Below are 57671 nucleotides of genomic sequence, written 5' to 3'. Positions count from 1 at the left end.
GTCCAAATGATGGCCATCCAGAGAGTGTACGGCAACATCAGCGCGACAACCGTCCCGACGCCCGCTTTCTTGTCGTAAATCTGGGCAAATCCGACCACCATGGCAAAGTAGGCATTGAGCGGGGTAATCGCGTTGATCGGCGAGTCACCGACGCGGTAGGCAGCCAGGACGGCCGCGGGATCAACGTTAAGCTGCACGAACACCGGCACGAAGACCGGCGCGAAGATGGCCCATTTGGCAATCGCCGGCGTGAACACGAAGTCCAGGATCATGACGACAATGATGAAGCCAACCAGCAGCCACAGCGTGCCGATATTCGCGCTCTTCAAGACATCGGCCATCGTCAGGGCCATCAACGTCGGAATGTTGCTATAGTTGAAGTAGTCGACGAACTGGCTGATGACGACGAAGAGGAGGATGGTGCCGCTCAGCGAAGCCACCGCCTTGGTCATGGCCGCGATGACGGCCGTGGAGCTATTCACCGTTCTCGCGCCGATGCCGTATGCGATCCCGGTTGCAAGGAACAGCACCATGATGACCCCGATCAGGCCGTTCATGAATGGTGAATTGCCGATCAGGACGCCCGTGGTCGGATTGCGCAGGGGCGCGCCCGACGGAACCGTTAACAGAAGGAACAGGATCACGACCCCGAGCAGCGCAAAGCCGCTGTACCTCAGCCCACGCGACTCGTCGGCGGAAAGCTGCCCTCCGTTCGCCTCCGGCTGAGTGTTGGCGGTCTTCTCGGCCTGGTAAGCGCCCAGCCGTGGCTCGATGATCCGGTTGTTGATGAGCGCGATGACGATGGTCAGGACAACAACGGAGGCGATCGAGAACGAGACGTTGGCGGTCAGATCCAGCGACGTGGTGGGGTTGACCATGTGGATTGCGTCGTTGGTGATTTCCGTCAGAACGGCATCAAGCGGCTTGATGATCATGTTCACGGTGAATGCACCGGAGACTGCGGCAAATCCCACAGCGAGCCCGGCGAGAGGATGCCGGCCAACGCTCAAGAAGGCGGCGCCGGCCAACGGGATCAACACCACATAGCCGGCGTCTGCGGCAATGCTGGACAAGATGCCGACGAACGCGACGATGTAAACGAGTGCCCAACTCGGAGAGACGGCCACGAGTTTTCTGATCAACGCGTTGATCAGGCCGGCTTCCTCGGCGACGCCGACGCCCATCATGGCGACGATCAACAGCCCAACCGCGGTGAAACCCATGAGGTTTGGCACGAGCCGGGTGTAAATATGACGAATTCCATCCGCCGTCAGCAGGCTATTGGCGGCAGAGGTCGCGGTCTCGATCTTGTGAGTATCCGGGTTGATGACCTGATAGGTGACGCTTGCCCCCAACATGTAGAGTAAGTGAGACAGCACCAACACGATGGCGATGAGGATCAGAAATATCACGACCGGGTGCGGGACGCTGTTTCCGACACGTTCGACAGTGTCGAGGGCTCTTTGCGTCATCGTCTTCGATGGCGGCGTGTTCGTGGCGTCACTGCGCGCGCTCATGTCGGAAATCCTCCCGCTCCATTAGCGACGGCTGGAGCGGCGCTGGTACCATGATGATCCATGCTATGAGAACAGCGAGGAAGGATCGGACGCCAATGCGCGCTCGAAACCGCTGATCTCGTAATCAACGCGACGACCCCGCTACTCCTCTGACGAAGATGCCAGCGTCATCGCCGCGAGTGCGGCGACGATCTGAAAGGACCATGGAGACACGGAGGCCTCTCGGGAGAGGATTGCTCATCCTTTCGCGATCTGTCCGTTCATACGCTGCCTTACGAACAATCAATAAGACGCATCAAAATCCGGCTGAATACCGAATGCGCCTAGATTGTTCCGGGGCAATTACCGACCCGAACGAACGTCTGTGTCAGCAAGGCTTCCATGTCTGCCTGCGAAGCAACAAGACTGTCTTCAGAACCGCACAGTGGCCGAGCCAAGGATGCGATTGGCGGTACCAGAGCCGGTGCTGACCGGGGCTGTTGCTGCGGTGCCGCCGTACACGTCCCGATGGGAGTAGACATATTCAAGACCGACGTCGAGCCATCCGGTCCCGACGCTGTTGCCACGAAGCTCGGCGAACGGGCTCCAGATCAAATTGACGATCCCCTGCTGCATGGTGCTGTTCAACGACGTCGCCGAGGCAGATCCCGGCACGAACAATTGCGCATAGGACGGATATTGCTGCCATGCGTAGGAGTAGACGAAATTGCTGCGCAATTGCGGTGTCCAGAAGCGGCGGTAGCCTGCGCTCGCGCCATAGGTCGGCAGGGCGTCGAGGCTGGGATCGACAACGCCGGGCAGACCGATGTTGGACAGCGCATCCTGGCCGAAGGTATTGGCGCCGAAATAGCGCCCGATGCCTTGGCCGTAATAGGCCATGCCAACCAGCTCGTCCGGACCGAAAGCTGGTGACAGCCATCGCATTGGGAAGCGACCGCTACCTGCGACACCCCAACCGGCGGTATTGCGCTCGACCGCTGGCGGCGCCGCCGCCGTACCAGCCGTGCGGATGGTGAGATCGCGCAGCAGGCCGCGCAGGTCGAGGCCCAGGCCATCGTTCCGGTATTCGAGCCGGCCGAGTAGATCGGGCACGGAGGCAAATGACGGACTCAATCCACCAAAGCCAGCCGGGGTGCTGATCTGCGTGAATACGCCTGCCGCGGACGTGTACTGCGTATCCGGCATCTCGATCGAAACGTGCCCGGTCAATCCCGGAGCCAATGTCGCGGTCGCCCGAACCTGCGCCTGGCGCACGAATGACTGGTTGAGATTGGTCGAGAAGTTCACGGTTTCATAGACGCCCTCGTTCCACAGGCTGTTCGCCCAGCCGACCAGGACACGAAACTGTTCGCTGCCGACCTCGCCCCAGGCCTGACGGAGCCGAAAGACCGCATTGGGTGAGGCTGCCGTGCCCCCGCCGAAGTCGCCTTCAAAGCGGGTTTCCAGAGTGCCCCAGGCGGTCGCCGTGCGCGTATCCATACCGATGCGGCTGAACCGGGCGGACAATCCGGTATCGCCTCCCTGGATGTCGGCGGGGCTTCCGGAAAGCGGAATGGTTTGCACTGTCGGCGCATCGGACTGATTGCGGCCATTGAAGTCGTGGTAGCCATTGACGTTCGCGAAACCGTAGAATCGCACCTCGGACTGCGAACCCGGGATGCGCAAGGACAAACCCGGGAGATCGGAACGCAGCGCGTCCTCGCCTTCGCCGTCGAACTGACTGCCCATCGGTTCGGGCGGACGCAGGCCCGGAATGGGCGCCGCCGCGGCTTGTGGAGGGACCGCAGCACTCGCAGTCATGCGCGGCTCAGTCGACGCAACCGGAATCGCAGGCGGCTTTTGCCCGGTGGTCGGTGCGACGACGTCACGACGTGCGGTGGCGGCTTGGGACTTCGAATGCTTATCGCGCGTTTCGAGTTCGTCGACGCGATGGCGCAGCGCGCTGATCAGCTTGTCACCTTCTGTTGCGCGGGCTTGCAGCGCATCGAGACGGCGCATCAACTCTTCCATGGAAGGTTTCTGCTCCTGACTGGCGGGTGTCTGCGCCAAAGACGGACCGGCAAATATTGCGATTGATGCAACGCCGCAAAGCGCTCGGAATGTTCGCACGCAAGCCTCCTGTTGGCACGTTCGGGGCACATCGAGTTTTGCGCTTGATTTCAGCGATCGCAAGCCGGCTCCATCGAAGGTCGAAATTTTCGGCGAGATTGTGCCATTTCGGTTGTACCGCAGCGCGGTTGCATCGCGCTCGGTCGGCTCAACATCATCCTGCAGTGCAGAAAGCGATCTCAGGATAGGGACGGGGGCGTGAAATCGAAATGGCTCACAATCCCACCACTGTGCGCTGCATCCCGTATCGTTGCGTCCGCCATATTTGCGTGGCACGAACTGCATAGTCATATGCCGGAATTCATGCCAGTCATGCGAGGTTTTGGTCTTCGGAGAATACAACCTGCTGGCTGAGGGTAAGATCGAGCGTATAATCCGATCTATCCCCTAGGGCGTTTCCTGTAGTCCGGTGATCGATGCTGGGACGACTGGAGAGGGGAGCTTTCGAGATTGAGCGTTGAGTTCGACCTCGAAAACGACCCGGAAAGTTGGGTGCGTACCGTGAAGCCACACAGTTCTCCTGCTCGCGAGCCGGCGCGTCCCTTTATCGACGATCACCTGATTGGCCAGGACGCAATTGGCGATCGCTCATATTGGACACACTCCGAAGAGCTCCTTTTCGCGGTCCGCCCCTCACGTGGCGGGCGCTTCGTGTACGAGGCAATCAATCAGGCCTTCGAGGCTCTCCTTGGAATGTCGCAGCAGGAGGTCCGAGAGCTGGACGTCTTCGAATGTCTTGCCAAGGAAGACGCCGAGCGTCTCTGTGAAATCCTCCAGGCATGTCTTGCGGATGGAACCGAGGCCAAAATCCAGCACAGTCTGATGCTCGGCGGCTTGCTGCGGGATGTCGAGACAACCGTTGTTCCGATCCTCCATCCCATGGCCGGCAATGCGGCCCGGTTGATTGGCGGTCATCGGTTACTCCACAAGGAGGGGCTCGACTGTGTGACTGAAGAGGCTGCTTTCCTTCACGGGGACGTCAGCCTGATGTCCATCCGCGAGGACATCCACCAGCGGATCGCATCGGAGCTTCATGATTCGACATGCCAGGAGCTGGTTGCCGCCAGTCTTGGTGTGATGCGTGTCCGCACTTGCCTCGATAACCCGCGCGGCGTCGAGCGGCTTTGCGATGATATCGACGCGTCGATTGACGCGGCACTCAAGGAAATCCGTTCCCTGACCTATCTGCTCCACCCCCAGGATCTGACGGACCGGGGACTCAAGGCGACGATCGAGCAGCATGCCTTGGGGTTTGGTGCACGTACGTCGTTGCGGGTGAGCACGAGGATACCCGCCGCCGTCGATAAGCTACCTTACGCGAGCCAGCTCTCGGTGCTGCGGGTCATTCAGGAGGCGCTCACGAACATATTCCGCCACGCGAAGGCGACGGAGGTCAGAATCGTCGTCGAGGCGATCGAGGGTCACTTCCATCTGACGATCAGCGACAACGGGCGCGGTTTTCCGGTCGATCACACAAAACGTGGCAACGGTGCGATATCGCCCGGTGTCGGCATTCCCGCCATGAGAGCGAGACTTAAGCAGCTTGGGGGCACGTTCGAGATCCGGTCCGATCTTGCACCGCGACATTCCGGCACGACGCTGTGCGCGGTGTTCCCGCATGGTCTCATGACCAAAAGGCGCAGCCGGCGCGCGTCACTGAAATCATAAGCCAGCGTGTGCACGGAATGACGGAGATCAGGGACCCCGAGGGCAGGCAGTCTCTGTCCGTCGGTTCCCGGAGTTCCCTCCACGAAATGAAGGCTGATCGACGATGATCGTGTAGCGGTCCGATTTGGGCTGCGCGCGGGCAAGACCCGTCGATGTCTGATTGGAAACGCCGATGTTTGGTACATCCGCCCGGAGATATCAGGGTTTTGCAGGATAACCCATTGAAGGATAATCGGTAGATTGGCACACTTGACTGCTGGAAATCTCCATCCATTGCCCGACAGGTTCTGGGCCCGCATACGGGAACGACGCCGTGAAACGCATCGTGATTGCGGATGATCATGAAGTCGTACGTTCCGGGCTCCGAGCGATCGTTGAGACCCGCTCAGACTGGATCGTCAGCGGAGAGGCGACCAACGGCGAGCAGGCTGTGGCCGTGGCGGTGGAGACGCGTCCGGACGTCGTGATAGCCGACTATTCGATGCCGCTGATGAACGGACTTGAGGTCAGCCGCCGCCTCAAGTCGATGCACCTGCGCACCGAAGTATTGATCCTGACGATGCACGAGAATGAGGAATTGCTGACTGAAGCCATCCTGGCTGGCGTTCGCGGCTTCCTGTTCAAATCGGACGCCAGTAGGCACCTGATCTTCGCGATCGAGGCCTTGCTCGATGGCAGACCTTACTTCACGGGCGTTCTGTTGGAGAAGTTGCTCCACGAATACCAGGCCGGCAAGCAAAATACGTCCGACATGCTGCTCACCGCGCGCGAGCAGGGCGTTGTCCAGCTTATTGCGGAGGGACACACCAACAAGTCGATCGGCGTCATCCTGAAGCTGAGCGTAAAGACCGTCGAGACCCACCGCGCGTCAGCGATGCGCAAGCTCAGAATGTCATCGACGGCCGAGCTGGTCCGCTACGCCGTTCGCAGGAAGCTCGTCAATCCTTGATGGAGCTTTCAATGCGAGTCGCCGCCTCGCTAGCGATCAGCGACAACGCGTTCTCCCGTTGGAAATGCCGCGATTTTCGCTGGAGCGACAGCGGTGCTGTCAAGGTCCGGACTTGGGCAGACCCGCTCCAGGAGCATCCGGGCATTTCCTTCCAGCGGCCCGAGGCTCGAAAGCACGACGTTGATCTCCCGAATTCGACGATACAACGTCGAGCTCGGCACACCTGCCTGACCGGCAGCGCAATGACGGATTATGATCGTCCGACGGACGCCCATTTTCAGCCGCATAAGCCTGGGATGCGACCGGCAAGTCATTGAAACCGCAGCTGACTCTTAATCAGCGGGTCCCAGGTTCGAGCCCTGGTGCGCCCACCAAGCTTTTCAATAGATTAGGGGTTTGTCACGGTCGTCATTCCGACAGACGCGCCGTGGCTATTCCGACAAACCGGCTGTCTTTGTTCTTTCTTCTCGCCGTTTCTTCGTGCCGGAAATTAGCTGTTTCCGTGTGCGCTTTGCATAGGTCGGCAACTGCCGCGACGAGCGATGGCGGCCGGCGGCTCTGAGCTCAGCGCCCGTCAGATCGCTGTCGGCTCCCTCGGTAAAAGCCGCCGTGGCGGAATGATGTAAAGGACAGCTCTTCATGGAGATCGACTGCACGGACGATCTTTTTCACGACCCCGCGCAGGTAGCGAAGATCCTGCTTGGCTGTGATCCAGGGTAGCGGGGTAGGTGTTAACTCCATCGCATGGGTTTTCCGCCGTTGGCCGCACTCTCCTGAGCAAGTATTGCGATACGCGTGGCGCGCAGGGCCTCGTTTGCCGCAATCTGCAAGGTCTCGCCGCGGGCGAGATGATCAAAGACGAAGCTGGCGGGCGAGGCGCCCACGGGCAGGTCGATTTCGCGCCGGGGTCTCGTCGCCGTCTCGACGAGCAGTCGATTTTCCGCGAACAGAACGTCAGCACGACCCTTTGTCCCGGAGATCCGCATGGCATAGTCGCCGTGCCGTGGCGATGCTTCGGGCTGGATCCAGTCAACTTCGATCGCGAATTCCGGTCCGCCATCGCAGGCGAGAATAGCACGCCCCAGCGCGGGAAAGTTCGTCGTGCCGGCAGCCGGGGTCGACGAAACCCAGCCGCTGATCGTGCCGCTGGTGTATCCCGTCAACCAAAGGGCCAGATCAATATCGTGGACCGTGAGGTCAGCGAGGATGCCGCCATAAGTTGATGGTTCGAACATCCACGCTGGACGTCGGCTTGGGATCAGCTTGTGCGGCCCGGTTGCAGTGATGGATACAATGTCTCCAAGTTGGCCGCTGTCGATCACGGATCGGAGTGCGAGCGTGACCGGATAAAACCGCTTCTCGAGCAGAAGAGTGAGCAAATTGCGCCCGGCGAGCGTCTCCTCGATAAGCGCAAGCTGGGCCAGGGTCACAGCCATGGGCTTGTCGGCGATCGCGAAGATGCCGCGGCGTAAAAGTTCGACGACGATTGGAGCGCGAAGGCCGAATTCGGTGAAGACTGCTGCGGCCCGAACCCGATGCGCATCCAGAAGCGCATTCGGGTCGGCGTAGCCGGGCGACTTCGTACGTCGTTCGAGCTCGGTGCGCCGCGCTGGGTCATGGTCGGCGACGGCCACGACCCGGACATCGGGGCGGTTCGCGATCTCTGAAAGCACGTATTCGACATGCGGGTGGGCTGCGCCGATGATGGCGATGTCGAGCATCTCGGAGCTAGCTGGCATGAATGGCCTCCGCTGCGATCTCATTGGGGCTGACGGCGCGACCTTCGGAAGCCGAGCGATAGATGGCGTCAACCAGTCTCGCAGCCTCGAATCCATCCCTGAACGTGCTCGCAGGCGGCCGTCGCTCCCGGACGGATTGAACGAAGTCGCGCCATTGCGCGATATGTCCTTCGATCCCGATCGCCTTGGGATCGCTCGCGGCGCTCCCAACCCCGGCCGCGCTTGGCGGCTCGGCAACATCAGCAAAATCCCAGCGCACGATGCTGTCGTTTGCGAGCTCGCAACTGCCGCGGTCCGTGAACAATCGAAGCATGGCCGGCCGTCCCGGAGGCAGCGCCGTACTCGTCACGATCACGCCGAGCGTGCCGGATGCGAAAGACAGCAGCGCCGCCGTCGTGTCCTCGACGGCGTGTGCGTGTCCGAGCGTAGTCGTCTTGCCTTGAACGCTGTCGACGGCTCCGAACAGCCAGAGCATCAGGTCGAGATTGTGAACGCCCTGATTGAACAGCGAGCCGCCGCCATGCTCCGCTTCGCTGCGCCACGGCTTCTCCGCGTAGTAGGCGTCGGAGCGGTACCAATGGATCGCCGCCTCGATCAGGCGCGGCTGTCCGAGCCGGCCAGTGTCGAGCAGGGTCTTGATCGCCTGGTGCTGCGGTTCGAGACGGCGCTGCGAAACCACGCCACAGGTCAGCTGCGAGCGCTCGGCGGCGCGGACCAGGGACGCAGCCTCAATCGGATCGACGCATAGCGGCTTTTCGACCAGCACGTGCCGCCCCGCCTCGATCGCAGCAAGCGCGACGTCATGATGCGCGCCGCTCGGGGTGCAGACCACGACCGCGTCGATCCCGGCATTCGCCAGCATCGCCTCGGTGGTCGCGAATGCCGCAACGTCCTCGCCGTTCATGCACGCAGCAATCTGCTCAGGCGTGCCGCCGGCGATCGCGGACAAGACGGTATCGTCGAGCGCCCGTATTGCCCGCGCGTGTGTTTCGCCGATCGCTCCCGGACCGATCAACCCGATGCGAAGCCGGTTCATGTCTCAGTCCTCAAGAGTTGCAACGATAAGGACGGCCCGCGACATAGACCGTCTCGGGCACGAGAGATTCATCCTTGCCGAGATGGAAGCGCAGCAGATCGGCCGGCGCTCCCACCGTCAGCGCAGGAAGGTTGAACGGGATACGCGGATTGACAGTCGCGAGCCTCAGCGCCTCTGCCAGGGTCAATCCGGCCATGCGTCTTGCCGTGGCAACTCCGAACACGAGGCTGACGGCTGCGCCCGCCAGAAAGGATGTGCCGACGACTTCCAGCCGGCCGTTCGCCTTCAACTCGACCTTGCCGCCGATCGGCGCGTCGTAGATTCCGGGTGTGCAACCCGAGAGCGCGGCGGCATCCGACACCAGGATCGCTCGCTCCAGCCCCTTTGCGCGCAGCATGGCCTTGAAGGTCTCGCGGGGAAGGTGATGGCCATCGGCGATGAAGCTCGCCCACAGCCCGTCCTCGGCCAGTTGCGACCAGATCGGGTTGGGATGTCGCGGCAGCGTGGCGGCGATGCCGTTGCCAAGATGCGTCGACAATATTGCGCCCGCCGCGACGGCGGCGGAGATCTGATCCGGTGCGGCGTTTGTATGGCCGAGGGCAACACGGACGCCGCGCGCATGAAGGCCGCGCACATAGACGTCCGTTTCCGGCCAATGCGGCGACAACGTCACGAGGCCGACGAGGTTTCCGCAGGCCGCCTGCCACGCATCGAACTCGTCGAGGCTCGGCGGCCTGACATGTTCGGCCGGATGCGCACCGCGCGGACCATCTTCTGGCGCGATGTGCGGGCCTTCGACATGCACGAAGGGCATTGCGTGCTTGAGAAACGGATCGCTGTCACGCGCCTGTGCAACGGCGCGCAATGCTTCGATGATCGCATTATGCGATGCCGTGATGAGCGTAGGGGCAAAACGCGACACCCCGCTGTTGTGGACGGCCGTGACGAGATCGCGGACCGTCCGGAGATCAGGGCGGCCATTGAGATCGTAGCCCGCAAAGCCGTTCAATTGCAGATCGAACAGGCCGAGCGACAGCCACAGCCCGTCATCGTCACCGCCGGGAGCGATGTCCGTGATCCGGCCGTCCTGAATGACGATGGTGCGATTCTGTCCGGTCTCCGGATCGCGGCCCGAAACGCGCGTTGCCGGATCTGTCATGCGCGTACCGGTGTCAGTGAGAGCTGTGGCGGCGTGGAATCCTGGTCGAGATACAGCGTGCAACGTGGGTGCGTGCGGAGCGCGCTCGCCGGGCACTCGGTCCCGATTGGACCGTATAGCGATCGCTCGACGGCGGCGCGTTTGGACGCGCCGGGCACGACGCAAAACAGCCGGTCGGCATCCAGGAGCCGGGGAATCGTCAGCGTGATCGCATGTGTCGGAACATCCCCGAGCGTCGGGAAGCACTCATCGTCAACCTGCTGCTGCCGGCACACCGCGTCGAGCTCGACAATCTTGACCGACTTGGTGTCGTGCAGATCGGCGACCGGCGGGTCATTGAAGGCGAGGTGACCGTTCACGCCGATTCCGAGGCAGATGATGTCGATCGGGGCTTCGCCGAGAAGGGCCGCATAGCGTGCTGCTACCCGCTCCGGATCCGGCTCCTGCCCGATCAGGTGAACCGCGCCGAAAGCGATGCGCGAGAACAAGTGACGTGTCAGCCAAGCCCCGAAGCGCTCCGGCGCATCCGCGGGAAGTCCGAGATATTCGTCCATGTGGAAGGCTGTGACGCGCCGCCAGTCGATATCGCGCTCGCGAGCAAGGGCATCCAGCATCTCCGCCTGGCTCGGTGCCGCTGCGAAGATCATCCGCACGTTGCTCTGCCGTCCGAGGTGGTCGCGGAGCGCAGCAGCGACGTCCGCAGCGGCCGCCCGGCCCATCGCATCCCGCGTTTTAAACGTCGCGATTGAGGGAGTCACCGAAGCCGTCATGCTCATCCATGGTCTGCCGGGCCTGCACTTCACCCTCGAGCGGAGAGAATGTGATGCAACCGGTTGCATGTCAAGCTTGCGCCCCGGGCCCGGCCGGGGCATGTCTAGGTGAAGGCGATGCAGAGGAGGCGGCCTGCGGTGAAACGCGATTCCGATAGCGGCGGGGAGGGACGTCCATCGGTTGTGCCGACGATCAGTCAGGTCGCGAAGGCCTCCGGGGTTTCGCGTGCCACCGTATCGCGCGCCTTCTCGCGGCCGGAGATGCTGACCGAGGAGACCGTCCGGCGCGTCAAGGAAGTCGCGGGCAAGCTCGGTTATGTGCCGAACCAGGTCGCGCGTGCGCTTTCGACCGGACGCCACGGCAACGTCGCGCTCATCGTCTCGGATGTCGCGAACCCGTTCTTTCCACCGCTGATCAGGGCGGCGCAACTGCGCGCCGACCAGGCCGGGCTGTGCGTCTTCCTCGGCAATTCGGACGAGGATCCCGTGCGTGAGGAGCTGCTGGTCGGCCGCTTCATCGGCCAGGTGGAGGGACTTGTCCTCGCCTCGTCGCGCCTGGACGAAGAGCGTATCCGCCGTCATGCGACGCGCCGGCCGCTGGTGCTCATCAATCGCGATATCGAAGGCATTACGCGGGTCCTGATCGACACCGCGCCGGGCGTGGCAGCTGCGATCGCGCATCTGGCCGAGCTGGGGCACCGGCACATCGCCTATGTCAGCGGCCCCACGACATCGTGGTCGAACCAGCAACGGCGCAACGCCGTCCGGCGCGAGGCGGAGAAGCGCGGGCTCAAGGTGATCGCCGTGCCAGCGCGTCCACCCTCCTACGACACTGGCCGGCTGGCGGCCACCCAGATCGTCGCCAGCGGCGTCACTGCGGCGATCGCGTTCGATGACCTTGTCGCTCAAGGCTTGATGGCAGGGTTGGCTGCGCTCGATGTCGAGGTGCCCAAATCGTTCAGTGTCGTCGGCTGCGACGACGTCCTCGGCGAAACCACCTATCCGCCGCTCACCACCGTGTCGGCGCGCTGCGCCGATGCAGGCGATGTCGCAGTCGGTCTGCTGCTCAGCCAGATGAATGGCGGCGTGTCGGGCGAGATTCGCCACAAGCTGAATTCCCATCTCGTCATTCGCGCCTCGACCGGGCCGGCGCCAGCGAAGCGGCGAGGCCGCTGACGATTTCATCAAAGGCCTTCGAAAGCGGCAACGGATCGCAATTGACACGCAACCGGTTGCATGCGAGCTTTTTCGCAGGATTTGTCCCGTTCTGTATTGCGAGAATGACCCTCATGATGAGACCCGTCGGCAGGTTCGGCTACATCACGCGTCCCGAGGACAACATTCGCCCGGCGAATTCGGGGCGTCGGTCATGGATGTCGGCCGCGCTGTCGCTGGCGCTCGCTGTCGCCGTGCCGGCGTTTGCGTCTCCTGCTTCGGCGGAGAAGCTGACCATCTGGAGCGGGTGGCCTGATCTGGCTCCGTTCTACAAGCGCGTCGGCGACCAGCTGAAGAGCAAATACCCGGATCTCGAAATCAGCGTTGAGTCCATTGCGCTACGCGAGCACGAGAAGCGGCTGGCACTGTCGCTTCCATCGGGCGCGGCCGGGGACGTCATCGAGATGGAGGTCGAGGCGGCACGGTATCTCGAGGCCGGCCTCATCCCGGAGCCGCCGGCGTCGATCGTCGATTTCGTCAAAGCCAATTACGACATGACGCGCGTGAAGACCGCCATGTACGAGGGCAAGATCTTCGGTGTGCCGTTATTCCAGGGGCAGGGCGCGCTGTTCTACAACACCGAGATGTTCGCCAGGGCCGGCCTCGACGGTCCGCCCAAGACCATGGCCGACTACACCGCTTATGCGCAGAAGCTCGCGCAGCGCGATGCCTCCGGCGTGCCGACGGTGAGCGGATGGAGCTTGCGTCTCAGCGGCGGCGGTTCGGGCATCGCGGAGAAGTACTGGACCATTCTCTATAATCACGGCGGGACGCTGCTCGAGGAGAAGGGCGGAAAATGGCGCGCCGCCTATGCGAACGCAGCCGGCCGCGCCGCACTCAAGCAGTATCTCGACAACGTCGTGGTCTACCGTACCGTGACGCCCGAGATGAAGGCTGATGCGGAGGCCTTCGAGCTCGGCCAGACCGGGATGTTCATCCGGGAATCCTGGGTGATCGGCGACGTCGCCAAGAAGGCGCCCAATCTCAAATACGCCACGGCTCCACTGCCCAAGGGCACGCTGATGGTCCCGGTCGATCTCTACGTGCCGAACAAGGGACCCAAGAGCCAGATCGCCTGGGATTTCGTGCAAAAGGCCAACGAGCCGGAAAATCTGCTCTGGCTGCTCGAGAACACGGCCTGGGTCCCGAACCGCAAAGGCCTCGACTACTCCGCCGTGCTCAAGAAAATCCCGCAGCTCGACGCCTTCGTCAACACGCCGCCCGGCCACGTCTTCTTCACGGTCCCGGCGATCAGCCCTGCCAGCGAAATCCTCACCCGGCTCGCGGCGCGGCTGGAGAAGGCGTTCACCGACAAATCGCTGGCCGGCAACGACGCCGCGATCGATGCTTTCCTGAAGGCCGCGGCTGAGGAGAGCGACAAGATCCTGGCCCGGGAAGACCTGCTGGCCAAACCCTAGACTCCATCGACAGGGACCCACTCAATCCAGGCGCCGGCGGCTGACCGGCGCTTGCCGGAGGATACATGCGCACCACGCCGAAATGGCTGTTTCCAGTTCTGGCGTTGCTTCCGGTCCTCGGCCTCTATGGCTGCATCCGCGTCTATCCGATCATCGAGACGCTGCGGCTCAGCCTCTTCCAGTGGAATATCATCTCGCGGCGCAAGCCGTTCGTCGGTTTCGCCAACTTCGTCGAGCTGGCGAGCGACCCGCTGTTTCTCGAAGCGATCTTCAACACCACCATCATCGCCTTTAGCGTCGTAGCGATCACCATCCCCGTCGCGCTTGCGCTCGCCGCCTTGATCAACACCCGGCAGGGGCTGCGGCGCAGCGGCGTCTATGAGGCCTCGGTCTTCCTGCCGCACGTCGTCTCGCTGGTTCCGGCGGCGATGGCCTGGAAATGGATTTTCGACGCCCGGCTCGGACCGCTCAACGCCCTGATCGGCCTTGTCGGGATCCCGGCCCAGCCGTGGCTGTTCGACCCTGTCCTGTCGCTGGTGTGCCTGATCGTTCTCTGCTCCTGGCAGGCAATCGGCTATGCCGTCTTGATCTTCCTGGTCGGACTGAAGAACGTCCCGGAGGCGCTCTACGAGGCCGCGCGCCTCGACGGCGCCTCGTCGTTTCAGGCCTTCCGCCACATCGCCGTGCCGCTGCTAAAGCCTGTCATGCTGTACGTGTCGGTCATCACGCTGATCTCGTCCTACAACATCTATGCGCAGGCCTTCGTGCTGGCATCGGATGTCCAGGGTGCGCCGGGGCGTCTCGTCCGAGTCCTCGTCCTCGACATGCTTGAAAACAGCTTTCGTAACTACCGGGTCGGCTACGCTGCCGCCGAAGCCGTCGTACTGCTCGTCATCGTCCTCATTTTGACCAGCGCGCAGTTCAGGCTGTTCCGCGACAGGAGTCGCGCATGAGCGAGCACGAACGCGAGCATCCGTCCGTCGTTGGTCAGAACGGTGCCGTCGGCCTCGTGATCGACGCCGTTCTTGGCGTCGTCAGCCTGATGATGCTCCTGCCGCTGGTCTTCCTGATCAGCAACGCGTTCAAGACGCCGCCGGAGCTGCTGGCGTGGCCGCCGACCGTCATCCCGCACCAGCCGACGCTGGAGAACATCGTCAGCGTCCTGCGCGAAACGCCGCTGTTTCGCTGGATCGGCAACTCGCTGATCTTCGCGACACTCTCGACCGCGAGCATCGTCTCCACATCGGCGATCGCAGGTTATGTGCTCGGCAAGTTCGATCTACCGGGGATCCCGGTCATCTTCGGCGTGATCATCGCGACGGCGGTCGTTCCCTTCGAAGTCTACATGATCCCGCTCTATCTCAACGTCCAGTCCGCCGGACTGTTGAACACCTGGCCCGGGCTCCTGGTCGGCTATCTCATCATGAGTTTCGGCATCTTCCTGGTGCGGCAATATGTGATGACGTCGATCCCTGACGAGCTGCTGGAGGCTGCCCGGGTGGATGGCGCGGGGGAGCTCTGGATCTTCCTGCGGATCGTGCTGCCGCTGATGCGCGGCCCGTTGGGCGCTCTTGCCGTGCTGGCGTTCTTTCAGGCCTGGACTGCCTTCGCGTGGCCGCTCGTCGTCATGACCAACAAGGAGACCTATACGCTCGAGGTTGGGCTCGCCTTGTTTCAGACCGGCTTCACCGTGGACATCGGTCGCCTCAGCGCGGCCGCGGCGCTGGCGCTGGTTCCGAGCGCACTGTTCTTCTCGCTGATGCGTCGAAATTTCGTACGCGGCGTGGCCTCCAGCGGCTTGAAGGAGTGACGCCATGGCAGCATCGGAACAGGCGTTATTTTCCTAGCAAATCATCCGTCTCTTAATCGGCGGCTCTGTCGGAGCATCTCTAACCGATGAGTGGGCGACGATTACATTCGCCATCATCCAAGTCGGTCTAGCGCCATCGGCGGGATAATGGCCGCCTCCGTTGATTTTCCTGCGCATTTCGTAAAAAAGTCGGCCACGTTTACCGGGTTTCGTGCGGGTCGGTTCTGGGTGAACCTGGTACGGCAGGTCTGCGATCGAAACTTGAATTTAGCGCATTTCGTTCTGTTGGTGATAGTGTGATAACGCCAGTCATTCCCGGCGACCGACGGCAAGCGAATTCCATTCGCATCCTACCCGCTAGTCGCTGCGGTCTGCCAAGGTCAGCGTCTTGCTTCGCGTTGATAGGACGTGAGTAAAAAGTTCATAGGAAAGCAAGCCAGGCGGGAATGGATCGTGAGTTTCTTCGAGCGTCTAAAGACAGAAGCATCTGCTGAGTGGCGGGCCTACACCGAGCATCCCTTCACGAACGGATTGGCAGATGGCTCGCTCCCTGAAGCCGCATTTCGTCACTACCTTGCTCAGGACTATCTGTTCCTCATCGAGTTTGCGCGCGCCTATGCACTCTCGGTCTACAAGTCGCCCAAGCTTGCCGACATGCGTGAAGCTGCGGCCGGCCTGTCGGCCATCCTTGATGTCGAAATGAGCCTTCATGTGAAGCTGTGTGCCGGTTGGGGGCTATCCCCGAGTGACCTTGAACAAACTCCTCCGGCGGTCGAGATGCTGGCCTACACACGCTACGTGCTCGATGCCGGAATGCGCGGCGATCTGCTGGCACTCAAGGTGGCACTTGCCCCCTGCGTGATCGGGTACGCGGAGATCGCAACGCGGCTCGCCTCGCGACCCGATGCGGACGCTAGGACGAACTCCTATCGGATTTGGATCGACGAGTACGCTGGCGTGCCATACCAGGAGGTCGCGGCGAATGCGCGTGCGCATTTGGAGCATCTCGCCGATCTCTACGCCACGCCGGCTCGCGAGGCAGAACTGATTGCCATCTTCAAGGAAGCCACTCGGCTTGAGGCGGACTTCTGGGAAATGGGCTGGCGTGTGGGCCAGCGTGTTGAATAGCCCTTCGGCAATCGGTTGATTGCAGGGACTCGTTTGACGGCTGCTGCGCACGAGTTGCGGAGGCGCGTTGTTCTAGAGGAACGCAGTGCGCGGGATTGCTGGAGTAACGAAGCACACGGCCTGGAACAGGCGCGAAAGTCCTCGCCAACGATAGGCGAGATGCAGGATCGCTAAGTCATTAGTATTGTTCAGTCGTGTCCAGTGTTGGAGATGGAGATCCTAGCACGCCATCGCTCTTCAAACGTGTCAGGGCCCTCTTTCAGTGCCAACGCTTGTGCATCGAGAGGATTGCCGGGCTTGTTAGCAATGAGGATACCTGTAGCTTCTCCGCGAGAACCGGGTTGGGGACGCTGCTCTGTAGGCCATTCCAGCAATGCTTTCGACAGCATGGGTTTGCCCGCGTACCAGCATTTTCGTCCGTCGATTAAGCGGTAGGACCACCATTGCCCTTGCAGATTTGGCGGCATTGCGGCGCTGCATTGTTGCTTGGCATGCAGGCTGGTCATTTCGAGCGATGAGAGCGCAACAATGCCAACGGTTAAAGAAAACGCTTGAAGCGGTTTGCTCATGGGCGCGCTCAATTGCCGTGTTGCTGCAATCGACTTACAGCAACGATCAAAGCAGGCCGCTCGAGAACTTCCACCAACTCTTCAAGGATACGCGCGTGATCCCTGGGATGGGGCCGAAGAAATTCTTCCAATATGAGTTGCGCGTCGCTAATCGCTTCCAGGGCTAATTGCTGATCAGTCATAACTACTTACTCATCAATTAGTTGCGCTGAGAAAGTCAGCGAAGGGTGAGATCAAGTCAGCTTTGAGGAATATCCCCGCTCTTCTATTCACTTTTTATTTCAACTTTCGCGGTGTCACCTCGGTCAATGTGCGAAATGATCCCACTAAGGCGTGTCGCGAGCGTAAGGGATCCCGGCGACTAAATAATCCGCTGCTCGATCCTCCTTCTTCCGCGCATCACCACCTGTTTCCTATCTCGCGGCGGCCGGAAAAAATCTGTTTTGCTATACACCGCCGCGATCCATTGATCTTATTGAATTGTTCCCGACCAGCCTTTCTCACGAAGGGAGAGAGTGAAGCCCCGGCGCAAGAGCTAGGCCAGGGAAACCGTAAACTCGGAATGCCGTCGGGGGAACGTAGGTAGGCGGCTTCGCCGAGTAAGGCATTTGGGCGGCCAGCTATCTCCACCGCAACTCCACCTGGTCGGGCTGGATCCCGGAACACAGTGACTGTATCGACAAGGTCTCTGATGGCTTCTGCGGCTTCTGCGTCGCCGGCTGTGATACTTTTCCCCGATGCTTCTTCAAGCCGATTGAGTTGCTCCTCATATCGTTTCAGGACGGCGGGATGCAGCGCGACTTCCTTTGAGGCAGGCGGTTCGTTCTGCAACTCTTGGGATATCCTCTTTCGTTCGGCATCCAAGGCAGTCGATCGGGGTCGAGAATGGAAGGATCGCCATGTCCGTTTGCGATCGCATCCACCAGGCGCAAAGGCCATTTTCGAGCTCAGGGCTGAGATGGTCTCGCAAGGGAGAACTCGGATGCGCCGTCGGCGCGATATTGTCCTCGAACAGCCGGGGCAGCCAATTTTGCGTCTGGAAAGACGGAGAGCTACGTCAGGGTCAAGCTGATGACCACCGTGCCAATGGCAACAGCTCTAACGTCCTAGTACTCGCCGGACGCAAAGCATTCTGATTTCGTTAGTTTGGTGTAGTTGCTCAGCACTCGGGGGATCAATGGAGCCGAGAGTCTCGATACTAAACTTCGCTCCCAACTCTGACGCCATGCAGATGCAAATCTGCAAGCAAGCGTCCGTCGAAAAGCCGCCTTGCTGCGCGCAACCGTTCCGGCACGCTGAGAGAAACTGCGGTCGCCATTCTGCAGCCGTGGCGATTGTTATAAAATTGACAGCAGCTATCGTCAGAGCAGGGAGAAATGCGGACATTGCTTCGCTTCCCTTTTTTAGTTTTCTGAGGGGCCGCTCTAATTCGACTCCATCTTTTTCGCCTCTACCAATACCCAGCTATTTGCGTAGTTGTCCCCTGAAGCGGAACCACAAATGACCGATCAGTGATAGGACTATGGCGGTCAGAATTATCGGGAGCCAGATCGACGTGGTTATGATGAACAAGGATATGATCACCACACGTCCAAAGATCGATTCGCTGACCGGATTCTTAAGACGAGCGAAATAGGCGTAGATAATAAAGACGGTGGCCGGCACCATCCACGCGGCGACAACCACCAGTAACAGGTCAACAAGTTGGCTGGCATAATGGTGCATGAGCGCACCTCCTGACAGCGTCGGCGCGAATTGCTGTCACCGCTGCGAGAGATGCGGTGATTGTCGACGATAATTGGTCTTTGTTCGCGTTGGTGGGCATCTGCACCCTCGGCATCGCTGTCACGGCCGGTGCCCAAACTCTTGCGAGCCCGCAGCCTTCGATTCGCCTGAGCTAGGGCCTCTCAACGCGCACTCGTTGAGATTGCTCGGGCAAGGGCTCGTCCAATGCAATCATAACCATCGGCGGTGTTGTGCAATCCGTCCCACGTTACAAGCTCGCTTTGCGCAACTCCGGCATTGATCGAGTTACGCATCAGCGCAAAACGAGAGAATAGACCGACCCGTTCCTGCTTCGCGGCATCGGCGATGATGCCCTCCATCGTTGAGTAGCTAGCGGAAGCGAGCACCTGTGGCGCATATTGCAGATCCATCAGCACGACATCGGCAGACCCCGCCTTAAGTGCCCTTACCCCTTCAAGAACGCTTCTTTTGAGCCCTTGGTCCGGCCGGCCACCCCAGGCGACGTCATTAGTACCTAATTGCCAGATAACGAGATCAGGCGTGTGCGCGAAAACGTCACGCTCGAACCGCGCGATGTTGTTCGGAATCGTATCACCGACTCGACCGCTGTTGATGACCTCGATCGTTGCGTTGGATCTAAGCCTCGAGAGTTCTCGGCGCATCACCTGCGGATATGTGGCCGCGGACCGAAGTACCCAGAGCCCCACGGTCGACGATGATCCGATCGCGACAATCTTTAGCGGCTCACCAGATCTCAAACGCGCCGCCGTGCGGGGCAATTGTGCGCCCAGCGAAACATCCAAATTTGCAGCAAGGCATCTCTCGCCAGATGATGCCCCGTCCTGCGCTTGAGAGGGCGCTGTGCTCGACAAACCGACAATCACGGCAGCACCGATCGACGCTATTGTTCGAGCGGTTCGGCTTACGCATGGTAGAACAAATCGACCCATGTTCCCCAATAACTGGTGGATTCTCTCTTGACAACCCTTGGCGTCAAACGTCTGTTTTTGATTACAGATCGATTGAGGGGGCAGCGAGCAGCACGCATGAGTCCGGGGATAAGACAATGTGCGGCAAGCCTGTAGCGAAACGGTTGGTATTCCATATCGGTGGCTATGATCCAATCACGTCGCATGCCAGCGCGCAACGACGCTTTGTGCGCGAAATTGAGAGGTTCCAACGTACTTGGTCAGTGAAAGCGACCGTCGACGGTTCGCATGATACCGCCGACCAGATACAATGGAACGTGACGACAATCGGCCCCGATTGGCTCGTCGAAACCGATTACCGTCTGGTCCGATGGCACGATGTAATCGAGGTGTTCGGGGGTCGAAGCATCGGCTCACGCATTTCCATCGGCATTCTTGCGTTTCTGGATTTCGTATTGGCCGGCGCTCTTTGGCGTTACTTGCAGACCAATTGGCGCTACGCACTTTTCTTTCTCTATCCATTTGTCGCGTTCGGATTGCTCATCGCTGCCGCCTTTTTGATTGGCGTGGCTGCATTCAAGATCACCGGATCAATTCCCATTGCTACCGGTGGCGGCCTCTTCGGACTCGCAGCCGTGTTGGCGGGTCCGTGGCGCTGGCTGCACCTGGGCGACTTGTTCGACGATTGGATCTTTTCTTGCGAGTACATTCGATTCGGTAATTCGGAAATAGAGCAGAGGCTGGACAGGTTGGCCGCCGAGCTTGTGGTTGCGGCGAGCAACTCTGCCGCAGACGAAATTTTGGTCGTAGGGCACAGCCTTGGCGCCGTACTAGCGGTTGATCTACTTGATCGCGCCTTGAAGCTGGACCCTGCGCTCGGTCGGAAAAAGATTCCCGTCACATTCTTGAGCGTTGGATCTTCCATACTCAAGATCGGCCTGCACCCGAAGGCAGTGCGCTTTCGCGGGGCGGTGGAACGCGTCGCCAATTCCCGCGCGATCTTCTGGGGCGACTATCAGGCCCTCACCGACGTGTTGAATTTTTACAAATGCCGGCCAATGGCCGAAATGGGCTTGTCGACAGAAAACGAGGCGACCGTCAGGGTCGTGAAGATTAGTCGAATGCTTAACGACGACATGTATCAACGCATCCGCTTCAATTTCTTCCGCGTGCACTGCCAGTTCGTCAGCGGAAATGACAGGCGAACATCGTATGACTACTTCATGCTGACTTGCGGACCTATTTCAGCCAAATCCCAGACGCTCGCCCCGGATGGCGCTGTGTCGATGATCGCTGACGACGGAGGCCTTGTTGCGGGCGCGCCGGTGTCGGAAAGCGAACTGCTGGGAAATCCGGGCGCGGCAGCCTGATTCAAATGACGCCCACCATTTCAAAAGTCATCTTCGTTGCGTTGGTGATCGGCTGGTACCTCATACGCTATAAGTACGCGCGGCGTTCCCGCCGTGCGAGGGTTGTGCGGAGCGCTCGCGGCCCCCTGGAAACTGCGCTCCTGCTCATATCTCTTTCGGGCCTCGGACTTGTGCCGCTCGCCTACGTAGCGACAGGAATGCCTCGTTTCGCAGATCACAGTTTTTATCCCTGGTTGGCTTGGCTGGGGTCTTTCTTTGCGATTGCGGCTTTGGGCGTGTTTCACCTGACACACCGTGCACTCGGCCGGAATTGGTCGATAAGTCTCGACGTGCGGGAGAACCATGAGCTTGTGACGGAAGGGATTTACCGGAGAGTTCGACACCCGATGTATTCGGCATTTTGGCTGTGGGCCATCGCCCAGGCATTGCTGCTGCCGAATTGGATCGCCGGTTTTGCAGGCATTGCCGGCTTCGGGATTTTGTTCTTTGGCCGCGTTGCAAGAGAAGAGCGAATGATGTTGCAGACGTTTGGCGACAGCTATCGCGATTATATGGCGCGGACCGGTCGGGTCTTCCCGTGGATACTCTGAGGTAGGTCCCGGCACGTCTCGACCTGTGGTACCCACGAGACTGATTTGGAACCAGACGCCTCAATTTGCGTGCCATTTCCGCAACATACGGCAGAAAAAGCGGTCGGAACCGCGGACTCCCCGGTCTATTCGTTGGTGCCGTGGCGAGTGTCGGGTTATTCCTATGCGTGTCAGGTGAATCCAATCGTTCCGAACAATGGTGAGAACCGATGTTGAAATTCGTTGTCCTTGGAATCGCTTCTTTGGCTTTCGTGGGAACCGCAGCTGCTGCGGACCTGCCACGGCCTCAGCCGGTTGCCGTCGCGGCGCCGGTTGGCAAAGCTCCGATCGGCAAATATCCCGTGGGTAAGAGCCCCGTGGGCAAATACCCGGTCGCTGCCCCGGCTCCGTTGGTGACCAAGGGTTGATCTGACTATTCATTCGTACGCCAGCGGCGTTCGTTTGGGGTAGCAGATTACCTGTGGCATCGGATCTTGGATCCAAGAGGATTCGAAGATGGCGGAAGTGATTCGGAAGTATCCGGGTCTGGAGCTTCTTGCAAAGGCCGCCATGCTGGCGGCCTTTGTAGGCTTGGGGGCGGGGATCAGTAGCGCGCAACCAGTCGTGGCGCGTACCGACCAGCAGCAACGGGACGCTCTCCCCAGTTCGGCGACGAAGCATGCGGCGAGCATGGCTGCTGCTACGTCGGCGATATCCGATGTAAAGCCAGTTCGAAGAGCTGCCGCCACGGGTCCCTACTACGTTGATTTTCGTGCCCGCACGGCGGCAACGTACGGTCATGCATTCGTCTGGTACGGAAAGACGGGCGAAAAGCAGGTCGAGGTCGCTGGTCTGGCTCCGGCCGGCGACGAGGTGCCCTATATCCTGGGACACATCATGTTTGTCCCTTCTGAGACGGGGGCGACCTACGGTGATCTTGACGAGCAATATCTGACGGCCAGCTATCGCGTCTATTTGTCTGAGGCAGACGCCAAGAAGGTCTTTGCTTATATCAAGCGCCAGCAGGAGTCTTCGCCGCTCTGGAATGCAGCAACGACAAACTGTACTGCCTTTATCGGCCGCATAGCGACGTTCATGGGCCTCAACGCTCCGTTTCATCTGCTAAAGCCTGAGGAATACGTCAACAAACTCAGAGAGCTGAACGGGGGGCGAAAAACGGTGCAGCTTGAACCTGGTCGAGGCTAGAATCCTCGGATTGAGTTCATCCGGTTTTCCTTGCGTCAGGATGGGTGTGAGGTCTTCAAGAAATTCAAGCGAGCTTGTTCTTTGAGGATGCGGTTCGATACGACCAACATTCGTGCGCTGCCTCGCCTCGTTGATGAATAGGCCGCGATGGGAACGTCCGTGGAGCTGCGCTGCAAGGCAGCTCCACCTCAGCTTGGACATTGCTAAGCTCTTGTTGGAAACCGTTCTGAGGGTGAAGTCCTCCTTGGCGTAGTTGAGGAAGGTTCGCAGAACTTGTCGTCGCAGACGAAGATCACCGCTTAGGCAATGGTTCTGCGTCGAGGCCGAGCATCGACATCAATCGACCAGTGCACGTCGCGTACACGGCAGGATAATAGATGCTCTCCGCGCCGGATCGAGATCTGTACCATCAGCACGCTTGTCGCCGCCGATGTTGATTCGCGATCATGATCGCGGTGTAGCCGACCTTTGCGGCGGTCACGGCGCGTAAAGTTGCGTGTTGTCAAGTCGACAAGGGCTCTTTTAGCTTTGTGGAAATGGAAGAGGTGAGTTCACTTCGCTCCTATTTGAGCGCGGTGGATCAGACGCTTTTTTTGAGCTAAGCCGTCTGAGCCGCCTGGAACGGCGCGGGCGGCCGCTCTCTTTGCAGCATACTCAATGCCTGCAAGCTATCGCGCCGGTATTCGGGGGACGCGGATGCGGGTCCATATGATTGTTGCCGGCCTTATCCTAGCGATCATCGGGAAGGCCAGTGCCACGGTTGTCGATAAGGGAACCGACGCGCAAAAGTCTTGCGAGCTACTTGTCAAGAACTCGCTTCGCAATCAGGACGAAGCTCGGTCCGCAGGCGCATGTGAGGGAATGATCGAGACCGCGATGCTCTTTTCGCCAAATCTGCCCGCTGACGTGCGTGCATGCCCCCCCGCGCAAGGCAGCCCTTTGCAAAGTGCGAAGGTTTTTCTGCAGTATCTTGATAACAATCCGGATCGAGTGAATGAACCGGGGATCACCGTCGCGATCGAAGCATTCAGGGATGCTTGGCCCTGCCGTGGGGACGGTGCCGGAACTGGACCGAAAAAGCGTGCCCCAAAAAAATCCAATTAGAACGCGTATCTGTGGATACTGATACTAGCCTTACGGTCCGCGATGTTCGCGTCCGGCCTGATTGATTCGCAATGCACTACCGCCGAGGTGCGCGAACTGAACCGACACCTCCACGATCAGCACTCAACGCCTTATTGACGAGCGAAGCGAACCCTTGAGCCCCGATAAACAGCGGGGCATTGTGCCATCAACGCCCGGGCTGGAACAGCATGACAATCCCCTGCCGCGTCCTGATGATCTATCCGAAGTTCGTTCCGAATTCATTTTGGAACTATGCGGAGGCCTGCGAACTCGTCGGCGCGAAGTATCCAACGGCGCCACTCGGCCTGATCACCGTCGCCGCTATGTTGCCGAAGCATTGGGACATCCGGCTCGTCAACCGCAATACCGAGGCGTTGACAGATGCGGACCTCGACTGGGCCGATCTTGTGATGATCGGCGGTATGCTCAACCAGCAGCCGGATGCCATCTACCTGATCGATCTCGCCCACCTGCGCGGCAAGCCAGTATGTGTTGGTGGGCCGGACGTCTCCTCCAGCCCGCATCTTTACGCGGACGCGGACTTTCAGGTGATCGGCGAGGCCGAGCATGTCATCGAGCAGTTCATCGCCGCCTGGGAAAGCGGCGAACGCAAGGGCGTGTTCATCGCCGAGAAATTCACGATAGATGTCACGCTGAGCCCGATGCCTCGCTACGATCTGCTCAACTTCGATCACTATCTATACATCGGCTTGCAGTATTCGCGTGGCTGCCCGTTCACCTGCGAATTCTGCGATATTATCGAGCTGTATGGTCGCGTGCCGCGTACCAAGACCAACGATCAGATTCTCGCCGAGCTGCAGGCGCTCTACGATCACGGCTATCGCGGGCATGTCGATTTCGTCGACGACAATTTCATCGGCAACAAGAAGAACCTCCGCACCTTGATGCCGCGGCTCAAAGCCTGGCTGGAAGACCACGACTATCCATTCGAGTTCTCAACCGAAGCCTCGATCAACATCGCGGACGACAGCGAGCTGTTGCAGGCAATGAAGGATGCGAACTTCTTCGCGATCTTCGTCGGCATCGAGAGCCCGGATCCCGAGACGCTCGTGCAGATGAAGAAGAAGCAGAACACCAGGCGCAACATCGCCGAGTGCATTCACAAGATTTACGGCTACGGCATGTTCGTCACCGCTGGCTTCATCGTTGGGTTCGACAATGAAAAGGGCTCGATAGGACAGGCAATGGCCGACCTCATCGAGGAGGCGAGCATTCCAGTCTCCATCGTTGGACTGCTTTATGCGCTGCCTGGGACACAGCTTACACGGCGGTTGGCCGCGGAAGGCCGCTTGCACCAGGGCCATGACCTCATGAATGTCGAGCAGACGGGCGATCAGTGCACGCTCGGATGCAATTTCGATACTAAGCGTCCGCTTCGTGACATCCTTGCCGATTACAAGGCCGTGCTCGGGCACGTCTACAGTCCGGCAGCATATGCAGGACGGCTGTCGCGTCTCGCCGCCATGCTCGACCGGTCCGACCGACGCCGCGACCTGCCGGATGGCGACGTGCGCAAGAGGCTTGGCGGCATCGACAGCGTACACCAGATCATGCGGGCCCTGCCGAAGGTTCGCGAGCCGTTCTGGAAGACCTTCGTCGAAGTCGCGGAGACCAATCCGGGCGCGCTACGGTACATCGTGATGCTGATGGCGCTGTACATGCACCTCGGGCCGTTCTCGGAACGCGTGATCGGCGAGATTGACCGCCGCATTGCCGATTTGGACGATGTACCTCCACTAAGGGCTACGGCGGTCAGTCAAGTGCTACCTCCAGCGACGGTGTAGCCACAGCCACTGATCGGGATATTCGCGGATCCAGCCCTCGATGACCGACGTGACCGCTTGCATCGTTCCCTGAATGTCAATTTGTCCGACGGCATCGCGGACCGGCTTCACTTCTTCAGACAGTTCGCCACGAAAGCGCTGTCCGGGCAGACGGATGACGCGCACACCATGAATCGGGCACTCAATCTGCCGCAGCAGTCGGGCAAGCATCGGATTGGCCCTGGTCTTGCGGCCGAAGAAAGTAACCTCGACGCCGTTGGTCAGATACTGGTCGACCAGCATTCCAACGTGCTGGCCACTTTTAAGGGCCTCGGCAAGTCTTAAGGGCGCATCACGACCCGCTGGAATGAGCGTGCCCATTTTCACGGTGCGCATATCCTGGATGATGCGGTCGGCGGACGCGATGTTGGGTCGGCGATACAGGATCGCAGTATCCAACCCGTGCGCGACGGCTGCCAGGGCCGGAAGTTCCCAGTTAGCGAGATGACTCGCAAAGATCAGCGCCGGTTTGCCGTCGAGCCGCAGCTGCGTAAACAATTCATATGAGCGCCTGTCGATTTCAATGCTGCTAGCTTCGGGCCGTGCGGGATCGTAGTTCCAGATGTGATCAAGATGCGCGAATTCGGCGCCGACTCGACCGAGATTGTCCCAGACGCCTGCGAGAATGGTCTCAATCTCTGTAGGCGATTTTTCCGGAAATGCGGCGGTCAGATTGGCTCGACCGGTCTTTTGCTCCCGCATCATGGGCCCGATTGAGCGAGTGATCCGAGCGAATAAGTTGGCGGTCTTGGTTGGATCGAAACGGCGAGCGGCACGCAGTATTCCGATCGTCAACGCGCCCACCGCCGCTTGGCCCAGGGGCTTGGTCACGTCGCGAAGTTGGAGCCTGGTCCGCATTGCAACGACAACCTTGGCTTACAATTTCGGCTTCCACGGGCTTCAGCGCGCATCATCATGCCACCGATACGCGATGCGATCGAAGACACCGACGAGTTGCGCAGGGCGCGCCTCTCGAGTCCGCCTGCAACGGAAGATGAATCGTGCGGGTTCGATCGAGTGCTTCGCGCGTAACAATGAGCGTACTGAGGCGTGGGGTGCAGTCCAATCGCGACATCAGCTCCGAAGCCGATTGAGACGTGAGCAGCCGAAGCGATACTTCGGAGCTCGGGTCCTCGCTAGTTCTCAAGCCAGACACTCATGCCCGGCTCAAGGTCTGTCGACTCTCCCTTGGGATCGAGGCGCAGGCGCAGCGTGTTGCGGTCATGATCGCCAATGACACGCTCTGCCTGCCAGGTGGCAAAGAAAGCGTTTCGGGGCCGTCGGCGCAGCTTTTGCCCCAAAGGCGACATTCAACGTCTGGAGTGATTTCCAGCTTCTGTCTGATCTTCGGATGCTAGCCGGGGAAGTCGCGGAACTCCTTGACGAGATTGAACGGAATTTTCCACCCGGCGCCTCCCCCACGCATCAGCATCTTGATGTCTTCCGCCCTGTTCTCTTTTCCGGTTTTCGGATCGGTCTCCAGCGTGTGGCCTTGGCTGTCCCAAGGTTTGGTCGCGCTCTTCGAGTAGTAGCCGAGAAAATGGCCGGATTCATGGGCAGACGTGTTAGGCCCGCGTTGCGAGCTGATGAAGGCAAGGTCCAGCCCTCGAGCAAACGAGCCATTGGCAAGGCCGCCATTGGACCAAACCTTATCGACGCAGAAAATGGTTAGATGGGCGCCCTGAACTTTGTGTTTGACGAAGATGCCCTTCAGTTTTTCGACGTCGATCACATCGGGAAAGGTCGCCAGGCTCGCATCCTTCATGCCAGTCGCATTGGCGATCTCCTGTTTGATGGCAGCCTGCGAGTCGTCGATGACCAGCCAGTCGCTTGGCACCCGCTCGAAGCGGATGTTGGCCTGCGGCCTCCATATATTGTTCATCGTCAGCAATTCATCTTGCTCGTTGCAGGTCTTCTTGGCGTGAAACGCCGGAGCGCCGCCACTCCCCGGAACCATGACATTGCGGAACGCCACCTTGATCTTGATTTCCGGTAGCACCACGACATAGAGCTTGGCTTCGATCTTCCGGCCGGCCGACCGGGCCACCACCTCCAGGCCGGGAAAACCAATCGGCTTAATCCGGCCATTGATCTCGAAAAACCGTGCATCGCCATTGAAGGTGGCGGGAAGTGACGCCGCCCTGAGCTGCGGATCGATATCGGGTTTGGAGAAGGTTTCTCTAGCCTGCATGACGCGTCTAAGGGTATCGGCGCCATCGATCTCCTTGATCCCGAGGGCATGGGCGTTAGGATCGACTTTGAGCTTTCTTCCGGGATCGATCAGCGCCACGATGTTGGAGCCGCCGAACGGCACCACCATGCCCGGCGGGCTGCGGCGCTCATCGATGCCGGAGCGGCGGAAAACCTCTTGAAAGGCGGCCATGTCTGGTTCTCCTGTCTCAGTTCGGTCCGTCAACGCGAAATTTTGCGCGCGGAAATGAGAGCCTCCTTCGGCGGCGGGAAGACAATCTGGCCGGCCCCCGCGGCGAGACGCAGAAAATTTCGGCGGCGAAGTTTCATGGCCAGTTCCTCCGCAACAATTTGGCATGGACGGCAATAGGCGTAGCCTACCCCGCTTTCCGGAGAGCGCGGAAGGCCAATCAATGTCCGCTAATGGCCCTGTTGAGGGCGCCCGCACCTCGTCTTTGAACTTCCCCGACCGCTCACGTCACTACTAGTCATAGCCGTGGTGGGAGCCGACGCTCCCTCCAGTGCTTAGCTTTGGGCAGGCCACGCCAGCAACGGGAGAAATTGCCATGGGACGCGCGCCGCAGCCACTGCCGCAATACACGCCGCCGGGTCCGGTGGAACAGATGCCGAATATGGCGACGCAACCGCAGTGCTCGCCGCTTGCCAAGGTTCACAGCGCCGCCGTCTTTCCCTACGTGGCCAATGAAGTCGCGACGTCTCGCACCGAGGTCGGCCATCTCGGTGTGGACGTCAGTCTGGTCCCGCCGGCCGGCATCTGCCAATATCTCATCATCTGGGATTTCGGCGTCGACTGGCGGCATCTCAAGAACATCGCCAAGCGCGATCCGCTGTTGGCAGCGCAGCTCATCCGATTCGAGACCGACAAGTCGTTGCAGTTCCAGATCGTCGGATACAGCGACAGCACCGGCGGCGAACGGAACAACAGCTTCCTGCGCACGGGCCGGGCCAAGAACGTCTTTCACCTGTTCGGCCCAAGCGCCCGCTCGCGCGTTTTCTCCGTCAAGCCCGCTTCACTCTACGAGTATCTGAAGGACAACACGACTGTGATGAACAGGGCCGCCAATCGCGCTGTGGTCGTCGAAGTCTTCGGCGGCGGCGGCGTGACGATCTAGCCACCTTCCACAACGCGAACGGAGGGGCGGGCGGCTCCTATTAGTGCAGTACAGCGTTTCAGCGCTTGCGGGGCCTGGCCGGACCACTATTGCTCGACCACGGAAGGGAGGTAGGTCATGCCACTGACTGAAGGCGACGTCCTGGACACACTCAGTGACTCGGTAGCGCTTGGCATCGAGTTCTACGTCGACAAGATCCATATCAAGGGCGAATACTTGACGACAGTTCGCGATCACATTCGTGCCGGCAATATATTGGTGAAGGGCGGCACTCAGGATCTCGCCTTCTACGATCAGGTTACGGATGTTCTGTTGACGCAGAAGAAAGCGCCGCCCGTAAATGATAGCGATCGGGCGCTGCTCCTGCATGAGTGCGTCCACGCCATGATCGACGTCTATGATCCTGACGGCGCTGTTACGCGCCACATGGGCGAACTGGCGGCCTACCTCACTCAAACCACATATAGCGTTCGCAAGAATCCCTCGTCTAACCGCAACGGCACCGCCCCCTGGGACAAATTCTGGGGCGACCTCTACGCCACGGTGCGCGCCAATAAGCTCGACACCAGCGCGGGCAACGGCGTCCGGATCCCGTCGGCGACGCTCGAAAATCTGCGCCGGCAGCTCGCAGCGCTGCCTTTTGTGAACTATGGAGATTTCACAAAAGAAGCGACGGGCGTATCGGATGGGCTGACCCGCAGGAACTTATTTCTGTCGAGCGATGAACCTGTGTCCATGCGATCATCGAGCGTTTCCCACGAAACTTATGTTGATCCGAGCGACGACTATTTGGTGCGCACCCTGATGGAGGCCTACGCGAGCGCCGATGTTAAAGGGTATGGCAACCGACTGCGCCGGCTACGTCGTGATTTTCTCTATTGCTCGCTGTCTCGCGCCCATGAGCTCCGGAAGAGGTTTTCGGTGCGGAAGCGTGGAGACCGGCTCTCCGAACTGTTTCACGATCGCCTGTCGCATGGCGGCCGCGCAATTCTTCTCCGTGTGCTTGCGCTGCGAAGCTGACCAGCACGCAAGTCGGAAAAATACTCTTGAGAGGAAGAATGCGCGACCGCACCGCGTCGAATGCTCGGCGTGTCGGTGCTTCAGTTAAGTAGACTCCCGATCACTCCCTTGCAGCGGATTCTAGTCCAGGTGCCTTGCGCGCAGATCTTGAAGGTCCTTTTTCAATGCCACAAGATCCAGCCCGCGAGGAAAAGTGAGGCGTCCAGAGCGGATCACGAGCCGGACGTACGGATAGCGCTCCTCGGCAAGCATCGGAAAACTGATTTTGTATTTGTGCCAATCTTCAACGATGTGTGCCTGTTGCTCGACGTTGTAGGAGTCCCAGGAATCGCCCGGCGTGTACTCGTAACCGGAACCGATTGTCTGCGCCCAGAAGGAGCGCGCCATCGTCCAGTTTGAATCGTTGAACGCCTGCCACACATGGGTCATCTCGTGCACGAAGAGGTCGCAAATGCGACCGAAGTCGTCGCACAAGAGACCGAAGGTGGGGCTGGGCGATGCCAGGTTACTGAACGCGACACTGCCAAGATTGATGGCATACCGCATGCTCGGCACCATGGGATTGCTTCCCCTGAAGAACGGTCCATCGTTCGTCCACGGTCTTCCGCCTGCTCCCAGGCCATTGGTAATCGCAATTGTCTCCCACGGCGGCAGCGTCGGGCCAAAAACGTTGCGCGCGAAATCCCGTTCGCTCACGTCCAGCACGCGCGCGAAGTCGGGTCGGCTTCCTTCACATTCCGGCGGGGTCGGAGCCGCTGGGGTGGGCGCAACCGGTGGAGTGGGCGCAATCGGCGGGGGAGGCGGCGTACCTGGCGGCAGATAGATGAATCCCCCTCGCCATCCACCTCTCCCGCCCGTCGTACCGGAGGAAAACGCGAAATTCTGGCGATCAGGCGACATCGCGCGGCAGCCTACATACTCGGCCAGGTACCAGTTGACCTGGCGTGTGGCTTGTTGGAAATCGCGCTGCTTGACGAGCTTGATGCCCGGAAAATTGAACTCGACGAGGTCCCAGGGGTCGATGCCGATCCGCTTGGCGAGGGATATCCAGGTCTCGCCTGCCGTCACCGCATGCCGGATTCCCGCGGGCGGTACATAGCTTTCGACGACGGGCTTCAACGGCCTTTCCTGGTTCGGCAATGTAAGACCTCCCCCGCTGATTCCTGCGGAACTACGCGTTCTCGCCGCCAATACTTATTCGTCGCCGCTACCTCGAGGCGGTTCGATGGTTCCATTCAGTCGGGCCACCAACGGGCAGTGGCAAATTGAAGAGCCCCATTCGTAGATTGGAGGCGTAGACACGGAGCAATGTCGAACGAGCGATATCCGCTTTAGCGCCGGCCTTTTGACTTCGAGCCGAGCAGATCATGCGTGCCGCTGATGCTCACGGTTCCGGAGCACTCGAAACCGCCGAAAATTCCGCAGGAGCCGGTGACTGTGACACGCAAGTCTTTGCGCTGGTACATGTCGACCGAAATGCCCACGCGCGAAAAATCGTTCGCGCTGTTCGGCAGGATCAGATCGATGTGCTCCGCGGCCCATTGCGGTATATGCTTGTTGCTCTTCCAGAACAGCTCATTGCCGGCGTGATGCACGAAGTTCGGCCCGACCGTAAGGGCGCCGTCCACGCCTTCGAATACGAAGCCTGTTTCGTCGATGTGCACGTTCACCCGATCAGGTGCTACGGCGAAATGCAACGAGGTGATGTCCTGGGGCTGCGGGTCCTTGCCGAATTGCGAGCTGTAGGCGTCGCTCCATTGTCCGCGGTCGCGCCCGAGCCCGAAGCCGTGGCGGCCCGGGAGATCCCGCGTTGAGAGCGGCCTGTCCGACAGCTTTGGGCGCCAGATCTCCCGAAACCCCTTGCCGATCGTTGCCGCCATCGACAGATCGAGGGCCCAATGCGACGCTTTCTCCGGGCTTTGCCCTTCGGCGAAGGCGTCGAATCCGTCCGTCGTCTTGGCAATGCGCAGCTTCTTGATCAGCTCTTCCCAGTCCTTGGGCAGGAAGGTGACGCCGTCGAGCGTGGTCGTCGCGGCAGCGACACCATACTTCTCGAGCTGGTGTCGGATGTAGGGCTTCTCGTCATAAAGGCGCACATCCGGATTGGGGCCGGCAAAATAATTCTTCAAATCGATCTGCGGCCGCAGCATGGTCAGTCGCGCCGCGATCTTCCGGTAAGTGTCGGTCGTCGTCGGATCGGTCGTCGTCATGGGGCGCACTCCGAGGCAATCCTCGCCCCAAATTGGTCTCGCCCGGACGGGTTCGGGTTCAATGCCGGCTCGTTCGATCAAGCTGCCGCCCGGCCCAGGTTATTCGAATTCCTGTCGCGCCGGTGCAATGACTGTTTGAACCTGCTGATCGGAAACGGCGACCACCAACCGTGGGGTAGTGCGAACAACGAGGACGATCAAATGTCACTGCGAAGCAGGGTGTTGGACGTACTCCATGGCCCGGCGGTCGCACGCATGCGCTTCCGGTTTCCGATCCGCGGCAGCCATGTGACGATTGCGCCGCAAACGTTCCATCACGTCGCCCGTGCGATCCGGTTGGGGCAGGTCACCGTCAGACCTCCGACGGATCTCGCGGCAGGCGTTGCTGCACAATACAACGATGTCGCGAGAACCAGGGCGGACGGCACGGCGGTTGCGGCGAACACGCTCGAGGTCGTGTCGGCAGCGGGGCGGATGGACGAGGCCTATATCGTCCACGAGAGCCTGCATGCGGCATACGATCTGTTGCGTACAGGCCTTGATGCCAATGCCGAAGAGGCGTCTGCCTACGTCTGCACGGCGCTCTATTGCCGCATGACAGGCCTGCCCCGCCCTAGCTGGGCCAACGGGCCGATCTACGCCAATGCCGCAGAGGTCGCCCGAACGCTGCTGTCCCAGTATCAGAAGGGCGATCCCGGGATTCCCTGGGTCGGCGAGCATGAATGGAAGATGCTGCGCGCAGGTGTTGGCCTTGATCCGGTCTATGCCAGCGGACCCGGCGGTATTCTCACGGGATGGCTTCTCGGCCAGCAATATACCCACGACGGCTAGAGTGCCTGGGGCCGCATCCGTTGCAGGAAATGGCAGGAGCTTCCAACTCCTGCCGTTCATCGCCAACGGAGCCGACGCACTTGAGTGCGTCACGCGACCAGCAGGCCCAGCTTACCGACCATCGCAAGCGAGCGCTGAACGCTTTCTCGCGTTGACAGCAATAACGGCTCGGCAGGCTGCCCGGCACTATCCTTCTGGTCTATCCGGATGGTCGGGCCGAATTTTTCGGTCATTTCGGCCGTGATCTGGTCGATGGTCCGCGCTCCGTCGAGCAATTGCAGGAAATCCCTGGTCCGGTCGTCCTCCAACTGCACCGTTTGGTGGAGGAGGTTGGTGACGAGCGGACCTGTTTGCGCTTGTCTTCGCGCGAGCAGGCTCGCCTGCGGATGCGCGGTAGCTTCCTTCAACAAAAAGGGACGCGACAGCAGGAACGAAACCTCGCCGCTGCAAGCCAGGATGAACATCGCCTCCGTCAGCACCTTTTGGTCATCATCCGCCTGCCGGTCGCCCAGCAGCGTGCGGGCCCCATCGAGCAACTCTTCGAATGATAATGCTCGCGGCCAGGCCCGGCCCAGACATAGATGCGCGGCCTTCAAGAGCGGATTGGTTACCGTGACCCTGCTGCCGTCCTGGTTCTCGAATTCCATCGCGGAATCGTCGGTCACGCAGGCGTCGGGGTCGACCGGGTTGGTCGTGCTCAGCAAATGGAACCGGGTGACGAAATCGAGGTCGACCTGGCGGGATAGTGAAATGCTGTCGTGGCAGAGCAAGGTGCGCCGAAAGCCGTTGCCGTCGATGAAGTCCTGATATTGATCGCGCGCCATGAACTCGCTTTCCGGGAAGCGCTGCAGCGTTGCGCGAACCTCCTCGGAATAGCCGGCAAGATAGCGTCGCGAGAAATCAGCATCGCCCAGATATTGCAGGCCATGGCGGCTTGCGTCCTCGGCGACCTCATGCAGCAGGAACGCCTCGGCGCCATCATCGAGATCGTCGTGAAACAGAAGCTCGTCGGGGGACTTGAGGACGCGGTTGTACTGGTCGCGCATAATTGCGCCGTGCACCGAGTTGGCCTTCGAACCGTCGCTCAGGAACTTCAGGATCGCGCGGGCCTGTCCGACCTTCTCCTTCATGCCGGTGAGACGGCGGGTGTGATACCGCATCATGTCGCGGACCATGTCGCGAAGATGCGAGAACGGGTGCGCATTGTAGCTGACGTAACAGACCCCGCGCGGAGCCAGGTTCTGCTTGAAGATCATCATCATCTTCTCGCGCACCGCCGGCGGCACCCAGGAATACACGCCGTGCGCTAAGATGTAGTCGAACTCCCCGAAGCCTGCGTCGACATTCATGATGTCGCAATGGAGGAGCTTGATGTTGCTCAGGCCCAAGGTGGCGATATTTCGCTGGCCGCGCTCGATCGTCACGCCGCTCAGGTCGACACCGACGAATTCGCTGCTTGGATATTGAAAGGCCATCGGCAACAGGTTGCCGCCAACGCCGCAGCCAAGCTCCAGCACCCGGCAACGCTCCACCGGCGCTGACTGCATGCCGTAAACGGCGGCAATGGTAGCAAGATGATTCGGATGAGTGAGCCCGTAGACGTGGCCGGGGTAGTAGACCTCGTCGTACGGCGTGGGACCGGTGTTCGGGGGGCGATGCTCGGTTTGAATGTTCATCGTCCTCAATTCCACGAATATGCGAACTTGTCGTTCTCGATCGAGACCCGCGCTTGCTTGATTTCTTCCTTGGCAAGCGACTTGCTGAGGAACGCGCGCGACAGCTCCGGGAGCAGGGTGTTGGTGATGATGTTGTCAATCATTCGCCCGCCGGAATCCGGGTCGTTGCAACGTGACACAATGTGCTCCACGACCGCGTCATCGTAGTCGAAGGACGCGCTATGATTGTCGCGGAGGCGTCGTCCGATCCGGTCGAGCTGCAACCGAACGATCCCGGCCAGCATCTCGTCGGATAGCGGGAAGTACGGTATCGAGACGATGCGTCCGAGCAGCGCTGCGGGAAACACCTTCAGCAGTTCCGGCCTCAGCATCTTGGCGAGCTCTTCCGGCTCGTTGCGATACTTTGGATCGCGCGAGAGGCCCATGATCAGATCGGTGCCGACGTTGGTGGTAAGGATGATCAAGGTGTTCTTGAAGTCGATCCGCCGCCCGTTGCCGTCCTCCATGGTTCCCTTGTCAAACACCTGGAAGAAGATCTCGTGGACGTCGGGATGAGCTTTCTCCACCTCGTCGAGCAGGATGACACTGTAGGGCTTGCGCCGGACAGCCTCGGTGAGGCGTCCACCTTCGCCATAGCCGACATAGCCGGGAGGTGCACCCTTCAAGGTCGAGACGGTGTGCGCTTCCTGGAACTCCGACATGTTGATCGTGATCATGTTCTGCTCGCCGCCGTAAAGGGTCTCGGCAAGCGCCAGGGCGGTTTCGGTCTTGCCCACGCCGGATGGACCAGCCAGCATGAACACGCCGATCGGCTTCGAGGGGTTGTCCAGCTTGGCGCGGCTGGTCTCGATTCGCTTGGCGATCATCGTCAGCCCATGAGACTGGCCCACGACGCGGCGGTTGAGGATCTCCGGTAGCTTCAGCACGGTTTCGATCTCGTCGCGCATCATCCGGCCGACCGGGATGCCGGTCCAGTCAGAGACAACGGACGCCACCGATTGGTGGTCTACATGGGCATAGACCATCCGCTTCTCCGGATGGATGCTCTCAAGTGTGTCGAACTTGCCGCGCAACTCCGCGCGCCTGACAGCCGGATCTTCGCCTTCTTTGGGCTGGGACAGAATCTCTCGGATGCTCCGGATGTCCTTGACGAGTTCCTGCTCTGCGGCCCAATCGGCTTCGAGGTTCGTCAGCTTGTCCTTCAGTGCCGCAATGTCGTTGTCGATCGCCGTGATGCGGTCGCTGTCCTTAAGCCCAAGATCGCTGTCGCTGACGAGTGCCGATTTCTCGGCTTCACGAGCGGTAATCGCAACGCGTGCATCCTCGATCAGGGCTGGCGTCGCGCTCTGGCTGATGGCCACGCGCGCCGAGGCGGTATCAAGCAGGCTGACCGCCTTGTCCGGCAACTGCCGTGAAGGAATGTAGCGGTGGGACAGGTTGACCGCCGCGACGATCGCAGCATCGGAGATACGAACGCCGTGGTGCTTTTCCATCGGGCCGAGAAGTCCGCGCAGCATGATGCAGCAGGTCTCCACTTCCGGTTCATCGATCTGGATCGGCTGGAAGCGTCGTGTGAGCGCGGGGTCTTTCTCGATATACTGGCGATATTCTGCCCATGTGGTGGCGGCGATCGTGCGCAGCGTGCCACGGGCGAGAGGGGGTTTCAGGAGATTGGCCGCATCACCGGTGCCGGCCGCGCCGCCGGCGCCGATCAGTGTGTGGGCTTCATCGATGAACAGTATGATGGGGGTGGGTGAGCTCTGGACCTCGTCGATCACCGAGCGCAAGCGCTGCTCAAACTCACCCTTCATGGAAGCACCGGCCTGCATCAGGCCGATGTCGAGCGCACAAAGCCTTACACCGCGGAGCGGTGGCGGCACGTCGCCGGCGGCGATTCGCTGGGCGAATCCCTCGACAACTGCGGTCTTGCCGACGCCAGCCTCGCCGGTAAGAATTGGATTGTTCTGCCGCCGTCGCATCAGCACGTCGATCAGTTGGCGGATTTCTTCGTCCCGGCCAAGGATCGGATCCATCTCACCCGATTTGGCCTTGGCGGTGAGATCCTGAGAGAACCGGTCGAGCGGCGTCGTCCCCTTGGGACCCGCTTGGGCCGCGCCTTCCGTGCCTGCGCCGACCAGGCCCGAACCGTCCATCGGCCGCATGGTCTCCTCGTCGGAGCCAGCCCAGACATTGCGGCGCTCCGCGGCGAGTGCGTCGACGTTGACCTTGGCGAATTCCTGCGAGAGGTTGTTCAGCGTGCGACGAATATCGTTCGATTTCAGGCCCGCCACGAGCAGATGACCGGTGCGGATCTGGGTTTCGCCAAAGAAGAGCGTGGCATAATGCCAGCCCCGATCGAGCAGATCGATGACCGGATTGGCGACGCCCGGCATGTCGGTTTCGTTCTTACGAAAGCCATTGATCACGCCGGCAAGGTCCGACAACAAGCGCGCCCGGTCGAGCTTGTAATGATCGACCGAGAGGCTGAGATCGTTGCGTTCCTGCTGCAGGATATGAAACAGCCAGTGCGCAAGCTCGACGTTGCGATTGCCGGCGCTCTTCGCGTGGCGCAGGGCCTGTATGAAGGCATCATAGCCGGCCCGGTTCAGCTTGCCCGTTACAGCCTCAATGCTGATGTCGGTCACGGCGGATCCTCCTGCTTAATCCATCCGCGGATGCCTGGCATCAAGCGGAAATTTCATCGAATCCCATAGCTTTAGGCAATCGGCGCTACGGATAGGTTCAAATCGCCGGGGCATTGGCTGCGGCAGCCCGACGGGCGCTCAAGCGCTCGCCGAGCTGAAAGCGGGCATCGCGGCGATATTCTTCCGTGGAAGTCCAATTCGGCGAAACCCAGGTGGTCCATCCAAGTCGTCCGCTCTGTCCGAGCCTGACCGGGACGACCTCTCCCGCCGGAATGGCGAGCTCCACCTCCCATTCCAATTCGTCGCCGATATAGAAGAACACGGCGTCCGCCAGAGGCTCCGACAAGTTGCGCGCTTCGGTCGGCAAGAACTGTTCGTACTGGGTGAAATTCTTGACAAAGACCCGCACCCTGATCTTGTCCTCGACGCTGAACACGCGTGAGCCCAGAAGAGCGTCCCGGCCGAGCCTGGCATGGGTTCCGCCGAGCCGGCTGCAATGACTTGGGTCGAATGACAGCCAGGTGCCGACAAATTCGTCGATCTCGACCTTGACGTCGAACAGCCCCTGCAGGAACCGCGTCAACCGTGACGCACACTTCGCCTTGGGGGAGATCAGTCCGGCAAAGCTGAGCTTCGCCATGTCCGGTACGGTGTCTCGATCGGCGAAAACATCGGAGCCGAGGCCGGTGAAGGAGCCGACATAGGCGATGAAGCGATCATCCGCCGGACGGTCGTGCTGAGCGATCGGCCGCGCATCGGCCCAGGCGCGAAAGAAGAGTTGCAGAAAGCGTCCGTTGAGCAGATCGAGAAAGCGCGGGAAGGCGTCATCCCGCATCAGCCACCAACTGAGGCTTTCGTCGGTGGTGGCAAGCGGCAGCGCGCCCTGCGGCCCCAGGAGACCGAGAAATTTGACGAATATCCTGAGCCGGCCACCCACGTCGTCGACGGCCGCAAGGTTGGAGGCGGGGAACTCCAGATAAGGCACTTGGCCGAGGTCGATATACTCATCGCGGCGTGCAGCACTGTCACCGATCCGCGGTCGATCCGAGTTGGCGCGCTCGAGCTGGCGCAGCGTATTGAAGAAATCGAACCGCCAGGGCTCCGCCTTCATCTGGTCGATCAGCGTCATAGAGGTCTCCGCGTGCCCATGCGCGGCGGCCAACGCATGATCTCGCCGCGCTCCGGCGTCGAGACGACCGTCTGTGTGAAGGTATTGAAGCCCGAATAGTCGGCGAAGAAGCGCTCCAGCACGGCTCCGAGCAAGAACACGCCGCTGCCCTCGAATGCCTTCTCGTCGAGCGTGATGGTAATCTCCAGGCCGCGCGCTGCGCCGCTGCCGGTGCGCTCGCGCACCCGCCGTACGACCGGCCGGCTTTCTATGCTGCGCACGCCGCGGATCTTGCGTTCCGTGGCGTCGTCGAACTGGTCGGCGAACAAGGACAGCATTTCGCGCAGGGCTCCGGCGTTCTTGCCGCCACCGCGCTCGACGAGGCCGAGATAGTTCAGGCTCAGCATGTTGATCAGCCGCCAGCTGACGATTCCGCTGTTCGCGATCTCGCTGCGGCTGCGCATCTGGGCCACGATCGGTTCGCGTGGTCGGGTGGGACCAGCGACGCACATCAGATCAAGGGAAGTATCGTCCAGCAGGCGGAAGTCGGCGCCGCCCTGGCCGACCGGCAAGTGTTCCGTGAGATGCCGGTTGGAGCACAGCGCCCGGACGCTGAGTTCGGCGACCGCACCTTCGCCGCTTAGTTCACCGGGCTCCAGCAGAGACAGGAACATGTCCGTCCCGGTGTAGTCCGAGGATGCGCCGTACGTCTTTTCTCCCACTGTGCGGCGCCGGGGCAGCCGTCGAACGGTGAAATAAAGCCCCTCGACCGATCCGCTGGTCCGGTCGACGGCGGCCGAATACAGCGGGCGCACCGGCCGCTTGTCCTTGTCGGCCGGAAAGTGCGCGTAGACTTCGAGCACCTGGTGCGGTTCGTATTCCAGATAGCGGCTGCGATCGGGCACCACATGGTACTCGTGCGTATTCGACTTGACGGGGATGCGATCGCTCGTCTTCTCGAAAAGGTTGATTGCCGGCGCGCTATAGAGCCTGAAGGTATCGGGCCGCACCGCGGCGGCAAGCCGTGAATTGTGTTCATCGAAAGCGAAGACGATATCGATCGATTTGCTGCGCAGCCGTGGCATCACGCTGCGAAGTCCCGTCAGGTTGAAGCCGAGGAACTTGCGTGGAAACATGAAATATTCCCGTAGCAGCTCCGAGCCGCGAAAGACCCGGTTGTCGTTGGGAAACAGCGACTCGTCTTCGTCGAAACCAATCTGCTGCACGCAGTCATGGGGCGCACGAGTCACAACCGGATCGCCGAAATCATCGAGATGCCGGAAGTAGACGCCCCTGCAGTTCGAGATCAATTGCTCGTAAAGCGCAATGGCGTCGGATTCCGCGCCTGAAAGGTAGATCGCAAGTTCGCTCGTGCGGCAGCCTGCAAACCAGGTTTCCGGCTTGGTCCTGGCCTCTGCGTCCGGCAGCTCCTCATCGAGCCGGGCCGCGGTACGGTGGGTCAACGACAGCCTGAGCCCAGCGATGACGTCGCCGCCGACGGGAATCCCGAGCGCCTGCAGCGCGCCTGCCGTCGAGAAGTATTCGGCGCCAGTGACGTCAAATGGCCAAAGAGCGATATCGCGACAAAGTCGAAATCGGCAGGCAAGACTTCGTTCTCTCTCGCGATAGGTGGCGTCGAAATAGGCGCCGCGCGCGATCTTCTTGCCATCGCGTAGCGCTGGGTCGGCATAGGGGGGGCGTGCCGTGACCAGCATGGCCGACGGAGTCGGGGCTAGGTAATTCGGAACCAGTTGCTCGAGCAGGTTTGCAGTGAATTCCGGGAACTCGTGCTTGAGCTTGAGCTGAACGCGAGCGGCGAGAAATGCGGCACCTTCCAGCAATCCTGTGATCATGGGATCTGAGCGATCCCGGATCAGCCCACCGAGGCGTTCTGCGATGCCGGGATACTCTTCGGCGAAATCCCCGGCCTGCTCGTAGAGCAGTGACAGTTCACGATTGTAAAAATCCAGGAATTCGCGGTTCATGCTAAAGTCGGTTGATCTGGATATCGCCGCTGTCGAGGTCGACGTCGGCGACGAACTCCACGGGGACGTTGAGCGGCTCGGCCTTCAGGTCGGCGTGAACGATGAAGCGCAGCTTGAGTTGCTCGGGGCCGACCGAGCCGTCGCGTCGGACCCGGATGGTGTTGCGATCGAGCCTCGGTTCATAAGTCGTGAGCGTCTCGCGCAACGCGTCCGTGAGCTCGTCGTCGGCGACCTCGTCGATCGAACGGTGGGCAATATCAGGGAAGCCAAAGTTCAGGATTGAGGTTCGGACGCAATCGCGGCCGTCCAGATCCAGGGTCGATTCCAGGGCAATGGTATTGAGGAGCGTTTCGAGGTCATGGGAGACCTCGCGCCGGAGCAACGTTTCCGAGATTGGAAATCGGCCCGCGCTCCGCCGCCCTGCAATGACCCGCTCGCCAGACTCATCGCGTAGATTGAGCTTCTTGCGTGCGTCGCGCGCTTCATGGGCTGAGCGAAATGCCAGCATCAGTGGGGGAGAGAGCCGATCCTTCTTTGGTGCAATGGTCATTCACGGTCCCCATGACGCCCAACTCGCATGCAATCCCGGGGGGCGCACGTTGGTGTCCGACTTGGCGTCGCCCAGCAGGCTTTCGGGCCCGCAACCGGGCCGGACGAGAGGTGCGATGAAAATCGCACCGCTTGGCGCCGGTTCGCCATTCGCAACCGGCGCCAGGCGAGGGGCCGACAATCAGGCCCATTCCTTGTTGGCAGGAACATCCCAGCCAAACGTCGGCGAAGCTCCGGCGCCACCCTTCTCCGTCTGGGTCTTGTAGATCATCTTGACCTTCGCGAAGTTCAGACTCACGTTCTCGGTAAGGCGATCTTCGCCGTGCGATCCGCCTGTCGATACGCTCGTGACGAGAACCTGCTTCATCTCGATCTTGAGATATTCCAGCGGGTTTTCGCCGGCCTTGCGGACCGTCAGGATCGCGCTGTCGATATGCTTGCCGTTTGCGCAGACCTTGAAAAGTTCCGGCGTGGCTTTGTCAACGAAGTGCGTGAAGTGAAGATCCTGCACGCTGACCTTGCCGGCGCCGCCGCCCGATCCGCTGTGGAAGGTACCGGTCTGGCTCTCGCCGAACGACCAGCTCAAAATATCGATTTCGTCTTTGTGCTTGTCGTCCAGCGACTCGCCCTTGATCGGATCGAGTTTCAGGAAGATGTCGACAGCCATAGCATGGTCCTCTCAAATTTCTGTGTGTACGGTTGCGATGCTGCAGCGTCAGGAGCTGGGACCTGGCAGGCGTGAAACCAGACTGAGGCCGACATCCATCGCTTCCAATTGAAAGTGCGGACGAAGAAAGAAGCGCGCGTTGTAATATCCCGGGTTCTCCTCGTTTGCTATGACCTCTACCTTCGCAGCGGCCAGCGGCTTGCGCGCTTTCTGAGCTTCTGACGACAGGGCTGGGTTGGCATCAACGTACTCGTTGATCCAGGTTTGCAGCCAGACCGTCAGCTCATCCTTCTCCTTCATGGATCCGATCTTGTCGCGAACCATGCACTTCAGATAGTGCGCAAAGCGAGACACTGCGAACATGTAGGGCAGACGTGACGACAGGTTGTCGGACGCGGTTGCATCCACGCCCTTCTCGCCGAAATACTTTTTCGGCTTGTAAAGCGACTGGGCGCCGATGAAGGCGGCCTTGTCGGTGTTCTTGCGATGGATCAGCGGGATGAGGCCCGCCTTTGCAAGTTCGTGCTCGCGGCGATCGCTGATGGCGATCTCGGTCGGGCATTTCAGATCGACGCCACCATCGTCGGTCGGGAATGTGTGCGTCGGCAGATTGATGACCTCTCCGCCGGATTGCACACCGCGGATGCGCGTGCACCAGCCGAACTCCTTGAAGGCGCGGTTGATGTTGACCGCCATCGCATAGGCCGCGTTGATCCAGCCGTATTTGTCGCCGGTGTGCCCGTCTGTCTCCTCCTCGAAGGCGAACTCTTCCACAGGCTCCGATTTCGCGCCGTAGGGGAGGCGACCCAGCGCGCGCGGCATGCACAGGCCGAGATAACGCGAGTCGTCCTGGTCGCGCAGTCCCTTCCATGCGGCATATTCCGGCGTGTCGAACACCTTGCCGATATCGCGAGGGTTGGACAATTCGGTCCACGAGTCCATTCCCATCAGCGTCGGCTCGGCGCCGCTGAAGAAGGGGGCGTGTGCGGCACCGGCGATCTTGCTGAGATCGCGCAGCAACTGCACGTCGGTGGGGAGGTGGCTGAAATAGTAGTCGCCGATAAGGCAGCCGAACGGCTCGCCGCCCAACTGGCCGAACTCGTATTCGTAGATCTGCTTGAACAATGGGCTCTGGTCCCAGCGCGCATCGGGATAAAGCCGCAGATTACGATACAGCTCGGTCTTCGAGACGTTCATGACCCGGATCTTGAGGTTGGCGTCGGTCTCCGAGTTGAAGACGAGGTAGTGGAGGCCCCGCCAGGTACTTTCGATCGCCTGGAATTCGGGTGCGTGAATGATCTCGTTCATCTGCGCGGTCAGCTTCTGGTCGATCCGCGCGATCATCTCCTCGATCGTGTCGAGCACGTCCGACTTGATGACGCTCGAGTCTTTCAATGCCTCTTGAACGAGCGTGGATACCGCGTTGTCGACCTCGGTCGCTGCGCGTTCGGTGCGCGGTTTGAAGCTTTGCTTCAGCAGAGTGGCAAACTCGTCAGCTTCGACGGTCTTGACCTGGGTGGTGCTCTCTTTGTGAACAGCTTCTTTTGCCATGGTCCCCGTTCCTTCCTTAGCTCTCGGTGCCAGGTTCGGTCGACTGGCTGATCGCGCGTTCCCGAAGCGCTGCCATCAGTTGAGGATCGGCCAGAAGTTTTTTCAGCTGATCCTCGGCGGCTACCTTGCCATCCATGTAGCGCAGCAGGTTGGCAAGTTGTTCGCGCGCCTCGAGCAGCTTGGCTGTAGCCGGCACCTGGCGGGCGACGGCCACGGGCGTGAAGTCGGCCATCTTGTTGAAGCGCAGATTGACCGAAAGTTTTTCGTCTGATCCGTCGCTGAGACGATTGGCGACGCGCGCCGTCACGCCGGGCTGGATTGCCGCCATGCGGCTGTCGAAATTGTCCATGTCGAACTCGAGGAATTTGCGCTCCTCGACCTTCGTCTTCTCGACGCCGGGGTTATTGCCGGAAAGGTCGGAGAGGACGCCCATGACGAACGGCAGTTCGATCAGCCGCTCGGCGTCGTAAGGATCTTCGTATGTGATGTGCACGCGTGGTGCGCGATTTCGACGAATGAATTTTTGACCGCTATCTGTAGCCATGGTTCCCTCACTACGAAATCGCTTTGGACGTCGAATTTGCGCGACGCAGATCGGCTAGGGGACTTCAAGTTGCTGCGGTCGGCAAACATCCTTGTGTCCATTTAGTGCCCTCGAGCGAAAGCTGGGTTCAATGCGATCTGTCGATTGTTTTAAGCGCTCCCTCAGGAAGAACATCATTCAAAAGGCTGAGAAAGTCTCGTTGCGCGAGGTCGCGTGCGCGATCTGCCAAAAAGGGGATGGGGCTGGACGGCTCTGCGGTTCGGAAAAACGACGCCACCTTCGCCAGCAGGCCCAAGGCCTGCGCTCTGCTTTCCACTGAAAATACAATGTCTTGGGTGTTGTTCTCGGCCGTCGATGAGAGTGACGTGGCGAGTTCCGCCATCCGTTCGATCGGCAGGTCGAAGACCTTGTCGCGCCCGATGTTGATCGCAGCGCTCTCCACGTGCGCGGGCACCAGCATCCGCATGACTTCAATAAATGACTTGCCGACCATCTCCTGCGCTTGACGCACCAGCAACAGTGCCGGGTTGGACGGTTCCATTCGGGCAAAATAGTCTGCCACTGCTGCAAGCGCTGCAGATGCCTGTGCGGATGAAGTCACCACACCGGTCGTGTCTGACGGTGCCTGTGCATCGACAGGACCGACATCTTCCGCGGTTGCGGCGATCGCGGCCGGATCGCGCGACGCGACAAGACCCGCAAGCCAGGCAGCCATGCCGTTAACCAAGCCAGAGAGCCTGTCGAGGCTGATCGGTTGCCCCGCGTTCAACTTCTCGTGCCAGGTTTGCTTGATACCCGCGATTTCAGCAGCGACCGCGGAGCACCGCCCGCTGGTTGCCTTGAGAGTGTCGAGATCTGTCTCGCTGACGATGCGCTCGATGGCCGCCAGATCAGGCCCGTCGGCGTCGGCGTCGCCGGCGGGAATTTCGCCGTGAGCGATCTGATAGGCACGGTAGTTGAGGTTGCCGTGTCTGCGGTTCTCGATCAGGGGAAGGAACTGGAGCGGGTTGATCACGGTCGGGAACACGTCGATCGCCTCGACTGTGACGGCGCGAAGTGCGTAGTCGCCGTCCTCGCCCTTCGGATGCACCGCCTCCCACTGCTCGCGCAGCAGCAGGTTGGTCGCCTTCAGGCAGCAGAGAAAGCCGTCGAGATCGCGGTTGAGGATTGAAAACTTGGCCAGCAGCAGGTTCAGACGTAGATCGCGGGTACGCGCCAGAATGGGCTGCGCGGCGGCAAACTGGCCGGCAAAATCGACTGCCTTTGGATCGAAGCGTCCACGCTCTCCGTTGGCATTGACGACCTCGAAGAACGACATCGGCAGCAGCGATTCCGCACCTGCGAAGAAGTTCAGATATTGGACGTCTCCGATGGCGTCGAGATCCGGCCCGCAGGGATCGTCAGCGGCAATGGGCTGCGTCAGGGAGGCGACGTCAAGCATATGCGGACCGTCCATCTGCTCGATCACGGCCCCGCTGCCGAGCCCGTGGCGACTAGGGGATCGCGCGGGGGCGCATGATCCGGAATCTATACCTATGGGTCAGATGCCTGCCGACCTTGGTTCATTCCCGAAGATCATGCCATTTTCGCGTGAACCGGCAAGCTCTTGGAGCCGACTACTTGATGGCCCGGGGTAGTTCTTTGGCGGCCGTTGTGGAACGTCAGGAAGCCCAGCCCTGGGGCGGGCTTGCCGGCACAGCCGGCGGCACGCAGGATTTCCGTCGTTCTTGCATAACGTCTGATCAGCTTTTTTGCAGCGGGTCATTCGATCGAAGGAGGGAGTTTAAGCCCACATGGGCCAGCTTACTCAGGATACCCGCCTCTGCGAACTCAAGACGCCTCTTGGCAAGGACGTTTTGGTTTTTGCCGGATTCGAAGGCTCGGAAGGTCTCAGCGAACTGTTCGAGTATCGCATCGAGTGTCTCAGTGAGGATGCCGACCTCGACTTCGACCGCGCTATCGGTCAGCAGTGCACGCTGACCATAAAGCTGCATGAAAAGGAGCGTGAGTTCAGCGGCATTCTGACGGAAGCCCAGTGGCTCGGGGTGAAGAACGATTATTTCAGCTACCGGATCGTGCTGAGGCCCTGGTTATGGCTGTTGTCGCGGACCACCGATTGCCGGATCTTTCAGGACAAGAAGGCGCCCGACATCATCAAAGAGGTCTTCAACGAACGCGGCTTCACCGACTATGAATCCAAACTCACCGAGGAGGGTTCTTGTCCGAAGCTCGAATATTGCGTTCAGTACCGCGAGACCGACATGAACTTCGTGTGCCGGCTAATGGAGCAGCACGGCATCTACTACTTCTTCAAGCATGAGGGCGGCAAGCACACGCTGGTGTTGGCGGACTCCAAATCGTCGCACAGTCCGATCAAAGGTCTTGCTACGATTCCCTACATCCCGCTGGCGGGTTCCGACCGGCGCGGCGAGCAGCACATCTATGAATGGGTATCGGAGCGACGATTTCGTACCGGCAAGATCGAACTCAACGATTACAACTATCAGAAGCCCAACGCTCAGATGATCAGCGACGCCAAGGGCTCCGAGCATTACACTCGGTCGGAGATGGAGTTTTATGACTATCCCGGGAAGTTCAAGGAGAAATCCGACGGCGAGCGCTACGCGAAGATCCAGCTCCAGGCAGAGCAGGCGATGGATCGGCGTCGCCGCGGCAATGGCGACGCCGTCAACCTGTTCCCCGGTGGGCTGACGAAGCTCGAAAAGCACTCCAAGGACTCGCAGAACGTCGAATACCTCGTGGTGCGAGCTGTGCACTCGTTCTCGATCGAATCCTATCGCACCGGCGGTCCGAGCGACGCAGGGCAACACGTCTATTTCGGCAGCTACGAGTTCTTGCCGAGTGATCGGCCGTTTCGAGCGCTAATGATGACGCCGAAGCCAAGAATCAACGGCATCCAGACGGCCAAGGTGGTGACCAAAGACGATAATTCGAGCGAGGAAATCGACGTCGAGTCCCTGGGCGAAATCTATGTCCGCTTTTTCTGGGATCGGAAGAAGAAGCGGTCGTGCCGGTTGCGCGTGGCTCAGGTTTGGTCTGGCAAGCGCTGGGGCGGTCAGATCATCCCGCGCGTCGGACAGGAAGTCGTTATCGAATTCCTGGAGGGTGATCCGGACCGGCCCCTGGTGATCGGCACCGTGTACAACGACGAATACAAGCTGCCCTACGATCTGCCGTCGAAGAAGACGATTGCGGGATTGAAGTCGGACTCCACCAAAGGCGGCGGCGGCTTCAACGAGTGGAGCTTCGAGGACAAGAAGGGATCCGAGAAGATCACGGTGCATGCCGAGAAGGACCACGACGTAACGGTCCGCGACACCGAGACACGTACCATCGGCGAAGCTGCATTTGGCGGCGACACGCGCAACACCACGCTCAAGAACGGCAATGATAAGCTCGATATCCAGTTGGGTGGTCAGCACATCACTTTGGCCATGGACCAGTCTGTCAATGCAGGCCTCAGCATCACGCTCATGGCCAATGCCAACATCACCCTACAGGTGGGTCCTAGTCAGATCATTCTGACCCCGGCGGGCATCGTCATCAACGCGCCGACGATCGCCATGACGGCGCAGGCCGGCATGGCGCTTGCTGCCGGTGGTCCGCTGGTCGCCCACGGCACTCCAACCCTTGTCGGTTGACGGTCATGGGACAAGTTCGGTTCGGTACGGTTCAGGATCTGTTTCAGGCCTATCCCTTGGCACGTTATGATGTCGGCAAAGCCGACGCTGATAAGCCTTCGCTAGACTTCCTTCAGGAGGCCGCCGATGCGCGGAATTGGCACCCGGCCGTGTCTTACTGTGCCTATCTGCTTCCCAGGCGCGTAGCAGTTGCCTGGGGATGTCGCTCTCTGCGACTGATGTTCGACCATTTCGACGCCAGCGATACCAGGTCGCTCAATATTGTGGAGACCTGGGTCCGGCAACCGGACGAGCAGTCCCGGAACAAGGCGCTGGCGGTCGGCAATGCCAATGATCCTGAGCAGCCAGCGACATGGCTGGCGCTGGCGGCCGGCTGGTCCGGCGGAAGCGTGGTTCCCCCGGAATTTGCGCCCGTGGAAGCTAAGCCAGATCAGGCCGCGCGGGCGGTGCGTGCAGCACTGCTGATCGGCCTCTGCCGGCTCCCCCGTGACTCCCGGGACCGGATAATGACGTCATGCCTAGAGGATGGTATTCAATTGGCACGCGGCGAACCGCGCCCTCCGCGCTAACGAGACGATGTGATGGTGCTTCGCTTTAATATCGAGAACGAGCCGAACCTTCCGGATGGCGGACCTGTGTCGTTTACGGTCACCGGCAGGCGTTCAGTCGATATTGGCCGGGACCGTCACCTCGACTGGACGCTGCCGGATCCGGCGCGGACGATTTCCGGAAAGCATTGCGAGGTGCACTTTCGCGACGGTGGCTATTGGCTGCACGACGTTTCGACCAACGGCACCTTTCTCAATGGTGCCGACCAGCGCATGCGGGGGCCGCACCGCTTGCGCGACGGTGACCGGCTCACGATCGGCCACTACATCATCGGAGTTTCGCTGGAGAATGAGGCCGGCGGGCCCAGCCCAAACCATGAGGCGCAACTGCGCGAACCCTCGGTCCAGCAGCATGCCGACTACGGAGAGCTTTGGACAGCCGATCGTGACGTTCCGCCGCCGATCGATCCGCAACTGTTGAAGAAGCCACGCGAGGCTGCGCGACCCGTCAATCCGGGGTTCCTGGATTGGGCGGCGAGCGTCCCGGCACCGGGTGTAGACCCTTTCCGACGGTCACCGCCGGCGTCTCCGTACCAACCGTCCGAGCAGGACGACGACATGAACTGGGCAGCCGGTCCAGCCAACGCGCCGAAACCGCAAGTCGAGCGCCCGCCCATTATGCCGACCCCACGCCGGCCGTCGGTATGGATCGATGATGAACCAGCCGCTGCCCAGCCGCCAGCATCGCCATCGCGCCCGGCGCAAGCGGCAGACGAGGGACCTGTCACGGCCAAGCCAGTCGGCGGTCCCGAGTTCGCGCGACTGGTGGCGCGCGCTGCAGGATTGCCGGACAATTTCTTTGCCAGCAAGTCCGATGCCGAACTCGCCGAACAGCTTGGCGTCATCTTGCGTATGACCGTGGATAATCTGATAGCGCTGCTGCAGGCGCGGACCCAAGCCAAGCAGCTGACCCGTAGCACCAGCCAAACCACCGTCCAAGCCCTCGAAAATAATCCGCTGAAGTTCTCGCCGACCTCAGAAGAAGCGATGCGCATTCTCTTTGGGCCGCCGACGCGCAGCTACCTCGACGCACAGCGCGCCTTTGCACAAGGCTTCAGTGATCTCAAGTCACATCAGTTGAAGACCTACATGGCGATGCAGCACGCTGTCCATGAGCTGATTGCGGGCATAGATCCGACGCTGATGGCGCGCGAGCTCGAGCTTCAGCGTGGCGCAAGCTCCTGGCTCGGCACGAACAAGGGCAAACTCTGGGACGAGTTCTTGACGCGCTGGAAGGCGCATCTCGGCCGCGACAACAGCGCGCCGATCGAAACCTTTATGTTGCATTTCTCGAACTATTACGACCGCGGCGACAAGCCCGGTTCAAAGTAAACTATCGGCGACCACGCGGCTGCCGACAATTTCTAAGTGGATGTAGGAATGTCTTGGTACAGCAAAGTTTTCTGGTCGGAAGGTCTGTTTCTGCGGCCGCATCATCTGCAGCAGAACGACCGCTACATCGAACACTTGCTGGAAAAGCGCGTTCGCTACACGACACCATACCCGTGGGGCTTTGCCCAGCTGGAGATCGACAAGGATCTTACCGAACAGAGCAAGTTCGCGGTGCGCAATGCGTCCGGCGTCATGCCGGACGGTACGCCGTTCGATATCCCTGCGGACAGCCAAATTCCCGAAGCGATCGATGTGCCGGAGACGGCCGCAGGCCAGGTCGTCTGGCTGATGATGCCGGTCGCAGCGCCAAACACCCGCGAGGTCGACGAGGATCGCACCGACAGCGCCAGTCGTTATGTTCGTAGTTCGGAAACCTTCATTGACTCGACCTCTGCGCTACGCATCGAGGAGGAGATCGACATCGCTTATCCGCGCTTGTCCTTCGAACTGCGCAAGAGCAGCAAGCCCGGATACATGGGCCTCGGCATCGCGCGCATTCTCGAGGTGCGCGACAAGAACATCCTGTTCGACGATAAATTCGTGCCGCCGATGCTGATCTGCGCTGCGCATCCGATCATCGATGGCTGGCTTAACCGCATCATCGGCTGGGTTGAGACTAAACTCGACGAGCTGGCGCGTTACGCGGTCGATCCGTCATCCGGCGGTGGGTTGCAGAGCGTCGACTATCTGGTCCTGCAAGTGCTGAACCGTACCATTCCCGTCCTGACTCATTTCCAGCGCTCCGGCAGCGTGCACCCCGAGCGCCTGTACGAGGAATTGCTGAGGTTCGCGGGTGAACTTGCGACATTTTCTACGGCGGAACGGCGGGCGCGCAACTATCCGGCTTACGATCACGACGATCTTGAGAACGTCTTCACACCCTTGGTGAGCGACATCCAGGACTTCCTGAGCGCGCGATTGGGCCGGCGGGCGATCCGCCTGGAGATCATCGAGCGCGCACAGAATGCGTTCGTGTCGCCGATCCGCGACCGCGCGCTATTCCGAAACGCGACCCTGGTGCTGGAGGTTGCCGCACGGCGGCCGCTCGTGGAGATCCAGAACGATTTCCCGCACCTGTTCAAGGTCGGGCCGAACACCAAGATGAACGAGATCGTGCACGCAAACTTGCCGGGCCTGACCTTGGCGCATTTGCCGACGCCGCCGCCGCACATCCGGGCCATCACGGATCACGTCTATTTCTATCTCGACCGCAAGTCGCCGCTGTGGCCCGAATTCAGCACGGCGGCCTCGATCGGAATGCATTTCTCCGGCGACTGGCCGGAGCTTGAGCTGTACCTTTGGGCCATCCTGGAAGACAGGCCATGAGCGACAGGGACAAGCCGGTCAATCCTTTCGGTCGGGGCGAACGGACGATCATCCGTCCCAACCCCGGCGGGAAGTTGCCGCCGGCGCCGACCTCTCAGCCGCCGCCGGGCGAGGGGCCTGCGGCACGTCCAGGCTATTCGCCGTCACCGGTACCCTCTCCCGGCGCGCCGGCGCCACCGCCATCATTTTCTCCTGTCCCGCAGGGCTCGAACTACGCCTCCGCGCCGGCCAGCCATCCCGCTGAGGAATGGATATCGACACCCGCGCAAGCCCAGGCGCAGCAGCCCATGCTACCGCCAGGACCGCCGTTGCGCGTCGACGATCTCGTCGCGCCAAATGCCAATCCAGTGATGCGCGCTGCGGGCCCGTTGCTGCAGCTGCTTGGTCGGTTGCGGGTGGCGCTCATGCGCGCGTCATTCGCGAGTTTGATGGAGCAGGTTGCAGACGCGATCAAGTTCTTCGAGAAGGACATCCGTTCCGCGGGCATATCCGAGCACCAGGCCAACACGGCGAAATACATCCTGTGTGCCACTGCCGACGATATCGTGCAGCACATCCCGACCGAGGAGCGCCACGTCTGGACGCAATATTCGATGCTGAGCCGGTTCTTCGGCGAGCGTGTCGGCGGCGTCCGTTTCTTTGAGATTCTCGACCATTTGAAGGTTGATCCACTGGTCAACTATCCGGTCCTCGAACTTCAGCACGCCTGCCTTGCGCTTGGTTTTCAGGGCATTCACCGGACGTCAGCGGGCGGACTTGCGAACCTGCAACTGATCCAGCGTAACCTCTATGAATTGCTGCGCCGGGTTCGGCCGAAGACGATGAGCGACCTGTCGCCCAACTGGCGCGGGCAGGCGCTGGCGGGGCGCCGGCAGCGTCTGCGCGTTCCGGTCTGGCTCGTGGCGGCCGTCGTCGCCGCGCTGCTGACCGGGTCCTATTTCGTCCTGCGGACGCTCCTCGCTGGCCGGGCAGAGAATGCTGCCGAGGTGGCGCTCGCGCTTCATCCAGCCGGCCCGATCGAGCTCAAGCGCCAGGTCGTTGCACCACCGCCGCCGCCGCCGCCTCCACCACCGCCGGATCGCATCACCCAGTTGCAACGCATCCGCAACGCGCTCGCGAAGGAGAACACCGCCTGTGCCATGACGGCGGACCAGACCCCGAGCTTCATCGTGATCAGGGTCTGCGATCTGGCCTTGTTTGCATCGGGCCAGGCGACCATCCTCGACGGTTTCAAGCCGATCGCACTCCGCGTCGCGGCAACCCTCGAGAAGGAGCCGGGACGGATCCGGGTCGTCGGCCATACCGACAGTTCGCCGATCCGCACAGTCCGCTTCCCGACAAATTTCGAGTTGTCGGTCGAGCGCGCCAAGGCGGTTGCCGCGGCACTGAAGCCTGGCTTGACCGATGGTTCGCGCGTCGACGTCGAGGGCAAAGGAGCAGATGCGCCAATCGGTAGCAACGCGACACCCGAGGGACGCGCCAAGAACCGGCGCGTCGAGATCTTTATCGAACGCAGCGAATAGGCAGATACCGCCGGGTCAGGTGGTTTGCGACAGGTACGGTTAGATGCTTGCCAAGGACATTCTTCGCATCGTTCTCTACGGAGTAGGGCTCAGCTCGCTCGGAGCGGTGATCTATCTCGCTGGTCCCTTCATCGCGTTCGGCGACTGGCGACCGCTGGAGAACCATATCGTCCGGCAGATCGCTATTCTGCTGCTCACCACGGTCGTGGCAGGCGTCGTTGGCCTCAATCTGTTCAAGCGGCGCAAGGGTGCCAAGGAGATTGCCGATGGCATCGCTGGTGCGGACCAGCCTGTCAGCGATGAACCGGTGCTCAAGGAGCGCATGAAGGATGCGCTCGCGACGCTGAAGACCGCCAGCGGCAACAAGTCGGGCTATCTCTACGATCTGCCGTGGTACGTCATCATCGGTCCGCCCGGCGCCGGCAAGACCACGGCGCTGGTCAATTCCGGGCTCAAATTTCCGCTCGCGCGCGGGGCGACGCCCGCAGCGATCGCGGGGGTCGGCGGTACGCGCTACTGCGATTGGTGGTTTACCGAGGAGGCGGTGCTGATCGATACCGCCGGCCGCTACACGACCCAGGACTCCAACAGCAAGGCCGACAAGGACAGCTGGCTGGCGTTCCTGGACATCCTGAAGAAAAGCCGGTCGCGCCAGCCGATCAACGGCGTCCTTGTCGCCATCAGTATCGAAGACATCCTGACGCTGCCGAAGCAGGAACTCGCACTTCACGCCGATGCCATCAGGATGCGCCTGCTCGAGTTGCATCAGAGGCTCAAGGTCAGCTTCCCGGTCTACGCGCTATTTACCAAAGCCGATCTCGTTGCCGGCTTCACCGAGTATTTCGCCTATCTCGGCGAGGCCGGCCGCCGCCAGGTCTGGGGTGCCACGTTCCAGACCGCAGACAAGACGCAGAATCTGGTGGGGCAGATCCCGGTCGAGTTCGACCGTCTGCTGGAGCGCCTGAGCGAGGAGACGCTCGACCGTCTGCAGGACGAGCCGACGCCCCAGCACCGCGTGCAATTGTTCGGCTTTCCGGCGCAGATGGCGCGGCTCAAGCCCCAGATCCACGACTTCCTCAACCAGATCTTCGAGCCGACGCGCTATCATGTGAACGCGAACCTGCGCGGTTTCTACTTCACCTCGGGTACGCAGCAGGGCACGCCGATCGACCAATTGATCGGGTCGCTGGCACGTACATTCGGCGCTGAGGAGGTCGGTTCCGGATCCTATTCGGGCACGGGCAAGAGCTTCTTCCTCGCCGATCTGATTTCCAAGGTCATCATCGGCGAGGCCGACTGGGTCTCGACCGACCGTGCCGCGGTGCGCCGCGCGCTGATCCTGAAAACCGCGGCCCTGTCATTGATCGGCCTGGTCTCGATCGGACTGATCGCAGCTTGGCTGATGAGCTACAAGCGGAACTCCGATTTGATCGAGCAAAGCCTGCAGGCGGATAGCGAGTATGCGGCCGCCGGCGTACCACTTATCAAGCAGACGCTGATTGCCGATCATGATCTCGACAAGGTGCTGCCGCTACTCTACCGGCTGCGCAACGCCCCGGCAGGCTACGGATCGCGCGGCGAGTCGGTGCCTCTGTCGGCTCGCTACGGGCTCAGTCAGCACGCCCGGCTGCTGTCGCCCTCGAAGGCGGCCTATCATACGGCGCTTGAGCGCATGTTCCGGCCGCGCCTGCTGTATCGCCTCGAGGAGCAGCTCAATGCGCGCATCAACGAACCTGCCTTCGTCTACGAGGCGCTCAAGGTCTATCTGATGGTCGGCGGCCTGCAGTCGCCGGACCGCGAGCTGATCCGCTCCTGGATGCAGCGTGACTGGGCGGACAACCTCTATCCTGGCGCCACCAACGCGGAAGGGCGGCGTCTGCTCGACGAGAACCTCGTGGCAATGTTCGACCTCGAGACCGAGCAGCCGCCGCTGGTCGAACTCGACGGCCGGTTGATCAAGCAGGCCCAGAACTCCTTGGCGCGCCTGAGCGTGTCGCAACGTGCCTACGAGTTTCTGAAATCGGAGGCTCGCGCATCGACCGCCGGCGACTGGATCGCTAGCCGCCATGGCGGACCCGACATGGGTGTCGTGTTCGAAACCACGACGGGGCAGCCTTTGGACGCGGTGCGGGTAGCTGAGTTCTTCACGTATAACGGCTTCCATCAGAAGTTCGTCGCCCGGCTGTCCGGATTGTCTGAGCGGATGAAGCGGGAGCGATGGGTGTTGGGTGATGCAGGCCAGCAGTCGGCCATCGACCAGCAGTACGACAATCTGGCCGGCGATCTGCTCAACATCTATTCCAACGATTTCGTGACGACCTGGCGAACGGCGCTCGGGAGCCTGCGCCTGAAGAAGCTGCTCGCCGACAAGCCGAAATACGAGGTGCTGCGGGCGCTTTCGGCGCCGACCTCGCCGATGCGGCAAATTCTGGAATCGGTGCGCGACGAGACGATGCTGACCAAGGAACGCGCGAAGCCGGCGAACGCTTCGGCGCCAGCTGCCACACCGGCGCCGGCACTCTTCACGAATGCCCAGGATGGACCGCCCGGCGCGACGATCGAGGCACAGTTCAAACCTTACCACGCGGCGCTCGAAGGCGAGAGCACCCGCCGGCCGATCGACTCGACCGTCGCGAACCTGAACGACATCGCGCAGAACCTGACGTTGATCATCGAGAATCCCCAACTGACAGCACAGGCCACGGCTGCGCTTCAGACCCAGGTCGCAGCGCTCCGCAACAATGCCTCGCGCATGCCACCGCCATTCTCCGACATGCTGCGCGCAGCAGCCGCGGAGTTCGAAGGCAGCATCGCGGCTTCAACCGCCGGGCAAATCCTGCAAACGTTGCGCGATCAGGTCACGCCGGTTTGCCAACAGACCGTGGCCAACCGCTACCCGTTTGTCCGCAGCAGCGGCCAGGAAGTCCCGCTGGCGGATTTTGCCAAATTGTTCAGTCCGAATGGCGTTATGGACAAGTTCTTCACCCAGTACCTGGCACCTTATGCCGACACGTCGCGGTCGGACTGGGCTTGGCGCAAGGAGAGCCCCGTTGGTCGGTCGTTCTCGCCCGACACGCTCAAACAATTCCAGAATGCGGCCTATATCCGGGATGCGTTCTTCCAGACGGGCGGCGGTGTGCCCGCCGTTTCTTTCGCGATCCGGCCTCCTGGGGCACCGGGGCCAGGCGTGACCGTTAAGACCGAGATCGGCGGCACCACGATTGCGAGCCCAACCATTCCCGGACCGGCCACGTCGTCCTTGTTCGGCGGTCCGCAACCGACGCCACCGCCACCACCACCGCCACAGAGCAACTCGCCAACGACCGTCCTATGGCCGGGCCCAGCGCCGCGAACGGCAATTTCAGTTAGTAACGACACCGGCGCGCCATCCGTGCTTGAGCGCATTGGTCCCTGGTCGCTATTTCGGATGCTGGAGGCGGGCTCGTTGGTTGTGAAAGCGGAAACGGCCAGCGCGACTTTCATCGTCGCGGGGCGCGAGCTCAACTATCAAATTTCGACTGGGTCGTTGCGCAACCCGCTGAACCTGTCAGTGCTGCGCGAGTTTCGTTGCCCGACCGGGATATGACCATGCGTTGCGGGCTATTCGGCAAGATCGGCGCCAAGCGCGATTTCATCGCGATCGCGACCCCGCGCAGCTTCCTTGAAGCCTGGGAGCCGTGGGTACAGGCCGCGCTGTCAGCAAGTCGCCACCAGCTTGGCCCAGGATGGCAGCAGGCCTTTCTGACCGCGCCGGTCTGGCGGTTTTGGCTCGGCGCCGCGATCTGCGGCACGACAGTGGCGGGTGCGATCATGCCCTCGCTCGACGGGGTGGGGCGATACTATCCCTTGACCCTGCATGCGGTGACCGGCGAGGCCGTCTCGCTGCCGCCGCCGAGCATTGATCCGCAGGACGAATGGTTCGGGCAAGTGGAGGCGTTCATGCTTTCGACCCTGGATCGGGCGGCAACCTTCGAGCAGATCTCCGATGCATTGGATCGGCTTGCGGTGCCACGACTGCAGGAGACCATCGCCGGCGGTCCGGCGATCACGTCGCTTGGTACTGCGACAATGGGAAGGGCTTCGGCGGTCGACGCCTTCGCGGGGTCGTTTGCAGCACTTTGCGCCGCCAACCCACAGGTCTACGCCGCGGCCAGCTTCTGGTGGACCGCCGGAGGGGAAGGCTTTCCGCCAATGGCGCTGAGTTGCCGCGGATTACCGGATCCGTTTCACTACATCACGCTGCTGACCGGTGATCTCGGCCACGCGGCATCCGGGAATGGATGACACGCGATGGTGCATATTCCATCCTTGTTCGATGTTGGTAGCGTCACCCATGCCGGACGGGTGCGGGAGCGGAACGAGGATTCATGTTTGGTCCGAACCGACGTCGGCCTTTGGGCGGTCGCCGACGGTATGGGTGGTCACGAGGCCGGCGATCTCGCCAGTCGCATTGTCGTGCAGTCGCTTGACGCGATCGGCACGCCAGAATCAGCCGCAGACCTGCTGGCGGAATGCGAGGAGCGGCTGTTCAGCGCAAACCAGCAGATACTGGCGCTAAGTCATGAACGACAGGGTGCCACCGTCGGGACCACAGCGGCGGTTCTGCTCGTTCGCGATAGCTACTATGCCTGCATATGGGCGGGTGACAGCCGGGTCTACCTGATCAGTCGTGGCGCAATTAGCCAAGTGTCGCATGATCACAGCGAACTGGAGGAACTGATCGCCGAAGGTACGCTGTCGCGCGAAGACGTGAATGATTGGCCGAGCAATGCCATTACTCGTGCCGTCGGTGTCGCCGATGATCCGGAATTTGAGGTGGTGACAGGCCCGGCCGAGCCGGAGGATATCTTCGTGATCTGCAGCGATGGCCTGACCAGGCACGTGCAGGACGACGAGATCCTGCAGCACGCGGCTACGCGACGCGCCCAGGCGGCTTGTGATGACATGCTCGCGCTGGCTCTTGATCGTGGCGGGCTTGACAATGTGACGATTGTGATCGTGCGACTGCTGACGCCACGATCTCAGGAGGCGACAAGATCTCCGCTCAATCGGGAGCCGCAACCATGACCCCGAACGATCCGTTCCGATCGTCCTATCACGGCGTGCCGCCCGGCACGCGTCTCAACGGCATTTACGAGATCGAAGCGGTGATCGGCGCGGGCGGCATGGGTGAGG

Annotated in this window: 48 protein-coding genes (2 of these 48 cut by a window edge); 25 read left to right on the top strand and 23 right to left on the bottom strand. The window is 60.8% G+C overall.

Annotated features, from left to right (window positions below):
• Both ABIB95_RS21515 and ABIB95_RS21510 read right to left on the bottom strand, forming a co-directional pair.
• Window positions 1-1517, bottom strand: the 5' portion of a protein-coding gene (locus tag ABIB95_RS21515; RefSeq protein WP_354241917.1) for an AbgT family transporter. It extends 49 nt beyond the left edge of the window; 1517 of the gene's 1566 nt are visible here — the first part of the coding sequence; it begins with the start codon at window positions 1515-1517; its stop codon lies off the left edge, out of view.
• Between the two features lie 411 nt (window positions 1518-1928).
• Window positions 1929-3527, bottom strand: a complete 1599-nt coding sequence (locus ABIB95_RS21510) for a DcaP family trimeric outer membrane transporter (RefSeq protein ID WP_063981785.1) — start codon at window positions 3525-3527, stop codon at window positions 1929-1931.
• A 549-nt stretch (window positions 3528-4076) separates the two neighbouring features.
• Between ABIB95_RS21510 and ABIB95_RS21505 the strand changes: the two genes are divergently transcribed.
• The gene (locus tag ABIB95_RS21505; RefSeq protein ID WP_354241914.1) at window positions 4077-5294 is read left to right on the top strand and encodes a sensor histidine kinase; all 1218 of its coding nucleotides are present in this window, start codon (window positions 4077-4079) and stop codon (window positions 5292-5294) included.
• A gap of 313 nt (window positions 5295-5607) precedes the next feature.
• Entirely contained in the window at window positions 5608-6243 is a 636-nt protein-coding gene (locus tag ABIB95_RS21500) for a response regulator transcription factor (RefSeq protein ID WP_028152046.1), read from the top strand.
• Between the two features lie 731 nt (window positions 6244-6974).
• On the opposite strand, the gene ABIB95_RS21495 is transcribed toward ABIB95_RS21500, so the two are convergent.
• The 4 genes from ABIB95_RS21495 to ABIB95_RS21480 are packed head-to-tail and all read right to left on the bottom strand — an operon-like array spanning window position 6975 to window position 10896.
• Window positions 6975-7982: a Gfo/Idh/MocA family protein gene (locus ABIB95_RS21495; protein ID WP_354123501.1), complete on the bottom strand. Its 1008-nt coding sequence runs from the start codon at window positions 7980-7982 to the stop codon at window positions 6975-6977.
• Window positions 7972-9018 carry a Gfo/Idh/MocA family protein gene (locus ABIB95_RS21490; protein ID WP_354241910.1) on the bottom strand — a complete coding sequence of 349 codons (1047 nt, stop codon included), beginning with the start codon at window positions 9016-9018 and terminating at the stop codon, window positions 7972-7974. The genes ABIB95_RS21495 and ABIB95_RS21490 overlap by 11 nt, the downstream gene beginning before the upstream one ends.
• 10 nt (window positions 9019-9028) lie before the next feature.
• Window positions 9029-10177, bottom strand: a complete 1149-nt coding sequence (locus ABIB95_RS21485; protein WP_354241907.1) for an N-acetylglucosamine-6-phosphate deacetylase — start codon at window positions 10175-10177, stop codon at window positions 9029-9031.
• Window positions 10174-10896, bottom strand: coding sequence for a glucosamine-6-phosphate deaminase (locus ABIB95_RS21480; RefSeq protein ID WP_354241904.1), 723 nt, complete (start codon window positions 10894-10896; stop codon window positions 10174-10176). Before ABIB95_RS21480 ends, ABIB95_RS21485 begins: the two co-directional genes overlap by 4 nt.
• A gap of 189 nt (window positions 10897-11085) precedes the next feature.
• Between ABIB95_RS21480 and ABIB95_RS21475 the strand changes: the two genes are divergently transcribed.
• The 5 genes from ABIB95_RS21475 to tenA all read left to right on the top strand — a co-directional run bounded on the left by ABIB95_RS21475 (window position 11086) and on the right by tenA (window position 16518).
• The gene (locus ABIB95_RS21475) at window positions 11086-12123 is read left to right on the top strand and encodes a LacI family DNA-binding transcriptional regulator (protein ID WP_354241902.1); all 1038 of its coding nucleotides are present in this window, start codon (window positions 11086-11088) and stop codon (window positions 12121-12123) included.
• Between the two features lie 113 nt (window positions 12124-12236).
• Window positions 12237-13580: an ABC transporter substrate-binding protein gene (locus ABIB95_RS21470; RefSeq protein WP_354241899.1), complete on the top strand. Its 1344-nt coding sequence runs from the start codon at window positions 12237-12239 to the stop codon at window positions 13578-13580.
• 65 nt (window positions 13581-13645) lie between these two features.
• Entirely contained in the window at window positions 13646-14533 is an 888-nt protein-coding gene (locus ABIB95_RS21465) for a carbohydrate ABC transporter permease (protein ID WP_354241896.1), read from the top strand.
• On the top strand, window positions 14530-15390 hold the full coding sequence (locus ABIB95_RS21460; RefSeq protein WP_063981793.1) for a carbohydrate ABC transporter permease: 861 nt from the start codon (window positions 14530-14532) through the stop codon (window positions 15388-15390). Before ABIB95_RS21465 ends, ABIB95_RS21460 begins: the two co-directional genes overlap by 4 nt.
• Before the next feature lie 453 nt (window positions 15391-15843).
• Window positions 15844-16518 (top strand): thiaminase II, encoded by a 675-nt coding sequence (tenA, locus tag ABIB95_RS21455; protein ID WP_063986180.1) that lies wholly within the window; start codon window positions 15844-15846, stop codon window positions 16516-16518.
• A 188-nt stretch (window positions 16519-16706) separates the two neighbouring features.
• On the opposite strand, the gene ABIB95_RS21450 is transcribed toward tenA, so the two are convergent.
• The 4 genes from ABIB95_RS21450 to ABIB95_RS21435 form a co-directional block, all read right to left on the bottom strand.
• Window positions 16707-17087, bottom strand: a complete 381-nt coding sequence (locus tag ABIB95_RS21450; RefSeq protein ID WP_354241893.1) for a hypothetical protein — start codon at window positions 17085-17087, stop codon at window positions 16707-16709.
• Between the two features lie 8 nt (window positions 17088-17095).
• Entirely contained in the window at window positions 17096-17269 is a 174-nt protein-coding gene (locus ABIB95_RS21445) for a hypothetical protein (protein WP_247303764.1), read from the bottom strand.
• 1282 nt (window positions 17270-18551) lie between these two features.
• The gene (locus ABIB95_RS21440; protein WP_354076944.1) at window positions 18552-18812 is read right to left on the bottom strand and encodes a hypothetical protein; all 261 of its coding nucleotides are present in this window, start codon (window positions 18810-18812) and stop codon (window positions 18552-18554) included.
• Between the two features lie 182 nt (window positions 18813-18994).
• A complete protein-coding gene (locus ABIB95_RS21435) occupies window positions 18995-19636 on the bottom strand; it encodes an SGNH/GDSL hydrolase family protein (protein WP_247344867.1) in 642 nt (213 codons plus the stop codon).
• A gap of 263 nt (window positions 19637-19899) precedes the next feature.
• Here ABIB95_RS21435 and ABIB95_RS21430 point away from each other — a divergent pair, with 263 nt between their 5' ends.
• The 6 genes from ABIB95_RS21430 to ABIB95_RS21410 all read left to right on the top strand — a co-directional run bounded on the left by ABIB95_RS21430 (window position 19900) and on the right by ABIB95_RS21410 (window position 25837).
• The gene (locus ABIB95_RS21430; protein ID WP_247303758.1) at window positions 19900-21132 is read left to right on the top strand and encodes a hypothetical protein; all 1233 of its coding nucleotides are present in this window, start codon (window positions 19900-19902) and stop codon (window positions 21130-21132) included.
• A 5-nt stretch (window positions 21133-21137) separates the two neighbouring features.
• Window positions 21138-21722, top strand: coding sequence for a protein-S-isoprenylcysteine O-methyltransferase (locus tag ABIB95_RS21425; protein WP_208088033.1), 585 nt, complete (start codon window positions 21138-21140; stop codon window positions 21720-21722).
• Between the two features lie 209 nt (window positions 21723-21931).
• Window positions 21932-22129 (top strand): hypothetical protein, encoded by a 198-nt coding sequence (locus ABIB95_RS47380; RefSeq protein ID WP_071911340.1) that lies wholly within the window; start codon window positions 21932-21934, stop codon window positions 22127-22129.
• 88 nt (window positions 22130-22217) lie between these two features.
• On the top strand, window positions 22218-22907 hold the full coding sequence (locus ABIB95_RS21420) for a hypothetical protein (protein WP_071911341.1): 690 nt from the start codon (window positions 22218-22220) through the stop codon (window positions 22905-22907).
• Window positions 22908-23603: 696 nt separating this feature from the next.
• Window positions 23604-24011: a Rap1a/Tai family immunity protein gene (locus ABIB95_RS21415; RefSeq protein ID WP_071911343.1), complete on the top strand. Its 408-nt coding sequence runs from the start codon at window positions 23604-23606 to the stop codon at window positions 24009-24011.
• 209 nt (window positions 24012-24220) lie between these two features.
• Window positions 24221-25837 (top strand): B12-binding domain-containing radical SAM protein, encoded by a 1617-nt coding sequence (locus tag ABIB95_RS21410; protein WP_354241886.1) that lies wholly within the window; start codon window positions 24221-24223, stop codon window positions 25835-25837.
• On the opposite strand, the gene ABIB95_RS21405 is transcribed toward ABIB95_RS21410, so the two are convergent.
• Window positions 25817-26734: a lipid A biosynthesis lauroyl acyltransferase gene (locus ABIB95_RS21405; RefSeq protein WP_354241884.1), complete on the bottom strand. Its 918-nt coding sequence runs from the start codon at window positions 26732-26734 to the stop codon at window positions 25817-25819. The genes ABIB95_RS21410 and ABIB95_RS21405 overlap by 21 nt on opposite strands.
• A gap of 496 nt (window positions 26735-27230) precedes the next feature.
• Window positions 27231-28259 carry a hypothetical protein gene (locus ABIB95_RS21400; RefSeq protein WP_354241881.1) on the bottom strand — a complete coding sequence of 343 codons (1029 nt, stop codon included), beginning with the start codon at window positions 28257-28259 and terminating at the stop codon, window positions 27231-27233.
• Between the two features lie 373 nt (window positions 28260-28632).
• On the opposite strand from ABIB95_RS21400, the gene ABIB95_RS21395 reads away from it, so the two are divergent.
• Both ABIB95_RS21395 and ABIB95_RS21390 read left to right on the top strand, forming a co-directional pair.
• On the top strand, window positions 28633-29199 hold the full coding sequence (locus tag ABIB95_RS21395; RefSeq protein ID WP_354241878.1) for an OmpA family protein: 567 nt from the start codon (window positions 28633-28635) through the stop codon (window positions 29197-29199).
• 117 nt (window positions 29200-29316) lie between these two features.
• Entirely contained in the window at window positions 29317-30219 is a 903-nt protein-coding gene (locus ABIB95_RS21390) for a hypothetical protein (protein WP_354241876.1), read from the top strand.
• A gap of 120 nt (window positions 30220-30339) precedes the next feature.
• On the opposite strand, the gene ABIB95_RS21385 is transcribed toward ABIB95_RS21390, so the two are convergent.
• Both ABIB95_RS21385 and ABIB95_RS21380 read right to left on the bottom strand, forming a co-directional pair.
• Entirely contained in the window at window positions 30340-31338 is a 999-nt protein-coding gene (locus ABIB95_RS21385; RefSeq protein WP_354241873.1) for a hypothetical protein, read from the bottom strand.
• Between the two features lie 212 nt (window positions 31339-31550).
• Entirely contained in the window at window positions 31551-32429 is an 879-nt protein-coding gene (locus tag ABIB95_RS21380) for a hypothetical protein (RefSeq protein WP_167770483.1), read from the bottom strand.
• Between the two features lie 201 nt (window positions 32430-32630).
• Between ABIB95_RS21380 and ABIB95_RS21375 the strand changes: the two genes are divergently transcribed.
• Complete coding sequence (locus ABIB95_RS21375) at window positions 32631-33260, top strand: hypothetical protein (RefSeq protein ID WP_354241870.1); 630 nt, start codon at window positions 32631-32633, stop codon at window positions 33258-33260.
• A gap of 89 nt (window positions 33261-33349) precedes the next feature.
• Here the strand turns inward: ABIB95_RS21375 and ABIB95_RS21370 are convergent, their stop codons facing one another.
• The 9 genes from ABIB95_RS21370 to ABIB95_RS21330 all read right to left on the bottom strand — a co-directional run bounded on the left by ABIB95_RS21370 (window position 33350) and on the right by ABIB95_RS21330 (window position 45426).
• Window positions 33350-34936 carry a methyltransferase regulatory domain-containing protein gene (locus ABIB95_RS21370; protein WP_354241868.1) on the bottom strand — a complete coding sequence of 529 codons (1587 nt, stop codon included), beginning with the start codon at window positions 34934-34936 and terminating at the stop codon, window positions 33350-33352.
• 5 nt (window positions 34937-34941) lie between these two features.
• Window positions 34942-37581, bottom strand: coding sequence for a type VI secretion system ATPase TssH (gene tssH, locus ABIB95_RS21365; protein WP_354241865.1), 2640 nt, complete (start codon window positions 37579-37581; stop codon window positions 34942-34944).
• A 97-nt stretch (window positions 37582-37678) separates the two neighbouring features.
• The gene (tssG, locus tag ABIB95_RS21360) at window positions 37679-38743 is read right to left on the bottom strand and encodes a type VI secretion system baseplate subunit TssG (RefSeq protein ID WP_354241862.1); all 1065 of its coding nucleotides are present in this window, start codon (window positions 38741-38743) and stop codon (window positions 37679-37681) included.
• On the bottom strand, window positions 38707-40674 hold the full coding sequence (tssF, locus tag ABIB95_RS21355; protein WP_354241859.1) for a type VI secretion system baseplate subunit TssF: 1968 nt from the start codon (window positions 40672-40674) through the stop codon (window positions 38707-38709). The genes tssG and tssF overlap by 37 nt, the downstream gene beginning before the upstream one ends.
• A 1-nt stretch (window position 40675) precedes the next feature.
• Window positions 40676-41224, bottom strand: a complete 549-nt coding sequence (gene tssE, locus ABIB95_RS21350; protein ID WP_175627381.1) for a type VI secretion system baseplate subunit TssE — start codon at window positions 41222-41224, stop codon at window positions 40676-40678.
• 180 nt (window positions 41225-41404) lie between these two features.
• Complete coding sequence (locus ABIB95_RS21345) at window positions 41405-41890, bottom strand: Hcp family type VI secretion system effector (RefSeq protein WP_014493489.1); 486 nt, start codon at window positions 41888-41890, stop codon at window positions 41405-41407.
• A 48-nt stretch (window positions 41891-41938) separates the two neighbouring features.
• Window positions 41939-43441, bottom strand: a complete 1503-nt coding sequence (gene tssC / locus ABIB95_RS21340) for a type VI secretion system contractile sheath large subunit (RefSeq protein ID WP_071911365.1) — start codon at window positions 43439-43441, stop codon at window positions 41939-41941.
• 16 nt (window positions 43442-43457) lie between these two features.
• Complete coding sequence (gene tssB / locus ABIB95_RS21335; RefSeq protein WP_028156839.1) at window positions 43458-43985, bottom strand: type VI secretion system contractile sheath small subunit; 528 nt, start codon at window positions 43983-43985, stop codon at window positions 43458-43460.
• A gap of 127 nt (window positions 43986-44112) precedes the next feature.
• Window positions 44113-45426, bottom strand: coding sequence for a type VI secretion system protein TssA (locus tag ABIB95_RS21330; RefSeq protein ID WP_354242056.1), 1314 nt, complete (start codon window positions 45424-45426; stop codon window positions 44113-44115).
• 352 nt (window positions 45427-45778) lie between these two features.
• On the opposite strand from ABIB95_RS21330, the gene ABIB95_RS21325 reads away from it, so the two are divergent.
• The 9 genes in view from ABIB95_RS21325 to ABIB95_RS21285 are tightly spaced (at most 48 nt apart) and all read left to right on the top strand, a layout consistent with a single transcriptional unit that may run on beyond the window.
• The gene (locus tag ABIB95_RS21325) at window positions 45779-47647 is read left to right on the top strand and encodes a type VI secretion system Vgr family protein (RefSeq protein WP_354241855.1); all 1869 of its coding nucleotides are present in this window, start codon (window positions 45779-45781) and stop codon (window positions 47645-47647) included.
• Window positions 47648-47652: 5 nt separating this feature from the next.
• Window positions 47653-48216, top strand: coding sequence for a DUF6931 family protein (locus ABIB95_RS21320; protein WP_038935432.1), 564 nt, complete (start codon window positions 47653-47655; stop codon window positions 48214-48216).
• A 12-nt stretch (window positions 48217-48228) separates the two neighbouring features.
• Complete coding sequence (tagH, locus tag ABIB95_RS21315; protein WP_354241852.1) at window positions 48229-49587, top strand: type VI secretion system-associated FHA domain protein TagH; 1359 nt, start codon at window positions 48229-48231, stop codon at window positions 49585-49587.
• A 48-nt stretch (window positions 49588-49635) separates the two neighbouring features.
• A complete protein-coding gene (gene tssK / locus ABIB95_RS21310) occupies window positions 49636-50973 on the top strand; it encodes a type VI secretion system baseplate subunit TssK (RefSeq protein ID WP_014493496.1) in 1338 nt (445 codons plus the stop codon).
• A complete protein-coding gene (tssL, locus tag ABIB95_RS21305) occupies window positions 50970-52496 on the top strand; it encodes a type VI secretion system protein TssL, long form (RefSeq protein WP_354241849.1) in 1527 nt (508 codons plus the stop codon). Before tssK ends, tssL begins: the two co-directional genes overlap by 4 nt.
• A 43-nt stretch (window positions 52497-52539) precedes the next feature.
• Window positions 52540-56082, top strand: a complete 3543-nt coding sequence (gene tssM, locus ABIB95_RS21300) for a type VI secretion system membrane subunit TssM (protein ID WP_354241845.1) — start codon at window positions 52540-52542, stop codon at window positions 56080-56082.
• Window positions 56079-56780 (top strand): type VI secretion system-associated protein TagF, encoded by a 702-nt coding sequence (tagF, locus tag ABIB95_RS21295; protein ID WP_354242053.1) that lies wholly within the window; start codon window positions 56079-56081, stop codon window positions 56778-56780. Before tssM ends, tagF begins: the two co-directional genes overlap by 4 nt.
• 6 nt (window positions 56781-56786) lie before the next feature.
• Entirely contained in the window at window positions 56787-57563 is a 777-nt protein-coding gene (locus ABIB95_RS21290; protein WP_354241842.1) for a PP2C family protein-serine/threonine phosphatase, read from the top strand.
• A protein-coding gene (locus ABIB95_RS21285) for a serine/threonine-protein kinase (protein ID WP_354241839.1) crosses the window boundary here: on the top strand, window positions 57560-57671 show its 5' end (the start). Its footprint extends 1697 nt past the window's final position; only the first 112 of its 1809 coding nucleotides appear in the window; it begins with the start codon at window positions 57560-57562; its stop codon lies off the right edge, out of view. The genes ABIB95_RS21290 and ABIB95_RS21285 overlap by 4 nt, the downstream gene beginning before the upstream one ends.

This window comes from Bradyrhizobium sp. LA2.1, assembly GCF_040547725.1.
Taxonomy (GTDB): domain Bacteria; phylum Pseudomonadota; class Alphaproteobacteria; order Rhizobiales; family Xanthobacteraceae; genus Bradyrhizobium; species Bradyrhizobium barranii.
Note: the sequence above shows the minus strand (reverse complement) of the source record. Positions and strands in the feature narration are given on the sequence as shown.

What these genes read in the sequence shown, in the direction of transcription:
- ABIB95_RS21375 (WP_354241870.1), top strand. Translation starts at nt 32,631, where the DNA reads ATGTCACTGCGAAGCAGGGTGTTGGACGTACTCCATGGCCCGGCGGTC.
- tagF (WP_354242053.1), top strand. Translation starts at nt 56,079, where the DNA reads ATGACCATGCGTTGCGGGCTATTCGGCAAGATCGGCGCCAAGCGCGAT.
- ABIB95_RS21480 (WP_354241904.1), bottom strand. Translation starts at nt 10,896, where the DNA reads ATGGGCCGGGCGGCCGCTGCGGACGTCGCTGCTGCGCTCCGCGACCAC.
- ABIB95_RS21425 (WP_208088033.1), top strand. Translation starts at nt 21,138, where the DNA reads ATGACGCCCACCATTTCAAAAGTCATCTTCGTTGCGTTGGTGATCGGC.
- tssM (WP_354241845.1), top strand. Translation starts at nt 52,540, where the DNA reads ATGCTTGCCAAGGACATTCTTCGCATCGTTCTCTACGGAGTAGGGCTC.
- ABIB95_RS21490 (WP_354241910.1), bottom strand. Translation starts at nt 9,018, where the DNA reads ATGAACCGGCTTCGCATCGGGTTGATCGGTCCGGGAGCGATCGGCGAA.
- ABIB95_RS21370 (WP_354241868.1), bottom strand. Translation starts at nt 34,936, where the DNA reads ATGAACATTCAAACCGAGCATCGCCCCCCGAACACCGGTCCCACGCCG.
- ABIB95_RS47380 (WP_071911340.1), top strand. Translation starts at nt 21,932, where the DNA reads ATGTTGAAATTCGTTGTCCTTGGAATCGCTTCTTTGGCTTTCGTGGGA.
- ABIB95_RS21445 (WP_247303764.1), bottom strand. Translation starts at nt 17,269, where the DNA reads ATGACTGATCAGCAATTAGCCCTGGAAGCGATTAGCGACGCGCAACTC.
- tssB (WP_028156839.1), bottom strand. Translation starts at nt 43,985, where the DNA reads ATGGCTACAGATAGCGGTCAAAAATTCATTCGTCGAAATCGCGCACCA.
- ABIB95_RS21405 (WP_354241884.1), bottom strand. Translation starts at nt 26,734, where the DNA reads ATGCGGACCAGGCTCCAACTTCGCGACGTGACCAAGCCCCTGGGCCAA.
- tssL (WP_354241849.1), top strand. Translation starts at nt 50,970, where the DNA reads ATGAGCGACAGGGACAAGCCGGTCAATCCTTTCGGTCGGGGCGAACGG.
- ABIB95_RS21415 (WP_071911343.1), top strand. Translation starts at nt 23,604, where the DNA reads ATGCGGGTCCATATGATTGTTGCCGGCCTTATCCTAGCGATCATCGGG.
- ABIB95_RS21380 (WP_167770483.1), bottom strand. Translation starts at nt 32,429, where the DNA reads ATGACGACGACCGATCCGACGACGACCGACACTTACCGGAAGATCGCG.
- ABIB95_RS21345 (WP_014493489.1), bottom strand. Translation starts at nt 41,890, where the DNA reads ATGGCTGTCGACATCTTCCTGAAACTCGATCCGATCAAGGGCGAGTCG.
- tssE (WP_175627381.1), bottom strand. Translation starts at nt 41,224, where the DNA reads ATGACCATTGCACCAAAGAAGGATCGGCTCTCTCCCCCACTGATGCTG.
- ABIB95_RS21465 (WP_354241896.1), top strand. Translation starts at nt 13,646, where the DNA reads ATGCGCACCACGCCGAAATGGCTGTTTCCAGTTCTGGCGTTGCTTCCG.
- ABIB95_RS21325 (WP_354241855.1), top strand. Translation starts at nt 45,779, where the DNA reads ATGGGCCAGCTTACTCAGGATACCCGCCTCTGCGAACTCAAGACGCCT.
- ABIB95_RS21390 (WP_354241876.1), top strand. Translation starts at nt 29,317, where the DNA reads ATGCCACTGACTGAAGGCGACGTCCTGGACACACTCAGTGACTCGGTA.
- ABIB95_RS21400 (WP_354241881.1), bottom strand. Translation starts at nt 28,259, where the DNA reads ATGGCCGCCTTTCAAGAGGTTTTCCGCCGCTCCGGCATCGATGAGCGC.
- ABIB95_RS21395 (WP_354241878.1), top strand. Translation starts at nt 28,633, where the DNA reads ATGGGACGCGCGCCGCAGCCACTGCCGCAATACACGCCGCCGGGTCCG.
- ABIB95_RS21290 (WP_354241842.1), top strand. Translation starts at nt 56,787, where the DNA reads ATGGTGCATATTCCATCCTTGTTCGATGTTGGTAGCGTCACCCATGCC.
- ABIB95_RS21420 (WP_071911341.1), top strand. Translation starts at nt 22,218, where the DNA reads ATGGCGGAAGTGATTCGGAAGTATCCGGGTCTGGAGCTTCTTGCAAAG.
- ABIB95_RS21485 (WP_354241907.1), bottom strand. Translation starts at nt 10,177, where the DNA reads ATGACAGATCCGGCAACGCGCGTTTCGGGCCGCGATCCGGAGACCGGA.
- ABIB95_RS21460 (WP_063981793.1), top strand. Translation starts at nt 14,530, where the DNA reads ATGAGCGAGCACGAACGCGAGCATCCGTCCGTCGTTGGTCAGAACGGT.
- tagH (WP_354241852.1), top strand. Translation starts at nt 48,229, where the DNA reads ATGGTGCTTCGCTTTAATATCGAGAACGAGCCGAACCTTCCGGATGGC.
- ABIB95_RS21320 (WP_038935432.1), top strand. Translation starts at nt 47,653, where the DNA reads ATGGGACAAGTTCGGTTCGGTACGGTTCAGGATCTGTTTCAGGCCTAT.
- ABIB95_RS21450 (WP_354241893.1), bottom strand. Translation starts at nt 17,087, where the DNA reads ATGAGCAAACCGCTTCAAGCGTTTTCTTTAACCGTTGGCATTGTTGCG.
- ABIB95_RS21510 (WP_063981785.1), bottom strand. Translation starts at nt 3,527, where the DNA reads ATGGAAGAGTTGATGCGCCGTCTCGATGCGCTGCAAGCCCGCGCAACA.
- ABIB95_RS21495 (WP_354123501.1), bottom strand. Translation starts at nt 7,982, where the DNA reads ATGCCAGCTAGCTCCGAGATGCTCGACATCGCCATCATCGGCGCAGCC.
- tssK (WP_014493496.1), top strand. Translation starts at nt 49,636, where the DNA reads ATGTCTTGGTACAGCAAAGTTTTCTGGTCGGAAGGTCTGTTTCTGCGG.
- ABIB95_RS21440 (WP_354076944.1), bottom strand. Translation starts at nt 18,812, where the DNA reads ATGCACCATTATGCCAGCCAACTTGTTGACCTGTTACTGGTGGTTGTC.
- ABIB95_RS21330 (WP_354242056.1), bottom strand. Translation starts at nt 45,426, where the DNA reads ATGCTTGACGTCGCCTCCCTGACGCAGCCCATTGCCGCTGACGATCCC.
- tssF (WP_354241859.1), bottom strand. Translation starts at nt 40,674, where the DNA reads ATGAACCGCGAATTCCTGGATTTTTACAATCGTGAACTGTCACTGCTC.
- tssC (WP_071911365.1), bottom strand. Translation starts at nt 43,441, where the DNA reads ATGGCAAAAGAAGCTGTTCACAAAGAGAGCACCACCCAGGTCAAGACC.
- ABIB95_RS21470 (WP_354241899.1), top strand. Translation starts at nt 12,237, where the DNA reads ATGATGAGACCCGTCGGCAGGTTCGGCTACATCACGCGTCCCGAGGAC.
- ABIB95_RS21430 (WP_247303758.1), top strand. Translation starts at nt 19,900, where the DNA reads ATGTGCGGCAAGCCTGTAGCGAAACGGTTGGTATTCCATATCGGTGGC.
- ABIB95_RS21410 (WP_354241886.1), top strand. Translation starts at nt 24,221, where the DNA reads ATGACAATCCCCTGCCGCGTCCTGATGATCTATCCGAAGTTCGTTCCG.